The 55,929-nt window shown below is 68.5% G+C and carries 55 protein-coding genes and 1 pseudogene (2 of these 56 only partly in view); 20 read left to right on the top strand and 36 right to left on the bottom strand.

The genetic code is table 11. The features are described from left to right. Both F0U60_RS20955 and F0U60_RS20950 read right to left on the bottom strand, forming a co-directional pair. Positions 1-447: the beginning of a DUF4388 domain-containing protein gene (locus tag F0U60_RS20955; RefSeq protein WP_395822607.1), read on the bottom strand. Its footprint begins 735 nt before the window's first position; 447 of the gene's 1,182 nt are visible here — the first part of the coding sequence; it begins with the start codon at positions 445-447; the stop codon falls past the left edge of the window. A 12-nt stretch (positions 448-459) separates the two neighbouring features. Beyond that, positions 460-2,703 (bottom strand): tetratricopeptide repeat protein, encoded by a 2,244-nt coding sequence (locus F0U60_RS20950; protein ID WP_395822605.1) that lies wholly within the window; start codon positions 2,701-2,703, stop codon positions 460-462. Positions 2,704-2,811: 108 nt separating this feature from the next. Between F0U60_RS20950 and mazG the strand changes: the two genes are divergently transcribed. Next, complete coding sequence (gene mazG, locus F0U60_RS20945; RefSeq protein ID WP_395822603.1) at positions 2,812-3,990, top strand: nucleoside triphosphate pyrophosphohydrolase; 1,179 nt, start codon at positions 2,812-2,814, stop codon at positions 3,988-3,990. A 113-nt stretch (positions 3,991-4,103) separates the two neighbouring features. Then, positions 4,104-4,379 carry a 30S ribosomal protein S20 gene (gene rpsT, locus F0U60_RS20940; RefSeq protein WP_395822601.1) on the top strand — a complete coding sequence of 92 codons (276 nt, stop codon included), beginning with the start codon at positions 4,104-4,106 and terminating at the stop codon, positions 4,377-4,379. 12 nt (positions 4,380-4,391) lie between these two features. Here the strand turns inward: rpsT and lptE are convergent, their stop codons facing one another. From lptE to F0U60_RS20920, 4 genes are all read right to left on the bottom strand, one after another. Further along, positions 4,392-4,934, bottom strand: a complete 543-nt coding sequence (gene lptE / locus F0U60_RS20935) for an LPS assembly lipoprotein LptE (protein ID WP_395822599.1) — start codon at positions 4,932-4,934, stop codon at positions 4,392-4,394. Between the two features lie 31 nt (positions 4,935-4,965). Beyond that, positions 4,966-5,529 carry a hypothetical protein gene (locus tag F0U60_RS20930; protein WP_395822597.1) on the bottom strand — a complete coding sequence of 188 codons (564 nt, stop codon included), beginning with the start codon at positions 5,527-5,529 and terminating at the stop codon, positions 4,966-4,968. Positions 5,530-5,562: 33 nt separating this feature from the next. Continuing rightward, complete coding sequence (leuS, locus tag F0U60_RS20925; protein WP_395822595.1) at positions 5,563-8,061, bottom strand: leucine--tRNA ligase; 2,499 nt, start codon at positions 8,059-8,061, stop codon at positions 5,563-5,565. A 141-nt stretch (positions 8,062-8,202) separates the two neighbouring features. Further along, entirely contained in the window at positions 8,203-8,586 is a 384-nt protein-coding gene (locus F0U60_RS20920) for a response regulator (RefSeq protein ID WP_395822593.1), read from the bottom strand. Positions 8,587-8,784: 198 nt separating this feature from the next. Here F0U60_RS20920 and F0U60_RS20915 point away from each other — a divergent pair. Continuing rightward, a pseudogene (locus F0U60_RS20915) lies at positions 8,785-9,561 on the top strand (Fpg/Nei family DNA glycosylase); the annotation flags it as partial. A 13-nt stretch (positions 9,562-9,574) separates the two neighbouring features. Here the strand turns inward: F0U60_RS20915 and F0U60_RS20910 are convergent. Continuing rightward, complete coding sequence (locus F0U60_RS20910; RefSeq protein ID WP_395822591.1) at positions 9,575-10,042, bottom strand: GNAT family N-acetyltransferase; 468 nt, start codon at positions 10,040-10,042, stop codon at positions 9,575-9,577. Further along, positions 10,039-10,518 (bottom strand): cupin domain-containing protein, encoded by a 480-nt coding sequence (locus tag F0U60_RS20905; protein ID WP_395822589.1) that lies wholly within the window; start codon positions 10,516-10,518, stop codon positions 10,039-10,041. The genes F0U60_RS20910 and F0U60_RS20905 overlap by 4 nt, the downstream gene beginning before the upstream one ends. A gap of 122 nt (positions 10,519-10,640) precedes the next feature. Between F0U60_RS20905 and F0U60_RS20900 the strand changes: the two genes are divergently transcribed. Then, a complete protein-coding gene (locus F0U60_RS20900; RefSeq protein WP_395822587.1) occupies positions 10,641-11,117 on the top strand; it encodes a hypothetical protein in 477 nt (158 codons plus the stop codon). 13 nt (positions 11,118-11,130) lie between these two features. Here the strand turns inward: F0U60_RS20900 and F0U60_RS20895 are convergent, their stop codons facing one another. The 13 genes from F0U60_RS20895 to F0U60_RS20835 all read right to left on the bottom strand — a co-directional run bounded on the left by F0U60_RS20895 (position 11,131) and on the right by F0U60_RS20835 (position 23,092). After that, on the bottom strand, positions 11,131-11,934 hold the full coding sequence (locus F0U60_RS20895) for a hypothetical protein (protein WP_395822585.1): 804 nt from the start codon (positions 11,932-11,934) through the stop codon (positions 11,131-11,133). A 1-nt stretch (position 11,935) separates the two neighbouring features. After that, positions 11,936-12,967: a chemotaxis-specific protein-glutamate methyltransferase CheB gene (gene cheB / locus F0U60_RS20890; protein ID WP_395822583.1), complete on the bottom strand. Its 1,032-nt coding sequence runs from the start codon at positions 12,965-12,967 to the stop codon at positions 11,936-11,938. Further along, complete coding sequence (locus F0U60_RS20885) at positions 12,964-13,824, bottom strand: CheR family methyltransferase (protein ID WP_395822581.1); 861 nt, start codon at positions 13,822-13,824, stop codon at positions 12,964-12,966. The genes cheB and F0U60_RS20885 overlap by 4 nt, the downstream gene beginning before the upstream one ends. Before the next feature lie 18 nt (positions 13,825-13,842). Continuing rightward, entirely contained in the window at positions 13,843-15,819 is a 1,977-nt protein-coding gene (locus tag F0U60_RS20880) for a HEAT repeat domain-containing protein (RefSeq protein WP_395822579.1), read from the bottom strand. Further along, positions 15,816-16,421 carry a chemotaxis protein CheW gene (locus F0U60_RS20875; RefSeq protein WP_395822577.1) on the bottom strand — a complete coding sequence of 202 codons (606 nt, stop codon included), beginning with the start codon at positions 16,419-16,421 and terminating at the stop codon, positions 15,816-15,818. Before F0U60_RS20875 ends, F0U60_RS20880 begins: the two co-directional genes overlap by 4 nt. Next, positions 16,418-16,981: a chemotaxis protein CheW gene (locus tag F0U60_RS20870; RefSeq protein WP_395822575.1), complete on the bottom strand. Its 564-nt coding sequence runs from the start codon at positions 16,979-16,981 to the stop codon at positions 16,418-16,420. The genes F0U60_RS20875 and F0U60_RS20870 overlap by 4 nt, the downstream gene beginning before the upstream one ends. 34 nt (positions 16,982-17,015) lie before the next feature. Then, positions 17,016-19,343: a chemotaxis protein CheA gene (locus F0U60_RS20865; RefSeq protein ID WP_395822573.1), complete on the bottom strand. Its 2,328-nt coding sequence runs from the start codon at positions 19,341-19,343 to the stop codon at positions 17,016-17,018. Next, positions 19,340-19,714: a response regulator gene (locus F0U60_RS20860; RefSeq protein ID WP_395822571.1), complete on the bottom strand. Its 375-nt coding sequence runs from the start codon at positions 19,712-19,714 to the stop codon at positions 19,340-19,342. Before F0U60_RS20860 ends, F0U60_RS20865 begins: the two co-directional genes overlap by 4 nt. 49 nt (positions 19,715-19,763) lie before the next feature. Further along, positions 19,764-20,252 carry a M17 family peptidase N-terminal domain-containing protein gene (locus tag F0U60_RS20855; protein ID WP_395822569.1) on the bottom strand — a complete coding sequence of 163 codons (489 nt, stop codon included), beginning with the start codon at positions 20,250-20,252 and terminating at the stop codon, positions 19,764-19,766. Then, a complete protein-coding gene (gene nusB, locus F0U60_RS20850; RefSeq protein WP_395822567.1) occupies positions 20,249-20,668 on the bottom strand; it encodes a transcription antitermination factor NusB in 420 nt (139 codons plus the stop codon). Before nusB ends, F0U60_RS20855 begins: the two co-directional genes overlap by 4 nt. Before the next feature lie 3 nt (positions 20,669-20,671). Further along, positions 20,672-21,160: a 6,7-dimethyl-8-ribityllumazine synthase gene (ribE, locus tag F0U60_RS20845; protein WP_395822565.1), complete on the bottom strand. Its 489-nt coding sequence runs from the start codon at positions 21,158-21,160 to the stop codon at positions 20,672-20,674. A gap of 65 nt (positions 21,161-21,225) precedes the next feature. Continuing rightward, complete coding sequence (ribB, locus tag F0U60_RS20840) at positions 21,226-22,422, bottom strand: 3,4-dihydroxy-2-butanone-4-phosphate synthase (protein WP_395822563.1); 1,197 nt, start codon at positions 22,420-22,422, stop codon at positions 21,226-21,228. A gap of 25 nt (positions 22,423-22,447) precedes the next feature. Further along, positions 22,448-23,092, bottom strand: a complete 645-nt coding sequence (locus F0U60_RS20835) for a riboflavin synthase (protein WP_395822561.1) — start codon at positions 23,090-23,092, stop codon at positions 22,448-22,450. Between the two features lie 257 nt (positions 23,093-23,349). Between F0U60_RS20835 and F0U60_RS20830 the strand changes: the two genes are divergently transcribed. Further along, a complete protein-coding gene (locus F0U60_RS20830; RefSeq protein WP_395822559.1) occupies positions 23,350-23,745 on the top strand; it encodes a hypothetical protein in 396 nt (131 codons plus the stop codon). Positions 23,746-23,804: 59 nt separating this feature from the next. On the opposite strand, the gene F0U60_RS20825 is transcribed toward F0U60_RS20830, so the two are convergent. Together F0U60_RS20825 and F0U60_RS20820 are read right to left on the bottom strand one after the other, a co-directional pair. Continuing rightward, complete coding sequence (locus tag F0U60_RS20825; RefSeq protein WP_395822557.1) at positions 23,805-25,022, bottom strand: cytochrome P450; 1,218 nt, start codon at positions 25,020-25,022, stop codon at positions 23,805-23,807. A gap of 91 nt (positions 25,023-25,113) precedes the next feature. Next, positions 25,114-25,311 carry a ferredoxin gene (locus F0U60_RS20820; RefSeq protein WP_395822555.1) on the bottom strand — a complete coding sequence of 66 codons (198 nt, stop codon included), beginning with the start codon at positions 25,309-25,311 and terminating at the stop codon, positions 25,114-25,116. A 199-nt stretch (positions 25,312-25,510) separates the two neighbouring features. Between F0U60_RS20820 and F0U60_RS20815 the strand changes: the two genes are divergently transcribed. Beyond that, positions 25,511-26,008 (top strand): PilZ domain-containing protein, encoded by a 498-nt coding sequence (locus tag F0U60_RS20815; protein ID WP_395822553.1) that lies wholly within the window; start codon positions 25,511-25,513, stop codon positions 26,006-26,008. Between the two features lie 45 nt (positions 26,009-26,053). On the opposite strand, the gene ribD is transcribed toward F0U60_RS20815, so the two are convergent. From ribD to plsX, 10 genes are all read right to left on the bottom strand, one after another. After that, positions 26,054-27,229: a bifunctional diaminohydroxyphosphoribosylaminopyrimidine deaminase/5-amino-6-(5-phosphoribosylamino)uracil reductase RibD gene (ribD, locus tag F0U60_RS20810; RefSeq protein ID WP_395822551.1), complete on the bottom strand. Its 1,176-nt coding sequence runs from the start codon at positions 27,227-27,229 to the stop codon at positions 26,054-26,056. A gap of 2 nt (positions 27,230-27,231) precedes the next feature. Further along, on the bottom strand, positions 27,232-27,729 hold the full coding sequence (nrdR, locus tag F0U60_RS20805; protein ID WP_395822549.1) for a transcriptional regulator NrdR: 498 nt from the start codon (positions 27,727-27,729) through the stop codon (positions 27,232-27,234). A 15-nt stretch (positions 27,730-27,744) separates the two neighbouring features. Beyond that, positions 27,745-29,001: a serine hydroxymethyltransferase gene (gene glyA, locus F0U60_RS20800; RefSeq protein WP_395822547.1), complete on the bottom strand. Its 1,257-nt coding sequence runs from the start codon at positions 28,999-29,001 to the stop codon at positions 27,745-27,747. Positions 29,002-29,033: 32 nt separating this feature from the next. Next, positions 29,034-29,483, bottom strand: a complete 450-nt coding sequence (rpiB, locus tag F0U60_RS20795; protein WP_395822545.1) for a ribose 5-phosphate isomerase B — start codon at positions 29,481-29,483, stop codon at positions 29,034-29,036. Positions 29,484-29,597: 114 nt separating this feature from the next. Beyond that, positions 29,598-30,854, bottom strand: a complete 1,257-nt coding sequence (fabF, locus tag F0U60_RS20790) for a beta-ketoacyl-ACP synthase II (RefSeq protein ID WP_395822543.1) — start codon at positions 30,852-30,854, stop codon at positions 29,598-29,600. Positions 30,855-30,936: 82 nt separating this feature from the next. Next, complete coding sequence (acpP, locus tag F0U60_RS20785; protein ID WP_203403743.1) at positions 30,937-31,179, bottom strand: acyl carrier protein; 243 nt, start codon at positions 31,177-31,179, stop codon at positions 30,937-30,939. Between the two features lie 104 nt (positions 31,180-31,283). Then, positions 31,284-32,030 (bottom strand): 3-oxoacyl-[acyl-carrier-protein] reductase, encoded by a 747-nt coding sequence (gene fabG / locus F0U60_RS20780; RefSeq protein WP_395822541.1) that lies wholly within the window; start codon positions 32,028-32,030, stop codon positions 31,284-31,286. 1 nt (position 32,031) lies between these two features. Beyond that, positions 32,032-32,964, bottom strand: a complete 933-nt coding sequence (fabD, locus tag F0U60_RS20775; protein WP_395822539.1) for an ACP S-malonyltransferase — start codon at positions 32,962-32,964, stop codon at positions 32,032-32,034. Positions 32,965-32,990: 26 nt separating this feature from the next. Beyond that, on the bottom strand, positions 32,991-33,974 hold the full coding sequence (locus F0U60_RS20770) for a beta-ketoacyl-ACP synthase III (RefSeq protein WP_395822537.1): 984 nt from the start codon (positions 33,972-33,974) through the stop codon (positions 32,991-32,993). Between the two features lie 50 nt (positions 33,975-34,024). Then, positions 34,025-35,089, bottom strand: a complete 1,065-nt coding sequence (gene plsX / locus F0U60_RS20765) for a phosphate acyltransferase PlsX (RefSeq protein ID WP_395822535.1) — start codon at positions 35,087-35,089, stop codon at positions 34,025-34,027. A gap of 252 nt (positions 35,090-35,341) precedes the next feature. Here plsX and rpmF point away from each other — a divergent pair, with 252 nt between their 5' ends. Next, the gene (gene rpmF / locus F0U60_RS20760; protein WP_203403738.1) at positions 35,342-35,530 is read left to right on the top strand and encodes a 50S ribosomal protein L32; all 189 of its coding nucleotides are present in this window, start codon (positions 35,342-35,344) and stop codon (positions 35,528-35,530) included. Between the two features lie 125 nt (positions 35,531-35,655). After that, the gene (locus F0U60_RS20755; RefSeq protein WP_395822532.1) at positions 35,656-38,421 is read left to right on the top strand and encodes a PAS domain-containing protein; all 2,766 of its coding nucleotides are present in this window, start codon (positions 35,656-35,658) and stop codon (positions 38,419-38,421) included. A gap of 19 nt (positions 38,422-38,440) precedes the next feature. On the opposite strand, the gene F0U60_RS20750 is transcribed toward F0U60_RS20755, so the two are convergent. Then, positions 38,441-40,384, bottom strand: coding sequence for a glycoside hydrolase family 15 protein (locus tag F0U60_RS20750; RefSeq protein ID WP_395822530.1), 1,944 nt, complete (start codon positions 40,382-40,384; stop codon positions 38,441-38,443). 269 nt (positions 40,385-40,653) lie between these two features. Between F0U60_RS20750 and F0U60_RS20745 the strand changes: the two genes are divergently transcribed. Together F0U60_RS20745 and F0U60_RS20740 are read left to right on the top strand one after the other, a co-directional pair. After that, positions 40,654-41,475 (top strand): mechanosensitive ion channel family protein, encoded by an 822-nt coding sequence (locus F0U60_RS20745; protein ID WP_395822528.1) that lies wholly within the window; start codon positions 40,654-40,656, stop codon positions 41,473-41,475. Positions 41,476-41,658: 183 nt separating this feature from the next. Then, the gene (locus F0U60_RS20740; protein WP_395822526.1) at positions 41,659-43,779 is read left to right on the top strand and encodes an ATP-binding protein; all 2,121 of its coding nucleotides are present in this window, start codon (positions 41,659-41,661) and stop codon (positions 43,777-43,779) included. On the opposite strand, the gene F0U60_RS20735 is transcribed toward F0U60_RS20740, so the two are convergent. Beyond that, a complete protein-coding gene (locus F0U60_RS20735; RefSeq protein ID WP_395822524.1) occupies positions 43,740-44,549 on the bottom strand; it encodes a LytR/AlgR family response regulator transcription factor in 810 nt (269 codons plus the stop codon). The genes F0U60_RS20740 and F0U60_RS20735 overlap by 40 nt on opposite strands. 267 nt (positions 44,550-44,816) lie before the next feature. Between F0U60_RS20735 and F0U60_RS20730 the strand changes: the two genes are divergently transcribed. Beyond that, positions 44,817-47,444, top strand: coding sequence for a DUF4962 domain-containing protein (locus F0U60_RS20730; RefSeq protein WP_395822522.1), 2,628 nt, complete (start codon positions 44,817-44,819; stop codon positions 47,442-47,444). Positions 47,445-47,571: 127 nt separating this feature from the next. Beyond that, positions 47,572-48,528, top strand: a complete 957-nt coding sequence (locus F0U60_RS20725) for a class I SAM-dependent methyltransferase (protein WP_395822520.1) — start codon at positions 47,572-47,574, stop codon at positions 48,526-48,528. Positions 48,529-48,611: 83 nt separating this feature from the next. Here the strand turns inward: F0U60_RS20725 and F0U60_RS20720 are convergent, their stop codons facing one another. Continuing rightward, complete coding sequence (locus F0U60_RS20720) at positions 48,612-49,190, bottom strand: YceD family protein (protein WP_395822518.1); 579 nt, start codon at positions 49,188-49,190, stop codon at positions 48,612-48,614. A 157-nt stretch (positions 49,191-49,347) separates the two neighbouring features. On the opposite strand from F0U60_RS20720, the gene F0U60_RS20715 reads away from it, so the two are divergent. From F0U60_RS20715 to pstC, 8 genes are all read left to right on the top strand, one after another. After that, complete coding sequence (locus F0U60_RS20715) at positions 49,348-50,250, top strand: hypothetical protein (protein WP_395822517.1); 903 nt, start codon at positions 49,348-49,350, stop codon at positions 50,248-50,250. Beyond that, positions 50,247-50,747 (top strand): hypothetical protein, encoded by a 501-nt coding sequence (locus F0U60_RS20710; RefSeq protein ID WP_395822515.1) that lies wholly within the window; start codon positions 50,247-50,249, stop codon positions 50,745-50,747. The genes F0U60_RS20715 and F0U60_RS20710 overlap by 4 nt, the downstream gene beginning before the upstream one ends. A gap of 118 nt (positions 50,748-50,865) precedes the next feature. Continuing rightward, complete coding sequence (locus F0U60_RS20705; protein ID WP_395822513.1) at positions 50,866-51,546, top strand: response regulator; 681 nt, start codon at positions 50,866-50,868, stop codon at positions 51,544-51,546. 19 nt (positions 51,547-51,565) lie between these two features. Next, positions 51,566-52,930 carry a sensor histidine kinase gene (locus F0U60_RS20700; protein WP_395822511.1) on the top strand — a complete coding sequence of 455 codons (1,365 nt, stop codon included), beginning with the start codon at positions 51,566-51,568 and terminating at the stop codon, positions 52,928-52,930. A gap of 12 nt (positions 52,931-52,942) precedes the next feature. Beyond that, entirely contained in the window at positions 52,943-53,887 is a 945-nt protein-coding gene (locus tag F0U60_RS20695) for a metallophosphoesterase family protein (RefSeq protein ID WP_395822509.1), read from the top strand. A 145-nt stretch (positions 53,888-54,032) separates the two neighbouring features. After that, positions 54,033-54,722 (top strand): response regulator, encoded by a 690-nt coding sequence (locus F0U60_RS20690; RefSeq protein WP_395822507.1) that lies wholly within the window; start codon positions 54,033-54,035, stop codon positions 54,720-54,722. An 88-nt stretch (positions 54,723-54,810) separates the two neighbouring features. After that, positions 54,811-55,632 carry a phosphate ABC transporter substrate-binding protein gene (locus F0U60_RS20685; RefSeq protein WP_395822505.1) on the top strand — a complete coding sequence of 274 codons (822 nt, stop codon included), beginning with the start codon at positions 54,811-54,813 and terminating at the stop codon, positions 55,630-55,632. A 52-nt stretch (positions 55,633-55,684) separates the two neighbouring features. Next, positions 55,685-55,929, top strand: the start of a protein-coding gene (gene pstC / locus F0U60_RS20680) for a phosphate ABC transporter permease subunit PstC (RefSeq protein WP_395822503.1). The gene runs 775 nt beyond the window's last position; 245 of the gene's 1,020 nt are visible here — the first part of the coding sequence; the start codon lies at positions 55,685-55,687; its stop codon lies off the right edge, out of view.

The following is a 55,929-nucleotide window of genomic DNA, read 5'->3' as shown; positions in this document are numbered from 1 at the left end:
CACGCTCTCGGCGCGCAGCGGCGTGATGGACTCGCTGTCCGACTGGACGTCCTCCTGCTTGAACTCGTAGGTGCCCGCCTTCCAGGAGAAGAGCCCGTAGAGGGTCTCCGTCACCTGGAGCTGCATCATCTGCTTGAGCTTCTGAGCAGAGATGGCCCCCGTGGAGGTGAGCACGTCACCGAGCCGCTTGAGGGTGCGCTTCTGCGTCTCCAGCGCGTTCTCGAGCTGTTGCTCGGTGATGAGCTCGGCCCGCACCAGCATGTTGCCGATGAGGTCCTTCTTCTTCCGAGTGATGCTCTCGGCACGGACGATGTTGCCGTCCCGGAAGAAGACCTGGACATCCTGATCCTTGCTCTTGAGGTACAGCACACCGGTCTTCTGCTGCTGCCCGATGAGCTGCAGGATGTCCGCGATGCCGAAGTCCTTGAGCGTTCCCGTAAGGGCCATCGTCGTCCCGGCCTACTCGTTCTGGCGGCGGTACAGCCCGCGCAACGTCAAAAGGTGGAGGGGAATGAGGAGGAGCAGCAGCGGGGCCAGCTTGAGGTACAGCGGCACCTCCCCATAGGGCGCGCGCAGCACCCCGGAGCGCAGCAGCACGCCAGCCACCGCGAAAAGGAAGAGGAAGGCGTAGATGGCGCCGCGCACCGGGAGCCCCTGGAACACGTGGCCCGCGCCAGACACCAGCGCGCCGAAGACATAAGACACGCCGCTCTCCCACCTGCGGTTGCGCTCGATTTCAATCTGCTTGCGGGCTCGGACGCGCGCCTCCACCGCGCCCTTGCGCGAGAAGACGTTGACGCACTGGGCGCACATCTTGCTGGCCACGCCCAGCTCCTTGTCGCACCGCCGGCACACCGGACGGCCGCACTTCTCACACTCGCGCGAGGCCTTGAGCGACCTGCCCGCGAAGCCGAGCGCGAAGACGAACAGCGAGCCCAGCACCGGCAGGCCCCAGGCGGTCAGTCCCGAGCCGCCCCCGAGCAACCGACGCGACAGCTGGCCCTCGACCCGCTCCGCGGCCTCCTGCTCGGCCTTCCGAGTCTCCTCGGTCACCGGGATGTCTGCCTCGGCGAGCGGAGGGCTGATCAGCAGCCGGTTCATCAGCAGGCGATCCTCCGGCGGGCGCTGCCACATCAGCAGGCTCGGATCCACACGCTGTGCGGCGCTGAGCGCATCGCGTGCCTTCTGGTTCTCGGAGCCAATCTCCGAGTCCGGCGCCACGGCGGCGCGGCGACGGTACACCTCGGCCAGGTTGAAGGCGGGAGCGGCCAGTCCCGGGTCCGCCGCCGAGGCCTCGGTGTAGACGCGCGCCGCCCCGTCCATGTCACCCGTGGCCAGCATCGCGTTGGCGAGGTTGGTCATCAGCCCCGCGTGACCGGAGCGCAGGGCCGCCGCCGCCTTGTAATGGGCGATGGCCTCCTCCATCTGACCGCGGCGGGCCTCGAAGCGCCCGAGCGCGTACAGCTCCGCGAAGTTGGCCTGTTTCTTCTCGTGCCGTGCACGCACCCGATCCGCCACCGGCTCCGCGGCGAGCCCACCCCGCTCCAGCACGTAGACGTCCTCGGCCACCGTCCCGGCGAAGATCGACGACTGGGCGATCTTCCCGGCAGCGACTGGCACGAACGCCGCCGCCACCAGCAGCACCACCGCCACGGCCCGCTCCGCCATGGTGAGGTACACGGATACGGACGCCAGCAGGATGAGCAACACGGGCACCATGCCCAGCCGCAGCGCCAGCGGCGTGCCGATCAGCAGCAGCACCGCCAGGGCCGCCGACTGCCACCGGGCCGCCGCGCGGGGGAAGAGGTGATGGAAGTCGTGGAAGAAGAAGCGCGCCCACCGCAGGAAGAGCACGCCCACCACCACCGTCACCGTGGCCAGCAGCGCCACCAGGAGCACCGCCCCGAGGTCCGCCAGCGCCGGGCGCCGGTAGCGGGGATCCTTCAGCAGCACGGAGATCGCAGCCTTGATCTCCTGGGAGTACGCGCCCACGTCGCCGGGTGACCGACGGGCGTAGGCCTCGGCGAGCGCGAGCCGTGCATAGGGCAGGTTCGGCGAGAGCGACACCGCGTGCTCCACCAGTTGCAACGCGCCGGCCGAGTCGTTGGCCTTGCGCCGCCCCTCAGCCGCCCGGATGAAGCCGATGCTGAGCGCCTCCATATCCAGGGCCGCCACGTCATCCTTGAGCGACACCAGCTCCTGCTGAGCCTTGCGGGCCGCCTCCATGTCCAGTGCGGCCACCGCCTTCTGCCACTTGTCCCAGGCGGCCTGCAGATCCGCGTCGGTGATGCGCGGGGTGAGGATGGGCGGCGGAGGAGGCCGCACCACGGGAGGCGGGGGAGGAGGCTGCGGGCGAACCTGAACCTCGACGGCGGCGGGCGTCTCCGGCTGAGCCTCGGGCTGCGCGGCCTCCTCCTCGTCCGCATCGCCTCGCGACTTCCCCTTGCGCTTCTTGCCACGACCGGCACGCGACGAGTCGTCCTCCTCCTCGTAGGCGGAGTCGTCCGTCATCTCCTCCGCCGGATCAACCGCCATCTCCTCCGGCTCCAACATCGAAGGATCCTGGAATCCGGAGCGCTGTGCCGCGGATGCAGGTGGCGGTGTCTGGCGCTTGGACTTCTGGGCATGCGCCTGACGCACGGGCATCCACAGCGTGAGGCACAGCAGCAGCGGCAGGAAGCGCAACAGGGGGAGGCGCGACATTCAGGGTCCCGATGATAGGCGACGGGCAACCCACACGGAAGTTGTCACGTCCCTCCAGTGGTTTCCCCATGTTACAGAAGCCCGCTTGCTCGGTGAGGAGGAGAAACCATGAGTGCAGCAGGGGAGCAATTGGACAGGCTGATGGGAATCATGGCCCGCCTCCGCTCGGAGGACGGCTGCCCGTGGGACAGGGAGCAGGATCTGCGCTCGCTGCGGCCCTACCTCGTCGAGGAAGCCTTCGAGGTGCTCGATGAGATGGATCGGGTGGCCGAGGGCGGCCCTTGGCGCCCGCTGGGCGAGGAGTTGGGGGATCTGCTCTTTCAGATCGTCTTCCACGCCCGACTGGCGGAGGAGCTGGGGGAGTTCTCCATGGCGGACGTGGCCCGGGCGATCAGCGACAAGCTCACCAGCCGCCACCCCCACGTCTTCGGCGAGAAGCAGGCGGACGGAACCCCCCAGCCGCTGGCCAACTGGGCGAAGCTGAAGGCGGAGGAGCGCAAGAAGAAGACGGGCCACGAGGGCTCGGTGCTCGATGGCGTGCCCACGGGTGCCCCGGCCCTGCTGCGCGCCGAGCGCCTTACAGAAAAGGCCAGCCGCATCGGGTTTGACTGGCCCAGCATCCAGGAGGTGCGCGCCAAGCTGTACGAGGAGCTCGGCGAGCTGGACGAGGCCATCGCCTCGGGGAACCGGGATGAGCTGGAGCACGAGCTGGGCGACGTCCTCTTCTCCCTGGCCAACCTCGCGCGCTTCACCCAGACGCCCGCAGAGGACGCGCTGCGAATGGCCATCCGCCGCTTCACCACGCGCTTCCAGCACATCGAGTCCGCCCTGCGCGCCGAGGGTGTCCCCCTGGGCGAGGCCACGCTCGAGCACATGGAGCGCCATTGGCAGGCGGCCAAGGTGGTGGAGAAATCCCTACCGCCCCCTACCCGCGTCCCCCGAGCCCCACTGGTGGCGCTGCGCCTGCCCGTGGTGGACCTCGCCGCTCAGAGGGCCTTCTGGGACAGGACCGCCCCACTCCTCGGTTGGAGCCCCGAGCGGGGGGGCGCCGAGGAGGCGAGCTACAGCGACGGCATGTACCAGCTCGTCTTCACCCGGGGCTCCAGTGCCCCCTCCCCTGCCACCTTCACCTTCGGGGCGCCTTCCGTGGCGGCGGTGGAGCGGCTGCGCACCGTCCTGGAGAGCAGCTCACCCGGAAGCGTGCTGGAGGGATCCGGCGGCTCCAGCCGGTTCTCCTTCCAGGATCCCGCCGGCCTCCGTTGGGAATATGCCTTCGGAGGCGACTGATTGATGCATCTCGGGCGTCCAGATCGTGGCACGGATCACGCAAGCCTTGACGCTCGGTAGACGCCGAAGTAGGTACGGCGCCTCTTTTCCACAGAAGTAAGCTGGAGATCACCTTGGCCAACACCAAGTCTGCAGAGAAGCGTAACCGCCAGGCCCAGAAGCGCCGCGCGCGCAACGTCAACGTCCGCACCACCGTGAAGGACGCCGTCAAGAACCTGCGCGACACCCTCACCACCAAGGACGCGGCGAAGAGCGGCGATGCCCTCAAGGCCGCCACCCGCACCATCAACAAGGCCGCGTCCAAGGGCGTCATCCACAAGCGCGCCGCCTCGCGCCGCATCTCCCGGCTCGCCAAGGCCGCCAACCGCGCCAAGGCCGCCGCGAAGTAGTCCTCGCGACGCCTACCAGCTGGTGGCCAACCGTTCGTAGCCCTCGCGCATCAGCGTCTCCGAGAGACGATGGAGTGCGGCCTGACGGTTGGCCTCGACCTCGAGGACATCACCGGACACGTTCGTCGTGCCCGGCAGGAAGTCCTCGGAGCCGGAGACCGTCGTCTCCGACAGGATTCGTCCGTCCCTTCTCAGCCGCAGCACCACCGTCGCGGAAGTACGGTAGCTGGCGAGCCGCGGGACGGAGCTCTGGGCGTTGGGCTGAAAGAAGGGCTCGGCGTTGTTGATGGGCCCACTGCTCACCCCAGCCACCACGCCCTCCACGGAGGCCTCACAGGCCCCGCCGCCGCTGAGCACCCCGGCGCGCAGCAACTCCTGACGGAAGTTCTGGGTGAAGAGCAGCTCCAGGGCGGGCTCGGCCGTGTCGTTGCGGAAGACGGGCGCGCACACTGAACGCACCCCCTCGGGCAACCCCGCGCCCTGAGGCGCGAAGCGGTAGCCGCACCCGAGACCCGACAACAAGAGGACCCACCCCACCACGCGCATCCGGGACATGGCGCCCACAGTAGCGGCGCGAGCCCGGCGGTCAAGCGCGAGGGGCACTCCCCTCCGAGGGGGGCTCACGCACCTCGATGCCACGTGCGCGAACCACGTCCGTGAGCGTGCGCCAGGCAGTCCGTACCCGCAGCTCCATGGGGGAGCCCCTCAGCACGGGCCCCAGATCCCAGCGCGTCTCCCCCTGGCCCGAATCCAGGACGAGCGTGTAGCGCCGCACCAAGAGCGCGAGGACCACGCCCACCAGCGCCAGCAGCCCGAGCAGCACCCGCGCCGGCGCCACCGGAACGAAGGGCAGCACCCCGAGCGCCCCCACCGTGAGGGCCAGGGCCTCGTAGCGCGGCCGGTGCACCAGGGAGAGCCGACGCAGGCCCGGCAACTCGAAGAGGAAGGGCGTGGCGGAGGCGCCCGGACGGAAGGAGAGCCGGTTGCCCTCACCCACGAGGACACGCCCGCCCGCGAGCTCCGCCGAGAGGAAGGGGCCCGCCACCGGAGAGCCCGTCCTCAAAGGCAGAGGCGCATCCGGCAGCACGGCACCACACGCGGCGCAGCGGCCCGCCCCCGCCCGCTGAGGACGGCCACACCGCGAGCACATGACAAGAACCTCGGTCGGCACCGGGCCCCCGTCTCAGCCAACGACGAAGTTCACCAGCCGCTTGGGCACGAAGACGAACTTGCGCAGCGTCTTGCCCGCCATGGCCGCCTTCACCCGCTCGTCTCCCTCGGCGACGGCCCTCACGTCCGCCTCGGCCGCGTCCGCCGGCACGCGGATCTCCGCGCGCAGCTTGCCGTTCACCTGCACCGCGTACGGAATCACGTCGTCCACCACCAGCGCCGGGTCGAACTCCGGCCAGCCCTGCGTGACGACGAAGTCCTTGGCACCGTAGGCCTCGGCGATCTCGTCGGACAGGTGCGGGGCGAACGGCGTCAGCACCACCGTCAGCATCCGCACGGCCTCGGCCATGGCGGCCTTCTCCGCGGGCGTCTCCGGAGTGCCCAGCGCGTACAGCGCGTTCACGTACTCCATGGCACCGGCGATCGCGGTGTTGAAGGACAGGCGCTCAATGGCCTCCCCTACCCGCTTCAGGCACTTGTGCGCCGCGCGGCGGATCTCCAGCGCCTTGCCCTCGAAGGCCCCATCGTGCGTGGCCCCCGCCACTCCCTGGTGCTGGACGGCCAGCGTCCACACCCGCTTCAGGAAGCGGAAGGCGCCCTCCACCTGATCATCGGACCAGTCGAAGTCTCGCTCGGGGGGACCGGCGAACATCACGTAGGTGCGCGCGGTGTCCGCGCCGTACTTCGCCACGATGGAGGACGGCGCCACCACGTTGCCCCAGCGCTTGGACATCTTCCGCCCGTCCGGGCCGTTGACGATGCCCTGCGTCACCAGGCGCGTGACAGGCTCGTCCACCGGGCTCAGCCCCAGCAGCTTCATCACGCGGGTCCAGAACCGGAAGTACAGCAGGTGCATCACCGCGTGCTCGGGGCCACCCACGTACACGTCCACCGACAGCCAGCGCTGGGCCTCCTTCGCATCGAAGGGCGCCTTGTCGAACTGCGGCGACAGGTAGCGCGCGAAGTACCAGCAGGAGTCGACGAACGTGTCCATCGTCTCCGCCTCGCGCCGCGCCGGGCCCGAGCACTTGGGACAGGTGGTCTCGACCCACGAGGGCACCTTGGCCAGGGGCGGCTCGCCCTTGCCCGTCAGCACCGCCTGGGTGTCGATCTGCGGCAGCACCACCGGCAGCTGCTCCAACGGCACGGGCTGGCCCCGGCGCTCGGGGTCGCACTTGTCGCAGTAGACAATGGGGATGGGCGTGCCCCAGTAGCGCTGGCGGCTGAAGCCCCAGTCCTTCTGGCGGTACGTCACCTTGGGCTCGCCGCGGCCCTCGGACCGCAGCCGCTCGCCGATCTTCTTGCGTGCCTCGGCCGAGGACATGCCCGTGTACTCCCCCGAGTCCACCAGCACGCCATCCTCGGTATGGGCCGCCTCCAACGCGTCGCCCGGGGGCAACTTGTCCCCCGAGGCCGGCTGCACCACCACCTTCACGGGCAGGCCGTACTTACGCGCGAACTCGAAGTCGCGCTCGTCGTGCGCCGGCACGCTCATCACGGCGCCCGTGCCGTAGTCGGACAGCACGAAGTTGGCAAGCCAGATAGGCACCGGCTGGCCAGTGAGAGGGTTGATGGCGTGGGCCCCCGTGAAGACGCCCTCCTTCGTCACGCCCTCAGCGGTACGGTCCGTCTTGGAGATGGAGGCCATCTTCTTCACGAAGGCGTCCACCTCGGCGCGCTGCGCGGGCGTGGTCACCTGCGCCACCAGCTTGTGGTCCGGCGCCAGCACCACGTAGGTGCAGCCATAAAGGGTGTCGGCGCGCGTGGTGAAGACGCGGATGCGTGCGTCACTGCCCTGGATGGAGAAGTCCGCCTCCACACCCTCGGAGCGGCCGATCCAGTTGCGCTGCATCGAGGTGATGCGCTCAGGCCACTCCTTCAGCTCGTCCAGACCGTCCAGCAGCTCCTGCGAGTACTTCGTGATGCGGAAGGCCCACTCGGGCTGCTCCTTGTCCACCACCGGGGACTCGCACCGCTCGCACACGCCCTCCTTCACCTGCTCGTTGGCGATGACGGTGAGGCAGCCCGTACACCAGTTCACCTTGCTGAAGCGGCGATAGACCAGCCCACGCTCCAGCATCTGGATGAAGAACCACTGGTTCCAGCGGTAGTACTCGGGCTTGCTGGTGTTGACCTCGCGGGTCCAGTCATAGCTGTAGCCCAGCGAGCGGATCTCCTTCTTGAAGGAGTCGATGTTCTCCTGAGTGCGCACCGCGGGATGCACGCCGTCCTTGATGGCCGCGTTCTCCGCCGGCAGGCCGAAGGCGTCCCAGCCCATCGGGTGCAGCACGTCATAGCCCCGCATCAGGAAGAAGCGCGCGTAGACGTCTCCGATGAGGTAGTTGCGCACGTGCCCCATGTGCATCTTCCCGCTGGGGTACGGCAGCATCTCGAGGATGTACTTCTTCGGGGCTCCCGGACGCTTTCCCGCCCGGAACACGCCGGCCTCTTCCCAACGGGTCTGCCACTTCTGCTCAATTTCCTGCGGCTCGTAACGCTCGTTCATAGCCATGACGGGGTGCGTCTTAGTGGGGCGCACGTCTCCAAGCAACAACTGACGCACCCCTCCGTGTCCCTGTGACGCCTGGATGCCCGGGCGCATGGGGCGGAGGTCGGCTCCAAGGAAGGCAGGGGCTCGCCCGGAGGGCCGCCGCTACTCCAGGCGCAGCAGGCCCTTCACCGTGTCCTGAACCACCTTGGACTGGACGGGCTTCACCAGGTAGGCGCTGGCACCCAGCGCCATGGCTCGCTCACGGTCCTCAACGGCGGACTCGGTGGTGATGACCACGATGGGAACGGTGCGGTACGCGTCCGTCTGCCGGATGTGACGGATGAGCTTGAGCCCGTCCATCAACGGCATGTTGATGTCGGTGAGGACGAGATCGTAGCGGCCCAGGGTGAGCTTCTTGAGGCCCTCGGCACCGTCCTGCGCCTCGTCGGTGTGGAGCCACGAGCCCAGCCGTTGCAGCGCGTACATGAGGCTCCGCCTCATCGCCTGCGAGTCATCCACCACCAGGGCCCGGATCTGCTGCGTCATGACTCCGAAGATAACACTGCCGGGTATCGGACCGGGGAGCGGAGTTCAGGCCCAGCGCTCATCCGGAGCGACTTCTCGCCACCCGAGACGCCGCCGCTGCCCCGGGATGAACGCTCCTCGGGCCCCCAGCCCATCGACCGGGCGGCCCGGCGCGTCATCCTACGAGACAGGTCATCCCCTCCACGTTACCTCTGGGGAATGCCTGAAGGGAACATCATCCACCGGATCGCTCGGATCCACCGCCGCTGGCTCGTGGGGCGCCACTTCACCGCCGACTCGCCGCAAGGGCGCTTCTCCTCGGAGGCCCAGCGCCTCTCGGGACGGGCACTCGTGAGCGTGGACGCGCATGGCAAGCACCTCTTCCACCACTTCGAGGGCGGGGTGCGGCTGCACATCCACCTCGGACTCTTTGGCCACATACGACACTTCCGCGCCGGAGCCCCTCCACCCTCCCCCGCGTGCAGGCTGCGGCTCGCCTCGCCCCATGCGACGTTCCACCTCGCCGGGCCCCAGGCTTGTGAGCTGCTGAGCCCTGAGGCCGAGGCCACCCTCCGCGCCCGGCTCGGGGAGGATCCCCTGCGCCCGGAGGCCTCACCCGCACGCGCCTTCGAGGCCCTCCGACGAGGCCGCGTGCCCCTCGCGACCGCGCTGTTGGATCAGGAGCGCATCGCCGGCGTGGGCAACATCCTGCGAGCCGAGGCCCTCTTCCTCGCGCGCCTCCCCCCGCTGCTGCCCGCCTCGGAGCTGCGCCCGGCGGACTTCGAGCGCCTGTGGGAGGCCCTCCGCCTGCTCTTCGAGGACGCAGCCCGGGATGGGCGCATCGTCACGCCCCATGCGCCTCCGGCCCCCTGCAACGTCCCCGGCAAGCGTCGCGAGGATCGGTTCAGCGTCTACGACCGCGCGGGACAGCCGTGCCCCCGGTGCGCCACGCCCATCTCACGTCTGGCGCTGGCCGGCCGGGGGTTGTTCTTCTGCGCGAGCTGCCAGGCTACAGGCCCAGGCGATAGACCGGTTCGCCGTCCACGTGCCGCTCCGCCTGGACGAACCCGCTCTTCTCGTAGAGCCGCCGCGCCGGCTGGTTCTCCCGGTGGACGGACAGCTGGAGACTCCGGCACGCGGGGAACTGGGCCTTCAGCAGCTCCACGAGCGCCTGGAGCGCGGCCGCGCCATACCCACGCCGCTGGTACCGGCGATCGATGAAGAAGTGTTGGAGCCAGTAGTCCTCCGTGCTCCCGGGCTCGTAGGTGAGGTTGAAGAACCCGACCATGACCAGGCCGTCGTAGATGGCATGGGGGAGCACCGGCCAACCTCGCGGCTGGATGTAGGCCTTGGCCAGCGCGATCGCCACGGGCGGCACCACCTCGGCGACGAAGTGCTGCTGCCCGGGCTCCACGGAGAGCTCGAGCGCCTCGCGCCAGTTCACCCGGGTGACGGGCTGCAGCGTGACGCACATCATTCAGCGCGGGACAGCAGACGGAACAACCTCGCGTGCTCGGGATGGCGGGCCACCAGCTCCTCGCTCCGAGGCATCTCCCAGTCCGCGAAGTCGAAGCCCGGGCTCACCGTGCAGCCGCACAGCGTGTAGTCACCGCGCGGCAGCGCCGCCTGGAGCACCCCCGCCGGCACGAGCACCTGCGGCCGCTCCCCCTTCGCGACATCCCGACCCAGCGTCACTGTCTCCATGCGGCCCTGGCGCTCGTCGAGCAGGTACATCGTCAGCACTTGCCCGTCGTAGAAGTGCCACATCTCGTCCGAGGCCACCCGGTGCCAGGCCGCGAAGGTGCCTCGAGGCAGCAGGTAGTAGATGGCCGTCCCCACCGAGCGCGTTCCTCGCGGCGTCTCCACCGTCACCGGCGAACGCCACATCTCCCGGAAGAAGCCCCCCTCGGGGTGGGGAGCCAGTCCCAATGTCCTCACCAGCTCATCGACCATGGAGTGAGTGTAGGACGCCCGGGACGGCCATGCTCGCCTGAAGGCCAAGAGAACGACCATGGGGTGACGAAACACGAGCACGAAGTGGCGCCCGCTCAGGGAAGACGTTACGGGTGAGCCCCATGGAGCCTACGACCACCTCCGCCAAGGCCACCTGTCTTCTCTGTGGAGCGGCGGCTTCTCCCGCCCTGTTTTTGCCTCGCTTCGCCGGCTCCTCGTGCCAGGGGTGTGCCCGGCGCGTAGGACACCTGCTGGTAGCGGAGCCCTCGCTGCTCACGGACATCTGGCCCCTCCTGTCCGAGGAGGATGATGAGCTCGAAGCCGAGCCCACGGTGCAGCGCGCCGATGGGACCACGGTGGAGTTGCGTCAGATCACCGCGGAGATGAAGCGCGACCTGTCCATCGATGATCGGATGAAGCTCGCCGAGATGTATGGCGACATCGGCCTCATCCGTGAGCAGCTCGAGGAGTGTGGCCGGGTGCTCGTCGCCGCGCCCACCGTCGATCTGGCCCAGCGTGCGCTCGACGTGCTCTTCTCGCCCGAGCTGTGCTCGCCGCGAGGGCTCGAGGATCTGCGCGGGCGCCTGTTCCCGGCCTGAGCGACGCCCCGGCTCAGCCCGGACGCGCAGCGGGTTGCGTCACTGTCGCGGGCGGCTCGATGGCCGAGCCCCGACGACGCTCCTTCTGGGCGTCCAGGAACGTCCCCAGCAACACCCAGCGCCGTGCGTCCTCCTCGGCGCCCGGCTTCGCCATCAGCGGCGTGGTGTAGTGCCAGAAGGGCAGCCGGTACACCGTGATGCCGCCCACGGTGTTCACGCTCTGCATCTCCGTGAAGTGCCCGCCCTTCGAGTACACCAGCCACTGGTGCGCCACCGCGGGCGTGGCGAACGTGAGGTGCATGTCCACGTAGCCGTCGAAGGCCTCGGCATCCTCGGGGTGATGGTCATTGTGCGGGCCCGCGTAGTCCCCCTGGCCGTAGCACAGCACCTGAATGCCCCACTTGCGCCGCAGCGCCCTCCCACTCACCGCCGCCGCGAACGCCGCGAAGCTCTCCGAGTGGAGCATCTCCACCAGCCCCACCTCCTCAGCCGCCTTCCACGAGCGCGAGCGCCGGCTCTCCAGCAGCGCCGTCTTCACCCGCACCGTCTTGGGCAACAGCTCCGCGTAGTTCTCCGTCATCCCCCAGATGCTCTCCGGGGGAATCGGGTCCTCCATCGCCGTCAGCGAGGCCCGCAGCGACTTCTCCAGCGCATCCCGACACGCCGTCGCCTTGCGCGCGTCCAGCACGCCGCTGAGCGCCACGAAGCGCTGCCCCGGCCGCAGCAGCGCGCCGCACGCCTCCCGGTCGCGCCCTTCCAGAATGCGCCGTCCCTTGGGCGTGAGCAGCTCCGCGAATTCGGAGGGAAAGGTCTTCATGTCACCGTCTCTTGCGCGCCAGCTCCACCAGCGCCGGGCCGATTTCTCCCAAAGGCAGCACCCGGCTTACCGCCCCGGTCGCCACCGCCTCCTGCGGCATCCCGTAGATGACCGCCGTCTCCTCCGACTCCGCCCACACCTCGCCTCCCGCCCTCTGGATGGCCTTGGAGCCCAACGCCCCGTCCGAGCCCATCCCCGTCAGCACCACGCCGATCGTCTTCGAGCCGAACACCTCGGCCAGGCTCATGAAGAGCCGGTCCACCGAGGGCGCGTGCTTGTCCTGCATCGTCGGAGGTGGCGTGCCTAGCACGTACTGCCCGTTCTGCCGATACACCACCAACTGCCGCCCACCCGGCGCGATGAAGACGTGGCCCGGCGCCAGGAGATCTCCCTCCTGCGCCTCGCGCACGCTGAAGGGGCCCAGCCTGTCCAACCGCTCCGCGAAGGCCCGGGTGAACTGCTTGGGCATGTGCTGGCATACCAGCAGGCTCATCGACGGCTCCGGCGAGAGCGACTCCAACAGCCGCTGCACCGCCGGCGGCCCGCCCGTGGACGCACCGATTCCCACCACGAACGAGGGCTCCAGCGTCATCACCTTCGGCCGCTTCACCGGCTTCATCTCCGGGCGCACCAGCCGCGCCGCGTGCACCTTCTCCTGCAACTCCTTGCGCAGCTTCTCCAGCACCTCCGTCGTGAGCTTCGCCGGCTTGGCGATGAAGTCGAAGGCCCCCAACTCCAGCGCCTTGAAGACGTCCGTCTTGTGCGCGTAGCTGGAGATGACAATGACCGGCGTGGGCGCCGTGCTCTTGAGCAGCCGCAGGAAGGAGTAGCCGCCCAGCCGCGGCATTTCCAAATCCAACGTCACCACGTCCGGGTGCAGCGCCATCACCTGGCGCAGGCCCTCGTTGCCGTCGATCGCGGTGCCCACCACCTTCACGTCCGGCGAGGACTCCAGCAGCTCCGACAGCAGCCGCCGGTTGTGGGCCGAGTCGTCCACCACCAGCACCTTCACGGTGTCGCGAGGCGAGCTCACAGGCCACCCTCCGGCTTGCGGTAGACGAGATCACTGCGCAGGTGCACCAACTCGAAGTCCGCGCTCAGGTTGATGAGGTTCTCCGAGTGCCCCAGCAGCAGATAACCCCCTGGCACCAGCTTGTCGTAGATGAGGCGCAGCACCCGCTGCCGCGCGGGCGTGTCGAAGTAGATCATCACGTTGCGGCAGAAGACGACGTCCATGCGGGAGCCGATCTGCCCCGAATCGGGCTCCTGCAGGTTGTGGTGTCCGAACGTCACCCAGGCGCGCACGTCGTCGCGCACGCGCACCCGGTTGGGCCCCACGTGGACGAAGTAGCGGGCGATCTTGTCCGGAGGCGTGGCTCGGAGCGCGCTCGGCCCGTACTCGCCCGCGCGCGCGGCAACCAACACCCGGCGCGAGATGTCCGTGCCATGCACCTCCACGTCCCAGCCCTCGAAACGCCCGCTGTCCTTGAGGAGCATGGCCACCGTGTAGGCCTCCTCCCCGGACGAGCACCCCGCGGACCAGATGCGCAGCCGCTTCGTGCGCGCGTTGCGCCGCTCCAGCTGCGGGAGCACCTCCTCGGAGAAGGCCTTGAGCTGGCGCGGCTCGCGGAAGAAGTACGTCTCGTGCGTGGTGAGCGCCTCAATGGCCGTCTCCAGCTCGGCGCGGCGCTGGGCATCGAAGCGCAGGTAGCGGTAGTAGGCGCTGAAGTCCGCGAGCCCCAACGCCTCCAAGCGTGGCCATAGCCGCCGCTGCATGACGAACTTCATGTCGTCACGCACGAGGATGCCGCAATGGCCATACACGAAGTCCCGCAGCAGGCGGAACTCCTCCGCGGTCATCTCCGGCTTGCCTGTATCGAAAGGCATCACCCCCGAGGCCTCCGCGACTCAGCGTCCAGACAACCGCTCCACCGCGTCCACCAACGCGCGGCGAGCCAGAGCATCCGTCTCAGCCGCCAGCGCAGCCTGGGTCGCCGGCAGGCACTCGGGCCCCCCGGAGTCTCCCAGGACCCGCGCTGCCGCGGCCCTCACATCCCAATTCGTGTGGCCGAGCAACCCCACCGCCAACGACACCCCCTCGGCCGAGGCCGCGCCCGCGAGCAGCGCCGCCTTCACCACCTCATGGTCTCCATGGGACACCGCATGCCGGAGCACCTCGTCCCTCAACGCGCCCAGCCTCGCCAGGGACTGCACCGCCCGGAAGGCAATGGCCCCATCTTCATGCCGCACCAGCGACTCCAGCTCCGCCACCTGCTCCACGGCCCCGCACTCGCCCACTGCCTCCAGGGCGGCGAGCTGTACCTCCAGGGCCTCATCGGCGAGGGCTCGCTTCAACAACCCTGACATCGTGCCATCCCCCACCTGGCCCAGCACCCGCACCGCCGCGGCGCGCACCCGTGAGGCCTCGTCCTCCAGCGCCAACCGCGCCAGCTCCAGGCCCCCGGAAGGATCCACCGCGGCCAGCACCTCCACAGCGGTGGCGCGCAGGGAGACCGAGGCCTCCCGCGCTGTCCGCCGCACCAGGGGCAGCATGGCCGTCCCGCCCACCCGCACCAGCGCGCTCAGCACCACGGGCTCCGCCCCGCGCTCCAGCGCCGACTCCAGCGCCTGAGCCACCTGCTTCGGAAAGCTGGCGGCCAGCATCACCAGCGCGCGCACCGCCGGCCCGGCCAACTCCGGATGATCCAGCAACTGCGCCAGCGGCTCCACCGCCTCCAACGAGCTCGTCCGTCCGAGCGCCTGCACCGCCACCGCCTTCAAATCCAGCTCGCCCCAGTCGAGCATCTGGACGAGCTCGGGCACGTACGTGGCGTCCACCATCTCCACCAACACGTGCCCCGCCGCCTCGCGCGCCGGGAAGGACAGCCGGTCCATGCTCGCCAGCAGCTCACGCCCCGTCTCCGGGCCGAAGTGCGCCAGCGTGCGCATCACCTCGGGCACCAGCCGCTCCTCCTGCGCCACCTCCGCCACCAACGGGGCCAGTTGAGGCTCGCGCAGGGCCGCCGCCGCGACGAGCGCTCCGGCCCGGAGCTCGAGGTCATCGGACTCCAGCGCGCTGGCCACCCAGCCCACCGCCTCGGGCAGCCGCTTGAGCGCCAGCCGCACCGCCGCGTCCATCTCGGGCCGAAGGGACGGCTCTGCCAGGCTCGCCTGGGTGCCCAATGCCACGAGCGCCGCCTCGCGGGTGGAGCGCGACTCCGCACCCAGCCCCCGGCACACCAGCTCCGTGGCCGCCACCTGAGGAATGAGGCCCAGCACTCGGTAGGCACTGCGCTTGAGCATCGGATTGCTCAGCAGCCGCACCAGCTCGGGCAACGGCGGCGGGTGGCGCAGCTGCGCGAGCGACTCCAATGCACTCAGCTGCAGCAGTGGCTCGGGGTCGTGCAGGATGCGCTCCAGTGCGCGGGCTGCGACCTTGCCGCCCACGTGGCCCAGCGCCTCCGCCGAGGCCACTCGGACGTTGAGGTCCACGTCCTCCAGCATCGCCTTCACCAGGACCTCTTCCGCCTCCGCGAGCTTCAGCTGGCCCAGGATGTCCGCAGCGAACTTGCGCTGATCCGGATCCGCATGCCCGAGCAGCCGGCCCAAGGGCTCCACCGCCGCCAGGCCCATGCCTGCCAGGGACTCCGCCGCCGCGTTGCGCGCACCCGTTTCGTCCCGCTCGCCCAGCACGGAGATGAGCCGCTCCACCACCGCTTCGCGCTCCGGGAGCCGCGTCAGCCCCTCGGCCGCCGCGCGGCGCACCCGCCAGCTCTCGTCGTGGAGACCCGCCACGAGCGTCTCCCGAGCGCCTGCGGAGGACGGATCCAGCTCCAGCAGGGCCCGGTAACGCGCCTCCTCTGCGTTCCGCCCCTCCTCGCTCATCCGTTCATCCTCCGGCCGTCGCGCACCATCTCCGCCAGCAGCAGCGCCTTCACGTCCAGCAGCAGCTTGAGCCGCCCCTGTCCGTGCTTCTCCTGCTCACGCTTGTCCTGCTCGCGCTTGTCCGGCTCGCGCTTGTCCTGCTCGCCCTTCTCCGGCTCGCCGTACACCCCCACCACGAAGGGGGCCGGGCCCACGGCGCCAATCGCCGGCGCGGGTTTGATTTCACTGCGCCGCAGCCGCACCACCTCGGAGACGCGATCCACGGTGAAGGCCACGCGCTTGCGGCCCAGCCAGCACACCAACATCCGCGTCTTGGGCGTGTCCACGGGGGCCTCGATGCCGAGCAGCCGCTTGCGCAGATCCACCACCGGGATGATGGAGCCCCGCAGACGGATGATGCCCTCGATGAAGGGCGGCGCACCGCGGATGGGAGTGATGCGCTGGGGCTGGAGGGCCTCCTCCATCCGCCGGATGTCCACCGCGTACTCCTCGGGCCCCACGAAGAAGGCACACAGCTGGACGAGTGGATCCCTCTCCGCCGCGGTCATCTCGTCGGCCATGGACTGCGTGAGCTGCGTCAGGACATTGAAGCGCTGTCTCATGCGAGGGCCTGCCAGATGTCGAGCAGGATGAAGAGCTGCTGTTTGCGCCGCCCCAGCCCCACCACACAATCCCGTTCCCCGCCCCCGACTCCCGGTGGGGCCAGCTCCAACATCGAGGGTCTCAACCGAACCACCTCGGAGACCGCGTCCACCCAGATGCCCGCCAGCCCGTCCGCCGTCTGCACCACGATGATGCGCGAGCCCCGCGGAGGCTCGGGCGCATCCGGACCCGCCACCACCTGCGCCTTGTCCGCCAGCCGCAGCTTCACCTTGATGTCATAGACGGGCAAGACTTCGCCCCGCAGGTACATGATGCCAAGCAGGTTGGGCGCGGCGCGAGGCACCTCGGTGAGCGGCGGAACCTTGACGATCTCCCTCACCCCGTGGATGGGCACCGCGTAGTGCTCGCCCTCCAGCTGGAAGGCCAGATACTCCTCGGGGATCTCCTCGGGGACGGGCTCGACCGTTTCATCGGTACCGGCCACCAGCTCCTGGATGGGACCGATGTCCTCATCCGGACGGTAGAAGAAGCTGTCGAGCAGAACGGACAGGGAAGGCACGGGATGGAGGATAGCAGCCCCACGGCCGGAGGCATTAAGCCCGGCGTCGTTCCAGGCTCATCCCCTCCTCGAGCAAGGCACCCACATCCAGCACCAGCACGGTGCGCCGGTTGGCCAGGTCGGCCGCTCCTGAGATCCCTCGCACGCCCTGCAGGCGACCGCCCAGCGACTTGACGACGATGTCCTGCTGGCCCTGGAGCTCGTCCACGGCGATGCCCAGCCGCTCCTGTGCCAGCCCCGCCACCACCACGAAGTGCCGGTCGTTCTGGCGCTCGGGGTGGTTGAACACCCGAGCCAGGCGCATCAGGGGCAGCGTGGTGCCGCGTACGTCCAGCACCTCGCGCCGCTCCACCGTGCGGATCTCCGAGGGCTTCACGGAGAGGATCTCCAGCACGCTGTTGAGCGGCACCGCGTAGGTGCGCCCACTCACGCCCACCACCAGGGCCCGGATGATGGCCAGGGTGACGGGCAGCGTGATGTGGAAGGCGGTGCCCTGCCCGCGCTCGCTCCACACGTCGATGATGCCGGACAGGTTGCCGATGTTGTTCTTCACCACGTCCAGGCCCACGCCTCGGCCGGACAGCTCGGACACACTGCGCGCCGTGGAGAACCCCGGCAGGAAGATGAGGTTGAGCAGCTCGCGCCGACTCATCTCTCGCGCCTGGGCCTCGGTGATGAGCCCCTTGCGCAGGGCCGCCTCGCGCACGCCCACCTCGTCAATGCCCGCCCCGTCGTCGCTCACCTCGATGACGACGTGGTTGCCCTTCTGCTCCGCGCGCAGCGACACCCTCGCCCGCCGCGGCTTACCCGCCGCCTGCCGCGCCTCCGGCGACTCCGCGCCGTGGTCAATGGCGTTGCGGATGATGTGCATCAGCGGATCGCTCAGCTCCTCGACGATGAGCTTGTCCAGCTCCACGTCGCCGCCGCCGATGACGAAGTCGATCTCCTTGCCCGCCTCCCGCGCAATGCGACGCACCAGGCGCGCGAGCCTGTCGAACACCTGGCCCACCGGCACCATGCGTGCCTCGAGCAGGCCCTGCTGGAGCGCGTCCAGCTTGCGCTCGAGCTGCCGTGTCTCGCGCGACAGCTCCTGGCCCCACAGCTTGGAGTGCGCCACCACGCCCTCCTGCTGGCGCGCGTTCTCCGCCATGCGCTGCAGGTTGGCCTTGATGAGCAGCAGCTCGCCCACGGTGTTCATCAGCGCGTCCAGCCGGCTGATGTCCACCCGGACCGTCTGGGTGAGCGAGCGCGCCGACTCCGCCTCTGTCCGGGGGCCTCGAGCGCCCGCCGGGTCATCCGTCAACGTGCGCACCGGAGGCCCGGACAGCTCGGACCGCGAGGACTCGCCCTGCAGCCCCAGCAATTCCTGCGCAGCCTCGGGCTCGCTGGCCGGCTCGACCGCGCGCAGGACCGATGTCTTGGAAGCAGAATCCACCGGTTCCGCTTCGCGCCCGGACGGAGTCTCCGTGCCCGCCTTGGGCGTCTTCGGCTTGCGCTTCCTCTTGGGAGGAGCGGGAGCCGCCTCGGCGGGCTCGGACGAGCGCACGGCCTGAGCCACGGATTGCGCCACGGGAGCGGGCGCCGGAGCGGCCCGCGCGGGGGCGGTGGCCGGCGGACGAGCCTTGAGCGCGAAGAGCTGCGCGGGCGTGCCCTGGAGCTTCGCCGCCAGCTCCGACTCCGGCACCTTGGCGCCGAAGATGAGATCAAACGCGATGCCCGAGAGCCCACCCGGCTCCGACGAGGGCAAGGTGCTGACGACCTCGCCCAGCGGCTTGAGGCGCGAGTTGAGCTCGGCAAGCCCCGTGTCGAAGTCGGAGAGGTCGAACGCGGCGCGGATGCGGTAGAGGGCCACACCGCGGCGCACGTTCTCGCGCAGGCGGTGCTCCTCGTACTCGGTGAAGACGGCGCGCACCTGCGGATCCAGCTCCAGTCGGTCGAGCGGATCCTCCTCGATGGCCGCCGCCGTGACGCCCTGGTTGGCCAGGCGGTTGCCCAGCACCAGCACGCGCTCGCTCAACCCGGCCGAGGTCTCCTCCCGAGACGCCTCCGCGAGCAGCGCCTGGAGCACATCCAGCGTCTCGATGAGGGTGTCCAGGACCTGGTCGTCCAGCGACAGCTTGCCCAGCCGGAGCCGATCCAACAGGTCCTCGGTCTGGTGGGCCAGCTTCGAGATGCGCTCCTGCCCGAAGAGCGCCGACAGGCCCTTGAGCGAGTGCGCGGCTCGGAAGATGCCGTTGATGAGATCCGGCTCCGGGTCCACCCCGCGCTGTTGATCCAGCACGAGCAGATCCCTGCCCAGGGCCTCGAGGATCTCCGTCCCCTCGGCAACGAACTCCGCGAGTGCTTTTCCGGCCTGGTTCACGCGAGCTTGAGGTAGCGGCGCACGAGCCCTTCCAGGCTCTGTGGCGAGAAGGGCTTGATGAGGTACTCGGCCGCGCCCAGCGCCAGCCCGCGGTCGCGATCCTTGTCACGGCCCTCGGTGGTGACGATGAACAGCGGCGTGTCGCGGTAGTTCGGGTTCTTCTTGACGAAGTTGATGAGCTCCAGCCCGTTGATGTCCGGCATGTTGATGTCGGTGATGATGAGATCGAACCGGTGGCGGGGCAGGAGCTTGAGGGCCTCGAAGCCGCTGCTGGTGGCGAAGGCCTCCAGACCGGGGATGGACTCCACCGTCGCGGCAATCAACTCCCGCGAGGCCTTGGAATCCTCCACGATCAGGATCTTGAACTTCATTCGTTTGAACCGACCCCCATCGTACCAGAACGACGGGAACCGGCGAGCTTCAGCCCTTACGACCAGGCAGGCGACGGGCGAGCTCCTTGTCCGCCAGGACAGCGACCTTCTTCCCCTTGAAGGCGGGAAGGAACCTCTCCGTCAGGGCCGAAGCCCGGGTGCCCTCGTCCAGGGCGCCAACCCCAGGGATTTCCAGGGCCACGGCCTCGACCTTCGCCTTGGCGAGCACCTGGCCGGCATTGGCGAGCGCCTCGCCCAGCGAGGAGGCATCCATCCCACGGCGCTGCCCCAGCCCGATCACGAAGATGCGGGGGACGGGGAAGCGGCCGTCGGAGGGCAGCAGGAGGGAGTCCTCCCGCGCGCCCACGAAGAAACCAGACTGGAGGACGCGCGACAGGGAGCCGCACAGCCGCCAGTCCACATAGCCGGCCGAGCCCGGCAGGGGACGGTCATCCTCGCCCACGAAGAGACAGAGGGCGTCCACCCCCTCCAGTGAATCCAGCCCCTCGAGGCCGATATCGTAGGCGGCGACGTTCACTGCTTCCCCAGTGCCGCGGCCACGCGGTCCAACAGCCCGTTGACGAAGGCGCTGGACTCCTCGGTGCCGAAGTTCTTGCCCAGCTCCACGGCCTCGTTGAGCGACACCTTCTTGGGGATGTCCGGGCGGTACTTCAGCTCGAAGACGCCCAGCCGCAGCACGTTGCGATCGATGCGGGACATGCGATCCAACCGCCAGTTGTGGCTGTGCTGCTCGATGAGCCGGTCGATCTCATCCCGGTGGGACATGACGCCTTCGACGAGCTCGCGGGCGAACTTCACCGCCTCGGCCTCCTTGCGGGCCTCCTCGGTGGCGGCCCAGGCAGCCTCCAGGGCGTCATGGACGGAGCCCGGGGTCATCTCCAACTGGTAGAGCGCCTGCAGCGCGCGCTCGCGTGCCGTTCTGCGTGCACCCATGGGCTAGCCCTTCTTCCCTTCCAGGGAGGCGAGCTTGACGTGGAGGTTCACCATCTCGATGCAGGCGGCGGCAGCCTCCGCGCCCTTGTTGCCGGCCTTCACGCCGGCCCGGTCGATGGCCTGCTCCACCGTGTCGCACGTCAGCACGCCGAAGGTGACGGCGGCCTGGGAAGTGAAGGCCACGTTGCCGATGCCCTTGGCGCACTCACCCGCCACGTAGTCGAAGTGCGGCGTACCACCCCGGATGACAGCCCCCAGGGTGATGATGCCCACATAGGAGCGCGTCTCGGACACGCGCCGCGTCAGGGCCGGCAGCTCATAGGTGCCGGGGCAGCGGAACACGTCAATGTCCCCGTCGGCCACTCCATGGCGGACCAGCGTGTCCACGGCGCCCTTCACCAGCTCCTCGGTGATGAACGCGTTGAAACGGGCAACGCAGATGGCGAAACGGCCCTTCGGGGGAAGAAAGTCACCTTCGATGTAGCGAGGCATGTGCGGCCCCTCTCTACACCAGCCATGGGGCTGGCGTCCCTACGGAGTTTTCCAGGCTGCCACCTTCAAGACGTCTTGCGGCGGCGGGGCGGGCGGCGAGCGGCCACCCGGCGTGCTGGTTCGGCGGACTCGGTGAGCGGAATCTGCTCCACCACCTCGAGTGCATAACTCTCCAACCCCACGATCTTCTTGGGATTGTTGGTGAGCAGGCGCAGCCGGGACAGCCCCAGGTCCTTGAGAATCTGAGCGCCCACGCCGAACTCGCGCAAGCGCATCTGGTCGTTCTTCCCCGGCACGCTCTCCTCGTTGGAGACGTGGGTGCACCGCAGCCGGTTCTGCGCGGACACCTCGCGCTGGAGGAAGACGACCACGCCGCGCCCCGCCTCCTGGATGCGCTGGAAGGCCTGCTCGAGCTGACTGCCACAGTCGCACCCGGCGCTCCCCAACAGGTCCCCCGCCAGGCAGACCCGGTGGACGCGGGTGAGCACGGGCTCGCGGCCGGAGACATCGCCCTTCACCAGGGCCACGTGCACCGAGTTGTCCACGTCGCTGCCATAGGTGTAGGCCTGGAAGGCCCCCTGCCCCCGGCGCTCCAGCGTCGCATCACTGATGCGCCGGACGAGCCGCTCGCGCTCCAGCCGGTAGCGGATGATGTCGGCCACGGACAGCAGCACCAGCTTGTGCTTCCGAGCGAACTTCACCAGGTCCGGCCGGCGGGCCATGGTCCCATCGGCGTTCATGACCTCGCAGATGACGCCGGCGGGCTCCAGGCCGGCCAGGCGCGCCAGGTCCACGCTGCCCTCGGTCTGGCCGGTGCGCACGAGCACCCCACCCTCACGGGCACGCAGAGGGAAGATGTGGCCGGGACGCGCCAGGTCGCTCGGCTTGGCGTCGGGGGCCACCGCGACCTTGATGGTGTGAGCGCGATCCGCGGCGGAGATGCCGGTGGAGACGCCCTGTGCGGCCTCGATGGAGACGGTGAAGGCCGTCTGGAAGGACGAGGTGTTGTCCTGCACCATGAGCGGCAGGTTGAGCCGGCGCAGGCGCTCCTCGGTGAGCGACAGGCAGATGAGCCCGCGCCCGTGGGTGGCCATGAAGTTGATGGCCTGCGGCGTCACCTTCTCCGCCGCCATGACGAGGTCGCCCTCGTTCTCACGGTCCTCGTCGTCGGTGAGGATGACCATCCGGCCCTTGCGGATCTCCGCGAGCGCCCGCTCCACCAGGGTGATGCTGTCCGTCTCGTGCTGACTGCCGCGCGCCATGCGTGCTCCTGGCCTTTCCTTCAAATCAACCACCGAAGCCGGCCGCCTTGATGACCGCTTCGGAGAGCCCACCACCGGGACCCTGGCGCAGCGACACCAGCCGCGCCACGTACTTGCCAATCATGTCCCCCTCCAGGTTCACCCGCGCCCCCACGGCCTTGGCGCGCAGCGTGGTGCGCTCCTGGGTCTCGGGGATGAGCTGCACGCTGAAGCGGTCCGTCCCCACCGAGTTCACGGTGAGGCTGATGCCGTCGATGGCCACCGAGCCCTTCTCGATGAAGAAGGGGGCCAGCTCGTCGGGGAGCCGGAAGACCATCACCCACGAGCCGCCCTCGGGCCGGGTCTCCAACACCTCGCTGACGGCGTCCACGTGGCCGCTGACGAGGTGCCCGCCCAGCCGGTCGCCCAGCGCGAGCGCCCGCTCGAGGTTGACGCGTGAGCCGGGACTCAGGCCCCCCAGGGTGGTGCGCCGGAGCGTCTCGGGGGCCGCCTGGACGCGGAACGAGTCCCCGGCGCGCTCCACCACGGTGAGGCAGGCGCCATCCACCGCGATGGACTCGCCGAGCGCGAAGTCCTTCGCGCCCAGCGTCGTGCGAATCCACACGTCCGTCATCCCGCCGGGGATGAGACGCTCGATGACGCCGATGTCCTGGATGAGTCCGGTGAACATATCGGGCTGGCTTATAACGGATTCGGGACCGGCGATCCGCTGACCACTCGTTCCGCCCTCGCCTCCTCGCCAGCCGGGCTCACGGGAGCCATCATGTCGGTGCTGGTGGGTCGGACCTGCATGGGCCGCCTGCCTGGTCCGCGCGAGCCGAGACACATTCGGGCCCGGCCAGGACAGAACGACATGTTATCCTGGATTTTCCTGGTTCTTCCGCGCACTCCCGCCCGGTGGTCCCAGGAAATGAGAGGAGCCTCGATATGTCATTCCATCGCCGTCATCTGCCGTGGGGCCTCGCCCTCCTGCTGTCCGTCACCGCCGCCATCGCCGCCGAGCCTTCCGCGTCCAGCGAGCCGGTTCAGCTCCGGTACGCCAGCGACGAGCAATCCAGCGCCGAGGTGAGCGCGCCCGAGCAGATCGAGGGGCTGCTCTGTCTGTCCGTCCGGTGCAGCACCGAGGATGACTGTTGGAATGCCTGCCCCACGGCGACGAGCGTGTCCTGCACCCGGAACGCGTGCTCGTACACCACGAGCGGTGGTGGTGGCGGAGGGGGCGGCGGTGGCCCGTTCTGTCCGGCCACGCGCTGCATCGATGACTCGGACTGCGTCTGCAGTGGAACGCAGGGGATTTGCGAGAACCGCGCCTGCTCCTACTGAGTCGGTGACGGGTCGAGGCCTCGCATGGCGCCGGGACCTCGACCCATCCCACCGGGGTATCAGAGGGTCACGTTGAGCGTGGTCAGCCGGCGGCCCAGCGGCGGCGACGGCTCCCACGCCCTGTCCACCAGCCGCAGGTTGGGGAACCGGGGCAGGAACGTGGAGAAGAAGACCTGGGCCTCGAGCCGGGCGAGCGCGGCGCCCAGGCAGTAGTAGGAGCCGTAACCGAACGTGACGTGCTTGTTCGCCTTCCGGGTGATGTCGAACCGGTTCGGCTCGGGGAACACCTCCGGATCGTGGTTGGCGGACGCCAGACTCACGAACACGAGCTGCCGCGGAGCGATCTTCTTGCCACCCAGCTCGAGCTCCGTACCGGCCACGCGCGTGATGGTGCCACCGATGCCCGAGAAGCGCAGCATCTCCTCCACGGCCGACGGCATCAGCTCCGGCTTCGCGCGCAGCAGCTCGAGCTGGTCGGGGAAGTCGAAGAGCGCCGACAAGCCATTGCAGATGAGGTTGGCCGTCGTCTCGTGACCCGCGAACAGGAGCAGCACGCAGTTGGCGGCGATCTCCTCCGCGTTGCGGATGTTGCCCGCGGCCTCCTCCGCCACGAAGACGCTGATGAGATCCTGTCGGGGCGAGCGGCGGTGCTCCTCGACGATGGGCCGCATGTAGTCGGTCATCTCCATCACGCTCTTCTGGCTCTGGAGGAGCTGCTCCATGTTGGAAGCCGTGAAGATGGGGAGGAGGTCGCGCGACCACTTCTGCAGCAGCTCCCGATCCTTCGTGGGCACGCCCAGCATCTCAGCGATGACGTTGGCGGGCAGCGGATAGGCCAGCTCGCTGACGACCTCGGCCCGGCCACGGGCCTGCGCGGCGTCGACCAGCTCGGTGGTGAGCTCCTGGATGCGCGGACGCAGGGCCTCCAGCGTACCGGGCGTGAAGTACTTCTTGAGGATGCGCTGGAAGCGGAGGTGGTCCTCGGTGGAGTCATTGCCCATCCACAGCCGGATGGAATCACGCAGGGGGCGCAGCTGCTGGCGGGCCGCCTCGGGCATCGCATCCAGCCGTCCCGTGCCGGTGGCCTGCACGAAGCGCGGATCCTTGAGCGCCGCCATGACGTCGGCATAGCGGGTGACGAGCCAGCCACCGAGCTGGTCGCTGAAGTGCACGGGATCCTCGGAGCGGATCCGGCTCAGCAGTGATTGGGAATTGGCAATCGCCTCCTGGGAAAAGAACTCGTAACGAGGAGGGGTCACAACGTTGTCATTGAGCATGGAGAGACCTCGGGAGCGGGCTTCAAAACAGCCACGCCCTTTCGTCACAGCAGAGGCTGAACATTGTCACAAGCAACGGGTTGCGCAGACGTCACTCAGACTGGGAGAGAGAAAGCGCCTGGCGCGGGCAATCCCGCACAGCCTTCTCCACCTTGGCACGCAGCTCGGGCGTCACCTGCTCGTTGAGCACGTGCAGCGTGTCCTTCTCGTCCAAAAGGAAGGACTCCGGCGCCACGCGCATGCAGACGCCATTGGCCTCACAGCGATCCCAATCCACCACGATCTTCATGCTCATCTCCGGGTGTGATGACTCTCAATGGGGGCAGCGCGCCCGCGCAGGCACGAACTCCGCGGGAGGCCAGGGCGCCACTCCCGGTTTTTGGTTGACGATTGTATCAACCCAAACGAAGGCGTCCACCATCCCGTACGGGTAAACGGCTCAAGCGGCCCCTCCAGGACTGTCCTGAAAATCACGCTACAATGGGTGCATGGAACTCTCCACCTGGCTGACGAACTTCCGGGAGTTGCACGAGCGCGCGCGCCGCAAGCTGCACACGAGCGATGAGCGCGCGCTCTACCTGGAGGCTCGCGAGCAGCTCGCGCGTACGCTGCTCGCGGCCCAGGGTCACAAGTTGCAGGAGGGAGCCGCCGCCCGGCGCAACTTCCGTGTGCCCAAGGGGCTGACCCTGGATGTCTGCTTTCGCTCCGGCCCCGTGCGCAGCCGCACCCTGGACATCTCCTCCGGTGGGTTCTCCTGCATGCTGAACGGCGAGCCTGGAGAGAGCGAGCACACCGGCTTCGTGCTGTGGCTGCCAGGAGAGGAGGAGCCCCCCGTGGTGGGACGCGCACGGATCGTCGCGCTCATTCCCCGCTCCGAGGAAGGAAATCGGCGCATCTCCTTCACCTTCACGGACGTGAGCGAAGAGGACCGCGAGCGGCTGGAGATGCTGATCTTCGATCTGGCGCTCGGCTACATCCGGGCCTGAGCGGACCCAGGGCACGCCGGCTCTGGGCTGCGTTGAGGGCCCCGCTCAGCGAGGCGCGGAAAGCTGGGCGCGGATGAGCAGATCTTCACCCACCTGCTCGTAGGAGAGCTTCCCCACCGAGAGCGCCCGAGCCATCTGCTTCACGCCCAGCGAGCCCGTCCACGACAGGCCTTCGCTGCCGATCAGCTTGGGAGCGACGAAGAGCAGCAGCTCGTCGGCCAGCTCCTCGCGCAGGAACGAGCCGTACATCTCCGCCCCCCCCTCCACCAGCACGTGGTTGAGGCCTTCCTTCGCGATGCGGCGCATCAGTGCCGCCAGGTCGACCCGCTCGCCCTTCGCGGGCAGTTGCCAGATGTCGACCCCCAGCGCGGCGAAGCGCTTCGCCTTGCGGCCGGTGGGGTCCTCCAGCGTGGCCACCACCGTGCGTGCCGGGGAGCGCTGGGTGAAGACGGTCAGCTTCGGGGACAGGCTCAGGTGGGAATCCACCACCACCCGCACCGGATCCTTCCCATTCCCGTCGGGCAGCCGCGTGGTGAGCTGGGGGTTGTCTTTGCGGACGGTGTTGGCGCCCACGAGGATGACGTCCACCTGATCGCGCAGCCGGTGCACCTGCTCGCGAGCCGCCTCACCCGTCACCCAGCGCGAGTCTCCCGTGGCAGTGGCCAGCTTGCCATCCAGCGTCACCGCCGCCTTCAGCGTGACGTAGGGCAGGCCCGTGCTCATCGCCTTGAAGAAGGGCCGGTTGAGCCTGTCGGCATCCTCCTTCAGCACGCCGGTGACCACCTCCACCCCGGCACGCCGCAGCCGCGCCACGCCCTTGCCGTTCACCTTCGGGTTGGGGTCCGACGAGCCGGTGAAAACCCGGCGCACGCCGGCGTCGAGGATGGCCTGGCTGCACGGCGGGGTGCGCCCGTAGTGGTCGCACGGCTCCAGCGTCGTGTAGAGGTCCGCCCCGCGCGCCTTGGAGCCCGCGGCCTCCAGCGCCACCACCTCGGCGTGCGCCGTACCGGCCCGCCGGTGGTAGCCGCGCGCGATGATGCGGCCGCGCTTCACCAGCACTGCCCCCACCACCGGGTTGGGACTGGTGCGGCCGAGCCCCTTGGCCGCCTCTTCCAACGCCAGGCGCATGAAGAACTCCGCCACCGCTCGGTCAAAGTCCGCCGTGCGCTTCGCCCGAGGCGCCTTGCGTGCCTGCAACCGCGCTCGCGTCAAGAGCCGCACCGTCAACCGTCCTTGCCCGCCGGCTGCGGCGGCTTGCGCTCCCGCGTCCGGTCCGACAGCAGATCCTTCAACTCCTCCATGAACTCGGAGATGTCGCGGAAGCTCCGGTACACCGAGGCGAAGCGCACATAGGCCACCTCGTCCAGCGTCTGCAGCCGGCGCATCACCTCCTCGCCGATAACCGACGAGGGCACCTCCTTCTCACCCATGCCCTGCAGCCACCGCTCGATGGAGACCACCGTCTCCTCGAGCTGGTCCGCGGACACCGGCCGCTTCTCGCAGGCCTTCTTCAGCCCCGCGAGCAGCTTGTCCCGGTCAAACGTCTCCCGCCGTCCGTCCTTCTTCGCGATGAGCGGGTAGAGCTCCTCCACCCGCTCGTACGTGGTGAAGCGCCGCTTGCACTGCAGACACTCGCGGCGCCGGCGGATGACAGACCCCTCGTGCGACTCGCGCGAGTCGATGACCTTGTTCTCGGCGTCCTGGCAGAAGGGGCAACGCATGAGACGGGTGGAGGGTTACTTCAGCCGCGAGGCGTAGAGCGGGAAGCTCCGGGTGAACTCCTGGATGCGCCCGCGGATGTTGGCCAGCCGCTTCTCGTCCGAGGCGTGATCCAGCGCCTCCACCACGAACGCGCCGATGGTGGCCATCTCCGCCTCCTTCATCCCGCGCGTGGTGACGGCCGGCGTGCCGATCCGGACGCCCGACGTCACCGTGGGCTTCTCCGGGTCGAACGGAATCATGTTCTTGTTCACCGTGATGCCGGCCTTGTCCAGCACCTCCTCGGCCACCTTGCCGACGAGGTTCTTGGGCCGCAGGTCCACCAGCATCAGGTGGTTGTCCGTGCCGCCCGAGCACAGCCGCAGGCCCCCGCGCTTGAGCGCCTCGGCCAGCGCCTGGGCGTTGGCGACGAGCTGCCGCTGGTAGGCCTTGAACTCGGGGCTGAGCGCCTCGCGGAAGGCCACCGCCTTGGCGGCGATCACGTGCATCAGCGGGCCGCCCTGGATGCCCGGGAAGATCTGGCTGTTGAGCGTCTTGGCGTACTGCTCCTTGCTCAGCACGATGCCACCGCGCGGGCCGCGCAGCGTCTTGTGCGTGGTGGAGGTGACGATGTCCGCCAGCGGCACCGGCGAGGGGTGCACGCCCGCGGCCACCAGGCCGGCGATGTGCGCCATGTCCACCATCATCGCCGCGCCCACGCTGTCGGCGATCTCGCGGAACTTCGCGAAGTCGATGGTGCGCGGGTACGCCGAGGCACCCACCACCACCACCTTCGGCTTGTGCTCCTTGGCCAGGGCCGCCGCCTGCGCGTAGTCCAGCGTCTCGGTGTCCCGGGTGAGCCCGTAGTGGACGATCTTGTAGAGCTTGCCGGAGAAGTTGAACGCGGCGCCGTGCGTGAGGTGGCCGCCCGAGTTCAAGTCCAACGAGAGGATGGTGTCACCGGGCTTCATCAGCGCCATATAGGCGCCCATGTTGGCCTGGCTGCCCGAGTGCGGCTGGACGTTGACGTAGTCCGCGCCGAACAGCTCCTTCGCCCGGTTGATGGCGAGGTTCTCCGCCACGTCCACCACCTCGCAACCGCCGTAGTAGCGCTTGCCCGGGTAGCCCTCGGCGTACTTGTTCGTCAGCACCGAGCCCATCGCCTCCATCACGGCGGGGCTCACGAAGTTCTCCGAGGCGATGAGCTCCAGGCCTTCCTCCTGGCGCCGCGTCTCCTCGTGAAGGACCTTGGCAATCTCCGGATCGACCTCGGCCAACTTACGGATGTTCTCCATGGACACGCTCTCCTCGGTTGCGAATGCGGGCCTCAGCGTCCGTTCTCGGACTCGGCCTCGCGAATCTTGTCCAGGCGCTTCTGATGCCGGCCGCCCTCGAAAGGCGTGCTCAGAAAGGCCTCCAGAATGCTTCGCGCCAATCCCCCACCCACCACCCGCTGGCCCAGGCACAGCACGTTGGCGTCGTTGTGGGCCCGCGTCATGCGTGCCTCGAACTCGCTCGTGCACAGCGCCGCGCGGATGCCCCGGTACTTGTTGGCCGTGATGCTCATGCCGATGCCCGTGCCGCAGACCAGCACCCCGAAGGTGTAGTCGCCCGCGGCCACGGCCCGGCACACCTGCTTCGCGAAGTCCGGGTAGTCCACCGACGCATTCGTGGTCGGGCCGACGTCGTCGACCTCGGCGCGCAGCTCCTTCAGCACGTTCACGAGCTCGCGGCGCAGCTCCAGGCCCGCATGATCCGACGCGATGATGACCTTCACGTGAGCCCTCCCTCCGCCATGTGGACTTGGGGCGGGGAGACCCTCACCCCAGCCCTCTCCCAGAGGGAGAGGGGGCGGACACGGGCACCACTCCCGGTCCGCCCTACCTGCGTCCTACTTGAAGCGCTTGAACAGCAGCACCGCGTTGGTGCCGCCGAAGCCAAACGAGTTGCTCATCACCGCATCCACGCGCTGCTCACGCGCCTGGTTCGGCACGTAGTCCAGATCGCAGTCCGGATCCGGCGTGGTGTAGTTGATGGTCGGCGCCAGCACGCCCCGCTGCAGCGTCAGCACGCTGATCACCGCCTCCGCACCACCCGCCGCGCCCAGCATGTGGCCCGTCATGGACTTGGTGGACGACACCGCCACCTTCCGAGCGTGGTCGCCGAAGACCGTCTTGATGGCCTTCGTCTCGTTGGCGTCGTTGAACGGCGTCGAGGTGCCGTGCGCGTTGATGTAGCCCACGTCCTCCGGGTTCATCCCCGCCGACTGCAGCGCCAGGCGCATGCAGCGCGCCGCGCCCTCACCCTCGGGGGCCGGCTGCGTCACGTGGTGCGCGTCCGAGTTGGCTCCGTAACCCACCAGCTCCGCCAGGATGTTGGCGCCGCGCTTCTTCGCGTGCTCCAGCTCCTCGAGCACGATGATGCCCGCGCCCTCGCCCATCACGAAGCCATCGCGATCCTTGTCGAACGGACGGCTGGCCGCGGACGGGTCGTCGTTGCGGCTGGACAGCGCCTTCATCACCGAGAAGCCACCCATGCCCAGCGGCGTAATGGCCGCCTCGGAGCCGCCCGCGATGACCGCGTCCGTCTCACCCAGGCGGATGGACTTCCACGCCTCGCCAATGGCGTGCGCGCTCGTGGCACAGGCCGACACCGGCGCCCAGTTGGGCCCCTTGCAGCCGTAGCGCATGGAGACCAGGCCGGGGGCCATGTTGATGATCATCTGGATGATGAAGAAGGGCGAGAGCCGATCGAACCCCTTCTCCAGGCCCTTGCGGTGCTGCTCCTCCAACGAGGAGAGACCACCGATGCCGGAGCCGATGATGACGCCCACCTTCTCAGGCGTGTAGCCGTGAGGCGCATCCGGCCCGATGGGCAGGCCACTCTCCTTCACGGCCATCTCGGCCGCGGCGAGCGCATACTGCGAGAACAAGTCCATCCGGCGCACTTCGCGCTTGTCGATGAACTGCTCCGGCTGGAAGTCCTTCACCTCGCCAGCGAAGCGGGTGTCGATCTTCCCCGTATCGAAGCGGGTGATGGGCCCGATGCCAGACTTGCCGGCGAGCATCGCCTGCCAGTTCTTCTCGGTGCCGGTTCCCAGTGCCGTGATGATTCCGGTCCCGGTGACGACGACTCGACGGTTTGACACGTGACTCTCCACTCAATTCGCAGCGACTGCTGCCATGGAACGCTGGGCGGGGGACCAGCGCTCCCGGCCCTACAGGTGATGCCTACTTCTTGTGCGTGTTGATGTAGTTGATGGCGTCGCCGACGGTCTTGATGTTCTCGGCCTCTTCGTCGGGAATCTCGACCTCGAACTCCTCCTCCATCGCCATCACCAACTCCACGATGTCGAGGCTGTCAGCGCCCAGGTCCTCGATGAAGGAGGACTCCGGCTTGATCTCCTCCTCACCCACGCCCAACTGGTCGGCGATGATGTTCTTGACCTTGGCCTCGATAGCAGAAGTCGACATAGGTATTGAACCCTCCAGGAACCGCGTAGCGGTCCGGCATACTCCCCGGACCTAGTAAAGACCGGCGCGGTATACTCCACGCCCGCCGCCGATCCAACCCTTGGCTACATGTACATGCCGCCATTCACCTTGAGGACCTCTCCGGTGATGTATGCGGCGGTGTCGCTGGCGAGGAACAGGACGGCGTTGGCCACGTCCTCGGGGGAGCCCAGGCGGCCCAGGGGGATGGCGGCCAACATCTTCTCCCGCGTGTCCCCCTCCAGGTGAGAGGTCATGTCCGTGCCGATAAAGCCGGGGGAGACGGCGTTCACCCGGATGTTGCGGCTGGCCAATTCACGGGCCACGGACTTCGTCAAGCCAATGAGGCCCGCTTTGGATGCCGAGTAGGCGGCCTGTCCACCATTGCCCATTTCCCCCACCACAGAGGTCAGGTTGATGATGGCCCCGCCCTTCTGCTTCATCATCGGCCGGCTGGCCGCGCGGATGAGCGCGAAGGCGCCCTTGAGGTTGGTGTCCAGCTGCTTGTCCCAGTCCTCGTCCTTCACGCGCATGACCAGGCCGTCGACGGCCACGCCCGCGTTGTTGACGAGCACGTCCAGGCGGCCGTGGGTCTTCACCACGTTCTCCACGGCACTGGCGCAGGCCGCGCTGTCCGCCACGTCGAAGCGCACCGCCTCACCCTTGGCCCCGGCCGACTGGATGAGCCCCAGCGTCTCCTGGGCCGCGGCCTCGTTGCCCGCGTAGCTGAAAACCACCGTCGCGCCCTGCTTCGCGAAGGCCACGGCGATGGAGCGGCCGATACCCCGCGAGCCGCCCGTCACCAACACCACCTTGTCCTTGAACGCGCTCATCTCACGCTCCCAGTGCCGCGAGGACCTTCTCCAGGCTCGCGGAGTCTTCCACGTTGAACGACTCGATGTCCTTGGTGATGCGCTTGTTGAGCCCGCTCAGCACCTTGCCGGGGCCCAGCTCGAAGACGCGCGTCACGCCCTGCGCCTGGAGGGTCTGGATGGTCTCCACCCAGCGCACCGAGGAGCTCACCTGCTCCAGCAGCAGCGGCACCACTCGGGCCGCGTCGCTGTTGGGCGCCGCCTCCACGTTCGTCACCACGGGGACGGACGGAGCGGACACCTTCACCTTGCTCAGGACCTCAGCCAACCGGGGCTTCACCGGCTCCATCAGCGCGCAGTGGAAGGGAGCGGACACCGGCAGCAGCTTCGCCTTGCCGCCCAGCTCCTTGGCCTTGGCGATGGCGCGCTCCACCGCCTGCACATGGCCGGCGATGACCGTCTGCTCAGGCGAGTTGTAGTTGGCGGGGGACACCACCTGCCCCTCGGCGGCCGCATCGCACGCCTGCTTCACCTTGGCGGGCTCCAGGCCCATCACCGCGGCCATGGCGCCCACGCCCTCGGGCACCGCCTCCTGCATGAAGGTGCCGCGAGCCCGCACCGCCCGGACCGCGTCCGCCAGCGACAGCGCGCCCGCCGCCACCAGCGCCGAGTACTCACCCAGCGAGTGCCCCGCCACGAAGGCCGGCGCCGGCGCGCGCTTGGAGAAGACGGTGTGTGCCGCCACGGACACCATGAGGATGGCCGGCTGCGTATTGGCCGTCAGCTTCAGCGCTGACTCAGGCCCCTCGAACAGCGTCTGGGAGAACTTCTCGCCCAGCGCCTCGTCGGCCGCCTCGAAGATGGCCCGGGCCTCGGGGAACTTCTCGTACAGGTCCTTCCCCATGCCGACAGCCTGACTGCCCTGTCCGGGGAAGACGAACGCGATCTTCGACATGATTCCTGCTCCCTCCCTGAAGGACACTACCAGCGCATGACAGCGCTGCCCCACGTCATCCCCGCGCCGATGGCCATCATCGCCACCACGTCGCCCTGCTTCAGCCGGCCCGCCCGGTTGGCCTCGTCCAGCGTCATGGGCAGGGACGCGGAGGACGTATTGCCGTATTCGTGCAGATTGAGCCAACACTTATCGACCGGCAGCTCCAGCCGCTGTAGCACGGCTTCGAGGATGCGGATGTTGGCCTGATGCGAAATGACGTGGTCCACGTCCCGCACGCTCAACCCGTTGGCCTTCAGGGCCGTATGGGTCGAGTCCGCCAGCGCGCGCACCGCGAACTTGAAGACCTCGCGGCCGTTCATATGCAGCGTGTGCAGCTTCTCCTTCAGCATCTCCTCACAGGGAGGCCTGCTCGTGCCGCCTCCTGGGATGCAGAGGATCTCCGCGAAGGAGCCGTCCGTGTACAGGTGCGTGGAGAGCAGCCCGCGCTCCGCGTCGTCGGTGGGGGCTATCACCATGGCGCCCGCCGCGTCTCCGAAGAGGACACAGGTGTTGCGGTCCTCCCAGTTGACCGTGCGGCTGAGCATCTCCGCGCCGATGACCAGCGCGCGCTTCACCTGGCCGGTGCGGATGAACTGATCCGCCACGGTGAGCGCGTAGAGCGAGCCGGAGCACGCCGCTGACACGTCGAAGGCAAAGGCGTTCTTCGCACCCAGCTTGGCCTGCACCACCGCGGCACAGGAGGGCATGGGCATGTCCGGCGTCACGGTGCCCACCACAATGAGCCCCACCTCCTCTGGACGGACCCCCGCCATCTCCAGCGCGCGCCGGGCCGCCTGCACGGCCATGTCGCTGGTGGTCTCACCCGGCGCCGCCACCCGACGCTTGCGGATACCGGTGCGCTCGGTGATCCACTCATCCGTCGTGTCGACGATCTTTTCGAGGTCGGCGTTGGTCAGGACCTTCTCCGGTGCGTACGAGCCGGTTCCGATGATCTGCGTTCGTGCCAAGGTTGCTCCCGAGTGGGTATCTCGGGACACGAACGCCTCGGGCGCGCTCTCTAATCGGAAAGGGCCTCCTCTGTCGCCCCCTTTCCCCGTTGCCGTGCAGGGAGCCAGACAGCGGCGTGTGCGATGCACCGCGTCAACTCAGCGCTCAAGCCTGCCTGGGCCGTCTGGAGAGCGGCTTCCAACGCCTGCTGCACGGCCCGGGGCGAGCTGCGGCCGTGGGCCACGATGCCCACCCCCTGAATACCGAGCAGCGGAGCACCGCCGTACTCCGCGTAATCCACCATCCTCTTCAGGCCCGTGAAGGTGGGCTTGAGCAGCAGCGCCCCCAGCTTCTCCGGCAGCCCTCCGCGCCGCTCGATGGCCGAGCGCAACAGGCCCGTGACGGCTGCCGCCACGCCCTCAGATGTCTTGAGGACAACATTTCCCGTGAAGCCGTCGGTGACCACCACCTCCACATCCCCGGAGAAGAGGTCCTTCCCCTCCACGTAGCCGACGAAGTCCAGGTCCGAAGCGCGCAGCAGCTCCGAGGCCTCGCGGGTGAGAGACGTCCCCTTGGAGGGCTCCTCTCCGTTGGAGAGCACGGCCACCCGCGGACGGGAGATGCCGAGGCGGGCGCGCACGTAAGCCTCCCCCAACACCGCCCACTGGGCCAGGTGCACCGGCCGGCACTCCACATTGGCCCCTGCATCCAGCAGCAGGCAGCGCCCTCCCCCCTTGAGGGCCGGCAGCAGCGTGGCAATCGCCGGACGCTCCACCCCGGGGATGCGGCCCAGCACCAGCAACGCCCCCGCCATCACCGCCCCCGAGTGCCCCGCAGACACCAGCGCCTCCGCCTCGCCCCGGCGCACGAGCTCGAAGCCCACCCGCAGGGAGGAGTCCTTCTTGCGGCGGATGGCGGAGATGGCGTGCTCCTCCATCTCCACCACCTCCGAGGCAGGGTGGAGGCGCACGTTGTCTGGGGCCCCACCCGCCCGAGCCAGGGGCTCACGCAAGCGCACCAGGTCCCCCACGAGCACCACCTCGTGCTCTGGGTGCTCTCGGGCGAACAGGAGGGCCCCCTGCACGGGGGACTCGGGGGCATGGTCACCCCCCATCGCATCCAGGACGAGCCTCATCGCGGGCGCATCCTTCCATGGACGCCTCATGGCCGGGAGCACGGAGAGCAGGCGGGTGGACACGTCCAGGGGGTGGATCGTAAGAATGTGACCGGCCCGGCCCCGGTTGGACCAGGGCACGGCGTTCCCCCGCACAGGCGCGTTGACTCACACGCTCCGAGCGGCTAGGGTCCGCCGCCTTCCGAGCTTTTGCCGGTCGGGACCGGTGGGGAAGCCCAGGGGTCCAGGGCCGTGACGATATAGAGGTGAGCCGTGGGTGTTCCCAAGAAGCGTACTTCCAAGATGCGTCGTGACCGCCGCCGGGCGGCCAACAACAACCTGCGCACCGCCGTGCAGGTGATTCAGTGCGGCAACTGCAAGGAGCCGGTGCTCCCGCACCGCGCCTGCGCTGCCTGCGGCTACTACAAGGGCCGCGAGACGGTGCCGGGCGCTCAGGCCTAAGGCACTGACTCCAGCACCGCTGGAAGGCACGAAGGCCGCTCCCTCTCCCGAGGGGCGGCCTTTCTGCTTTGGGACAGGCGCTCCATCCCAGGCCCGAGGGCATCCACTTCTCCCTGGGGAACCTCATGAGCGCACTGGCCCAATTCCTGGATGATCGAAGAGCGGAGCTCATCCGCCGTTGGGAGGAGCGCGTCCAGCACCCTGTGGAGGGCACTCCGGGCTTTCTCGATGCCCTCTCCCGGGCCCTCCGAGGAGAGGAGCAGGAGCCTCCTGACAGCCCCTGCAGGCGGTGCGTCCACCCAGGCGCCCAGCTGGAGGCGGTGATCCACGAGTTCGATGCGCTGCGCGAGGTGGTGTTCGAGCTCATCCACGAGGCGGGACTCCAGCCCTTGAGCGAGCAGATACGCATCCTCACCCGGTTCATCTCCCGGAGCCTCGCCCGGGCGGTCGTCCAGTTCTCCAGGGAGAGCGAGGCGAAGGCGGCTGCAGACGCCCAGAAGATGGCGCGGGACGCGGAGGCCCTGCGCCAGTCGGAGACCCGCTACCTGCTCGCCACCCGCGCCACCCGGAACGCCGTCTGGGACTGGGATCTCCTCACCGACGCGCTGTCATGGAACGAAGGCATCTCCACTGTCTTCGGGTACGCACCGGAACAAGTCATCCCCTACGCGACGTGGTGGTACGAGCACATCCACCCCGAGGAGCGCGAGCGCGTGGTGCACGGCATCCATGCCGTCATCGGCTCGGCCCACGGCCAGCACTGGGAGGACGAGTACCGGTTCCGGCGAGCGGATGGCCTCTACAGGCGGGTGAGGGACCGGGGCTCCATCGTGCGCGACAGCCAGGGCAAGGCGGTGCGCATGGTGGGGGCCATGCAGGACGTGACGGACCAGCGAGAGGCCGAGGAGAACCTGAGCGAGCGCGAGGAGCGCCTGCGGGGACTCCTGGAGTCCACCGCCGAGGGCATCTGGGGACTGGACACCGAAGGCCGCTGCACCTTCGCCAATTTCGCCTGCCTCCGCCTCCTGGGCTACGCCAGCGCCGAGGAGCTGCTCGGACGCGACATGCACGCGCTGACGCACCACACCCGGCGCGACGGCCGCCCCTACCCCCTGGAGGAGTGTCCCATCCACGAGGTCTTCCACACCGGCCAGCACGCGGACGTGGAGGACGACGTGGTGTGGCGCAAGGACGGCCGCCCTTTGCGCGTCCACTACCGCGCCAGCCCCATCTTCCGCGAGGGCCGCGTGGTAGGCACAGTGGTGACCTTCGAGGACCGCCGTTACGCGGCCCAGCTGCGCGGCCTGGCCGAGGCCTCACTCGCCATCAACCGGGCGGACTCTCTCCACGCCGTCCTGCAGACCGTCACCGAGAAGGCCCGGGAGATCATCGGCGCCCACCAGTCCATCACCAGCATGACGGTGGAGCAGAACTGGGCCCAGGCCATCAACGCCATCAGCCTCTCGGACAAGTACGAGGCCTGGCGAGGCTACGACGAGCACCCGACGGGCAAGGGCATCTACTCCGTCGTCTGCAAGACGAACCGCCCCCTGCGGATGACGCAGGAGGAGCTGGAGCGCCACCCTCAGTGGCTGGGGTTTAGCGAGTACAAGGACACGCCCCCTCCCCTGCGTGGTTGGCTGGCCGTCCCCCTCATCGGGCGGGATGGGCGCAACCTGGGCCTCATCCAGCTGTCGGATCGCTACGAAGGCGAGTTCACGGCCGAGGACGAGGACATCCTCGTGCAGCTCGCGCAACTGGCGAGCGTCGCCCTGGAGAACGTCCAGCTCGCCCAACAGACTCGTGAAGCCGAGGAGTGGTTGCGCCTCGCCACGAGCGCCGCCCACATCGGCATCTGGGACCTCAACCCCGTGACGGGAGCCATGCGGTGGGATGCACGCATGAAGGAGAGCTTCGGACAACCGCTCGACGCCTCCATCGACTTCGCGACCTTCCTCGCGAGCCTGCACCCCGAGGACCGAGAGCGCACCCACGAGGCCGTGCGACGAGCGCTCCATCCGGCGAGCGGCGGTGAATACATCAATGAGTACCGCACGATGGGGCCGCTGAGCGATGGCGCCGTGCGGTGGGTCAGCTCGCGAGGCAGGGCCTACTTCGACGAGAACGGCCGGGCGGTGCGCTTCACCGGCACGGTGCTGGACATCACCGAGCGCAAGCGCCTGGAGGAGGAGACCCGCAGGCGGGCGGAGTTCGAGCAGCAGCTCATCGGCATCGTCTCCCATGATCTGCGCAATCCGATTGGTGCCATCACCCTCGCCGCGGCGACCCTGCTCCGTCGGGCGGGGCTCAACGAGCGACAGAGCATGGCCATCTCCCGCATTGTCTCCTCGGCCGAGCGGGCCAGCCGGATGATCCGGGACCTCCTGGACTTCACGCAGGTGCGCTCCGGAGGAGGACTCCGCATCGAGCCGAAGCCGCTCAAGCTGCACGACTTCGTTCACCAGGTCGCCGACGAGGTCCAGCTGGCCCACCCGGAGCGAGAGCTGATCGTGGAGTGTCAGGACGACACCCAGGTCGAATGGGACGCGGACCGCATGGCGCAGGTCCTCACGAACCTGCTCTCCAATGCGGTGCGGTACGCGCATGAAGGGACACGCGTGACGGTGCGCGCGAGACGTCAGGACGACCAGATCCTCCTGAGCGTCCACAATCAGGGAGAACCCATCGCCGAGGAGGTGCGGCCGCGTCTCTTCCAGCCCCTGACCCAGGGCTCTGGCCAGAGAGATCACGCCGGGCGAAGCATCGGCCTGGGGCTCTTCATCGTGGACCAGATCCTGCGAGCCCACGGCGGTACCATCGAGGTGCACTCCACGCGCGAGCAGGGCACGACCTTCACCGCGCGCCTGCCCCTGCGCGCCCTGCCGGGCTGAGTGTCAGGGCCGTGGTCCCTCACAACCCGGGCCACGAGTCCCGGCAGGTGCTCCCCGGAATGGGCGGAGGCTCGGACTCGAGCAGATGCGGGGGCGCCATCTCCCCTTCGTCCCGCATCCGCAAGGCCAGGTCGATACGCGCGGCAGCGTTGATCAGCCCGAGGTGGCTGAAGGCCTGGGGAAAGTTCCCCAACTGCTCGCGTGTGAGCGGGTGCACCTCCTCGGCGAGCAGCCCGAGGTGGTTGGCGGCCTCGGCGTGGAACATGAAGACCTTCTCGGCCTCCTCCAGCCGGTTGCACAGCGCCAGGGCCTCAACGAGCCAGAAGCCGCACAGGAGGAAGCCCCCCTCCGGCCCCGCCACCCCATCGTCCATCCGGTAGCGCCTCAAGAATCGGCCCGTCCCCAGCTCGGCACGCAACCAGTCGATGGTCTCCTGGACGAGCGGCTCGCAGGCCCGGAAGCACCCCGCGATGGGGAGCAACAGCAGCGCGGCATCCGGCTCGTTTCCCCCGTAGAAGCCCACGAAGTGCTTCCCCGAGGGGTCTACTCCATGACGGAGGATGTCCTCGCGGATGAGTGCCGCCTCATGGTGACACGCCGCCTGAAGCTCCGGCTCGGCGAAGAGTCGGGCCAGGTGCTGGCCCCGGTGGAGCGCCAACCAACACATGAGCTTGGAGTGCACGTTGTGGCGCATCTCCCGACGGGGCTCCCAGATGCCATGGTCTGGCTCGCGCCAGCGGCGCGCAGTCGTCTGGATGACCCGCTTCAGCAGCGTCCAGGTGCGCAGGGGCAGCCGGCCTCCGAACCGCTCGTAGAGATACGCCGCGTCGAGCAGCGCGCCCGCGGTGTCGAACTGGAGCTGATCCCTGGCGTCGTTGCCAATCCGCACGGGGCTCGAGCCCTGGAACCCGGACAGGTGGTGGAGAATCCGCTCCGGAGGCACCGGGCCCCCATCCAGCGAGTACATCACCTGGAGGGTCTCTCCATGTTTCAACGTGTCGCGCACGAAGTAGAAGAACTCCCGGGACTCGTTCGGATAGCCGAGCAGGTTGGTGGCCCGCACGGCCATCGCCGCATCGCGCACCCAACTGTAGCGGTAGTCCCAGTTACGAGGCCCACCAATCCACTCGGGAAGCGAGGTCGTGGCCGCGGCCACCATGGCGCCCGTGGGCGCGTACATCAGCAGCTTCAGCACCAGCGCCGAGCGGAGGACATGGTGGCGCCACGGCCCCTCGTAGCGAAGCTGCCGAGACCAATCACGCCAGGCCTGGCGCGTGGCCCGGAGCAGCTCGTAGGGCCGGTACGCGGCCACGGGCTCCGGCTGATCCGAGTCCCAGGCCAGCACCATCCAGCGCCGATCTCCCCTGCCAAGCCGGATGCGCGCCCGCAGGCCCGACCCGCCATACGGCTCCCAGTGCGCCTCCCCATCGAAGACGGCGACCATCCGCTCGCCGAGAGCGCCGCGCGCGACCAGCCCGTGCTCCTCCCTCTCCACCCGCGTCTCCGACTCCCCGTATCTGAAGCGCGGATTGAAGACGACGTTCAGCTCGAGCGAGCCCTCGACACACTCGATGCGTCGGTGCACCTCGTGGATGCTGGCCCGCGGATCGTTCGTCCACGGCATGTAGTCGATGAGCCGGACGACCCCCTGGCGCTCAACCCGAAAGAGCGTCTCCAGAACGTTGGTATCCGGATCGTAGCGTTGCAGGCTCTCGAAGGGCCAGACGGCGGGGGTGATGCCGGTGAACCCTCCCCTCTCCGCATCGAGGACTCCCGCGAAGACGCTCGGGCTGTCGAAGCGGGGAAAGCAGAGCCAGTCGATGATTCCATCCGGCCGGACCAGCGCACACGAGATGCCATCACCAATCAGTCCGCGGTGGGCCAGAGAGAGCTCCCGGTGCGACCCCGGATTCGAGAACCGGAACGGCCGATTCATCCTCTTGGCAGCACTGTAGAGGTCCATGCGCGCTCCCCGCTCTTCCTCCAAGAGTAGGAACCCTCCCAACGCGTGAACCGACCCGGGTGGCCACCAGCCGGACATCCGTGCGCCCGGACCCCCCGTTGACGCGTCAACGCCACGGGCTGACATGCCAGCCGCTGTGTCAGGGTAAGCTCTTCACGCTGGGTGCCGGGCTCGAGGCATGTGCCTTCGCGGGCTTACACGAGGAACCGCACTGGCCCGCCCCCTGCACACCCGCTTGGGACTCAGACGTCGTCCTCCTCAGGAACGCCATGGAAGCCATCATCAATCAATTGAAGTCACTGGCCCTCACGGAAGCTCTGCCCTTTCTGCTCAAGGCAATTGGCGCACTGGCCCTGTGGTTCGTGGGCCGTACGGTCATCAACGCCTTCCGGCGCGTGCTGAACCTGGCCCTGCAGAAGCGCCAGCTCGACGCCACGCTCATCCGCTACGTCGAGTCGCTCTTCTCCGGCTCCCTCACCATCCTGCTGCTGCTCGCCATCCTCGGAATGATGGGGGTGGAGACCACCTCGTTCGCCGCGCTGCTGGCCGCGGCGGGCATCGCCATCGGTACGGCCTGGTCCGGGCTGCTCTCCAACTTCGCCGCGGGCGTCTTCCTGCTCGTGCTGCGCCCCTTCCGCGTGGGCGATGAAATCTCCGCCGCTGGCGTCGCCGGCGTTGTGCAGGAGATCGGCCTGTTCGCCACCACGCTCGACACCGGCGACAACCTGCGCATCTCCGTCGGCAACAACCGGCTGTTCGGCGACAACATCATCAACTTCACCCACCACCCCCACCGCAGGGTCGTGGTCAAGGTGCCCCTGCTGCACGGCAGCGACGTGCACGGGCTCATGAGCGCCCTCAAGGAGCGCGTGGCGCTGGTGCCCGGCGTCCAGGAGCAGCCCGCGCCTTCCGTGGACGTGGTGGAGTACACCGCGCTCGGGCCCGTGGTGGGCATCGGCGTGAGTGCTAAACCTACTCAGGCGGGACCGACCCAGGTGGCCGTGCTCCACGCCGTCACGGAAATCCTCACCTCCGCCGGTTACATCGTTCCTCCGCAGACCGCGCAGCAGCTCCTCTCCAAAGCCAGCTGAGGCCGCGGAATTGAGTAAGCCCTCTCATAAAGCAATACTGGGTGAATCTTTCACCCACATTGCATGAAACAAACAGGCCCCCCTTCACCCCAACAAAAAAGGAAATGAATATCGTCCGTACACGGTACAGGGTGTTTGCCCCACCTTCTGTGGCCGGCATGGAGATGGGGACGGAGAACCAAGGTGGCCTGGACGGGGTGGACAGCGCGAGTATTGGGATTGGCGTGTCTCGAGGGCCCTGGGGGGCAGCGGGTGCGGCTCGAGCGGCGGGCCGCGACGTTGCTGGCCTATCTCGGGCTGGAAGGGCCCTCAGCCAAAGCTTCGCTGACGGGTCTGCTGTGGCCTGACTCGCCTCCCACCACCGCACGCAACAACATGCGCCAGCTGCTGCGCCGTCTCCGGCTGGCGTGTGGCGGCTTGGAGCTGGTGCAGGCCGACACCGAGCGCCTGGAGCTCGGCCCCGAGCTGAACCTGGACGTCGCGCGCCTGAAGTCCGCCGCCCAGAGCCACGCGCACTCCCACATCCTCGAGGCCGTGCACCCCGAAGGCGGTGGCCGGCTGTTGTCTGGCTTCGACTTCGATGACTGCCCCGAGCTGGCGCGGTGGCTGGACGGCGCCCGTACCGCCGTGGAGGGCTGGGTACGCCAGGCGCGTGAGGCGGAGATCGAACGCCACATGGCGCGGGGCGACCTGACGACGGCGCTCAAGCAGGCCCAGGCCTGGGTCCAGCAGGAACCCGAGTCCGAGCAGGCCGGCCGCCACCTCATCCGCCTGCACTACCTCCAGGGGGACCGCGGCGCCGCCCTCGCCGCCTTCGAGCGGCTGCGCACCGTCCTCTCCCGCGAGCTGGACGTCACCCCCATGCCCGACACCCTCGCCCTGGTGCGGCTCATCGAGAAGGGCACCCAGCTCCCCCACCCTCCCGCCGCGTCCCCAGCGCTCCCCCTGTCCGTGCTGCGGCCGCCGGTGCTCGCGGGCCGGGAGGCCGCCTGGCGCCAGCTCGAGGAGGGTTGGAACGCCGGCCAGATGTTGTTGATCACCGGAGACCCTGGCACCGGAAAGTCCCGGCTCGCCGAGGAGTTCGCGGCCATCAAGGGCCGGTGGTTCCGGATGGAGGGGCGCCCGGGGGACCAGGACATCCCCTTCGCCTCACAGGCCCGCGCCCTGCGTATCCATATGGCCAACGAGCCCGGGGTGAAGCTGCCAGACTGGGTGCGCTCCGAGCTCTCGCGCATCCTCCCCGAGCTGGGCGACCCACGCCACCTCTCGCCCCTGACCTCCGAGACCGACGAGCTGCGCTTCTACGACGCGCACGTGGAGGCGATGCGGCTGCTCGGCGAAGGGGGGGCCATCAACGTCGTGGACGACATCCAGTACTGGGACAAGGCCAGCTCCAAGATCTTCTTCTATGCGCTCCCACGCCTGCTCGACCCCAGCGTGGGCACGGCTCGACAACCCCGCATCATCGATTGCTATCGCCGGGGAGAGCTCCCGTCCTACAACCAGCTCAACATCCGCCAGATGCTGGAATCGGGGATGGTGCGCGTCATCGACCTCGGCCCCCTCTCCCCGGACGATGTGCGCCAGTTGCTGGCGGGCCTGGAGCTGCCCGGCGCGGAAGCCCATGCCGAGGCCCTGGCCCGCTACACCGGTGGCAACCCCCTCTACATCACCGAGACCCTCAAGCACCTGCTCGAGACCAACTCCCTCCACAAGGACTGGCCCCATCGGTTGCCCCCTCCAGGCCGCGTCGGTCCCCTCATCCAGCGCCGGCTCGAGCGGCTCTCTCCGCTGGCCCTCCAAACGGCTCAGCTCGCCGCCCTGGCGGACTCGCATTTCCGGCCCGCGCTCGCTCCCGCCGCGCTCGAGGTGACCGCCAGCGCGATTCATGCCGCACTCGCCGAGCTCGAGGCCGCGCAAGTCCTGGTGGGCGAGCGCTTCAGCCATGACCTGGTGCTGGAAGCCGTCCGGGCCAGCCTGCCTCCCGCCGCCGCCCGGGTCCTGCATGGCCGTCTCGCCACCGTGCTCGAGCGCGACAGAGCCCCCGCCATCCTCCTCGCCCACCACTGGATGGAGGCGGGCTCGGTGGAGCGCGCACTGCCGTTCCTGCTCGCCTCTGCGCACGCGGACGAGCAGGTGCTTCCTCCCGAGCAGGCCGCGGACCATTACGCTCGCGCGGCGGCCCTGATGGTCGCGGCCGGTCGGCTCGAGGAGGCTGTGCAGGCACGCACCGCGGAGGCGCGGTGCCGCACCCGCGCCCAGCGTCACGCCACGCCCAGCAGTGCATCCAGCCGCTCGCGGTAGCCGCGGCTGAGCTTCAGGCTCGTGCCATTCCCCAGAATGACCTGGTACTCGCCGTGGAAGAGCGGCCGCATCTCCCTCACCCGGCGGGCATTGACGATGGTGGAGCGGTGGATGCGCACGAACTGGCGGGGATCCAACTGCGCCTCCAGCTCGCGCAGGGATTGGCGGAGCAGGTGCGTCTGGCAGCCCACGTGGGCCTGGACGTAGTAGTCCTCGGCCTCCAGCCAATCCACCTCGCTCACGGAGAGGAAGGCCATCCGACCCACCTCCTTGAGCACCAGCCGCTCCAGGTAGCGCGGTGCGGGAGGAGGCGTCGGAGTCGCGGCAGAGGAGACGCGGCCCACCAGTCCCGCCAGCTGGCGCGCCAGCGTCTGGATGCGTCCGCCTCGCACGTGCGCCTTGGCGCGGGCCAGCACCTGGGTGAGACGCTCGTCCTCGAAGGGCTTGAGGAGGTAGTCGAGCGCGTGCGCCTCGAAAGCCTTGAGGGCGTAGGTGTCATCCGCGTTGACGAAGATGGCGGCGCCCGTGTGAGCGGGACCTGCTTCGCGCAACACCTGGAAGCCATCCATGCCCGGCATCTCCACGTCGATGAAGACCACGTCCACGGGTTGCCGGCGCAGCAGCTGCAACGCCTCGGAGCCACTGGCACACTCGCCCACCACCTCCACTTCCGGGTCCGCACCCAGCCGCGCATTCAGGTGCTGGCGGGTGGAACGCTCCGGGTCCACCAGCAGCACACGGATAGGGGCATTCTCCGTCGACAGACTCACGTCGAGCGCTCCGTGAGCAGCTGACCCGCTTCGTGGGGTGAGACGATATCGGTGAATCTTTTCAGTTTCAGTGCCGAGAGGTTTCACGCACAACTCCACGAAAATGGATTGTGAGGTTTCCTACCGGCCCAGGGGTGATGGAAGCGTGACGGTGGGAGACGCGTGAGCACGTCCGGAAACAAAGGACAACCACCAGCCTGGCGGCCGGGCCCTCCCAGGTCCCCATGTATGAAATGGGCGGAATAAAGGGTGGCATCCGCCCTACCCATGAGGCACTCCATCACGCTTTGGCTGGTGCTGTTCGTCTCACTCCCCGCGCTCGCGGGCCCTCACCCCAGCCTCTTCTTCGAGGCCTCTCAGGTGGAGGCCCTGCGCCAGAAGGCCCAGTCGACGCATCAGGGCATCTACCAGCCCCTGCTGAAGGGAACGACGAGCTACCTGGATAGCACCGTCGCGTCGTCCGGACTGGTCACCTGGAAGGCAACGGGGAAGACCCTGCAACTGGATCGCCGCGAGGTCGGCAACCTGCTGGTGGTGTTCGCCTTTGTGGCGCAGCTGTCCACGGACAGCCGGCACCTCGACCTGGCCAAGAGCTGGCTGTTGACGGTGTCCTCGTGGGGAAACCTCGACCTCGACGGGTCGCATGATCTGATTCAGGCCCACCTGCTCGGAGGTGTCGCGGTGGCCTACGATCTCCTGGCCCCGAAGCTCACCAGCACCGAGGCCTCGCGCGTCCGCACCACCCTCCAGCAGAACGCCAATGCCCTGACGCAGACGTCCAAGGGCGGCGAGTGGTGGGCGGACGAGTACCTGCAGAACCACAACTGGGTGAACCATGCCGCCATCGGGCTCGCGGCGCTCGCCACGCGAGGAGAGCTACCGAGCACCACCACGCAGCCCTGGCTCGACCTGGCCACCAGCAACGCGCGCAAGGTGAAGCAGGTGATGGATCTGGTGACGGACGGCCTCTGGCACGAGGGCTACTCCTACGTCACGTACGGGCTGAGCTGGTACCTGCCCTTCGTCAGCGCGCTGAAGCGGGTCACCGGCACCGACGTGGGTGACCTGGGTCTGGTGAAGGCGATGCCGCGTGCCATGGCCGCGACCTACCTGCCCGAGCGGCCGAGCCAATCCGTGCTGATCCACGGCGACTTCTACGGCTTCAGCCCGGACCTGGGACTGATGCCCCTGCGCTACGCGGCGACGCGGTACCGCGACTCGGTGGCCCAGGGCATGGCGGACACCTGGATTCGCGGCACGCCCTCGAACAGCTGGGCGCCCGAGCTCAACCCGCGCGTCTTCGAGTTCCTCTTCTACGACGAGACCCTGCGCTCCACGGACGTGCGCACCCTGCCGCTGGACTGGTTCGGCGACAGCCAACAGGCGGCGGTATTCCGGAGCGGCTGGGACAAGGGCTCGCTCCTGTTCGCGCTCAAGAACGGCCCCTATGGTGGCATGGCCGGATGGCAGTGGCTGAAGAGCGGAATGGAGCCACGCGGCGTCCTCAACTTCGCCCACAACCACGCCGACGACAACGGCTTCTACCTGTATGGCAATGGCTCCTGGCTGGCCCCTGAGGCGGCCGGTTACTACATCGGCCACGCGAACTCGCCGGGGCCTGCGGCCAACCAGACTGTCTTCCACAACTCGCTGACCATCGACGGCGTGGGCCAGCTCGGCGAGGGCGTGCGCGACAAGAGCGATTCCGCCGCGGCCTACAGCTGGTACTTCGACCGCAAGGGCGGCATCCCCTTCTTCGGCTCCAGCGATCACTTCGGCTACGCCATCGGCGACGGCACCACGCTCTACGCCTCCACCCTGGGGCTGCGCCGCTGGGACCGCCACGCCCTCTTCCTCGACCGCAAGTGGGTGGTGCTGCGTGACGTAGTGCAGGCCTCCAAGTCCCACGTCTATCGGTGGTCCTGCCACTTCATGAATGGGGCGACCCGCGAAGGCAGCTGGCTCCACGGGCGCGGCGAGAACAGCCAGGCTCTGGGTGTCGCCGTGGTTGCCCCCGCGTCCTTCGACGTCTCCTTCACGGAGCAGAAGCCGGTCAACATCCAGAAGCTCAACTCCGCCGGGCTCGTCGTCAACGCCGAGGTCAAACCCACCGCGGCCTCCGCCAACGTCACCTTCCTCACGGCCCTGGTGCCAACGCCGGAGTCGACGTGGGCCTCGCGCCCGACGGTGAAGGCGCTCGATACCAGCGTGCCCGAGGCCGGGCTGAAGGTGACGGAGGGCACCTCCTCCGTCTACGCGCTCTTTAATGATCTCCCCGAGCAGAAGCGTGCGGCGGGCGGCTTCCAGCTGGTGGGCCTCGCGGGGGTCGTGCGGTACGAGGGCACCACGCCCACTCGCGCCGTGCTGATCCGCGGCACGAGCCTGTCGGATGCCTCGCACACGCTCATCAGCCAGACGGAGCCCACACGGGTGCTGGAGACGGACGGGCTTGCCTCCGACACGGTGCGGCTGTCCGGAATCGCCACGGGCTCGCCCCGCATCCACGCGCCCCTGGCCACCCGCGTCGTGTGGAACGGCGTCGAGGTTCCCTTCCGACGCGAGGGCGACGCCATCGTGTTGGGAGAGACCGCCAACGTGCCCACCACCGAGCCCACGTCCCCGGACAGCTCCGAGGCCACGCCCCCGATCGTCGTCGGGCCCGAGTCGCCCATCGGAACCCCGACCTCGGAGGGCTCCGGCTCGGCGATGCCTCCCCTCGAGGGGCGAGAGCCTGACGCCCCCGGCCTCCCTCGACCTGCGGGGCTGTCCTGCGCCTCGGGCGGCGGGCAGCTCGTCTTCGGCTGGGGTCTCCTCGCCTTGAGCGGAGCGCTGGCCCTTGGACGGCGTCGACCATCGCGCCGATCCTCGCACGTGTCGGACACCAACCGCCTCTGACACACAAGTCGTTGGATATGGAGCAATCGTCGAGAAAGCCAACCTGAGGCGCTTCACGTACCTGCCCCGCATTCCTACTTTCCCGACTGCGTCATCAGGGGCGCACGGGCGACAGGGGAGGATGGGAATGGACGAGCGGGAGAGCCTGGACGAACGGTTGGAAGCGAAAGTGGAGGGGGTTCCGTCGGTGCTGGTCTCGGGGCCGGAGCGGAATCGGGTCTCCCGGAGCGTGGCTCGCCCTGGATTGGAGGAAGAGCTCTTCTCCACGGAGCTGCCTCCCGAGGCGCTGGCTCGCTGGGCCTCCGAGTCGGACTTCTTCGACCAGATGGTGGAGAAGCAGACAGCGCGCCCCCTGGATGCGCTCACACTCGAACGGTACCGGGCCACCCGGCGTCCGTGGTTCAACAAGGAGTTCCGCTTCCGCGTGATGGGGGATTTGCGCGGCAAGCGCGTGCTGGACGTGGGCTGCGGCGATGGCAGCAACGCCATGCTGATGGCCCGGTTTGGCGCGCGGGTGACGGGCATCGACATCTCGTCCAGGTCCATCGAGCTGTGCAAGCGCCGGGCGGAACTCGATGGCGTGGGGGACTCCACCCAGTTCATCTGCTCGCCCCTGGAGACCGCGGATCTGCTCGAGGGCGCCTACGACATCATCTGGGGTGACGGCGTGCTGCACCACCTCATCCCGGAGTTGGATGGAGTGCTGCGCAAGCTGGTGAGCTGCGCGAAGCCCGGGGCGCTCTTCGTCTTCTCTGAGCCGGTCTGTCTCTCTCCGCTGATGCGCAAGCTGCGCAAGCGCATTCCCATCCACACGGACGCCACGCCCAACGAGCGGCCCCTGGAGAGGGCCGAGCTGGCGATCATCCAGCGCTACCTGCCTCGACTGGAGATGCGCTGGTTCGGCTTCCTGTCCCGGATGGATCGCTTCTTCCTGCGCGACAACAACTTCGAGCGCGCCTCGAAGCCGCGCCGGCTGGCCGCGGACGTGCTGGGGTGCACCGACAGGGCGCTCCTCTCGGTTCCCGGGCTGCAGATGCTGGGCGGCATGTGCGTGATGTACGGCCGGCTCCCCGAGCAGGGCTGAACGGTTTCAGTCCACGAAACACGAGAGGCCGCCCCTCTGCGTGAGGTGGCGGCCTCCGGACTTCCCGACGCCACGACACGGCGTCAGCCCTGGAGCTTGATGTTCTTGAGCACCGCGAGGCGCGGGTCCACGAACTTCGTGTCGCAGCCGCACTCCTTCTCGTTGAGGTTCTGGCCGCACTTCGTGCACAGCCCGCGGCAGTCCTCGCGGCACACGGCGTTCATTGGCAGGGCCAGCAACACCTGCTCGCGGACGATCGGCTCCAGGTCGATCACCTTGCCGTCGAACACCTCCTCGTCCGCGTCATCCAGCAAGAACGAGCCGCCGCTCTCGCCCTGACCCCGGTCCTTCTCCTCCAGCTCCTCGTCGTCCAGCACGTCCTCGCCGCGGGCGAGCGACTCGGGGACGAGGTTGAGGGTGAAGGACACGGGCAGCTCCAGCTTCGCCTCGGTGAGGCAGCGCTTGCACTCCGCCACCACCCGCGAGGTGAACTTGCCCTCGAGCAGCACGCCGCCGCTTACCTTGCGCAAGCTCGCCGAGACGGCCAGAGGCTCGGTGGCCCGGAAGCCGGACCCGTCGAGGGCGGCTCCAAGCAGCTCCAGGTTCATCTCCTCCTTGACCTGAAGCCCTTCGTCGCGAATTTGTTCAATCTTTACGAGCATCTACCTGACGTCCTATCCAAAAAGGGGCGCGCATCATGGGGAGCCCCCCTCCCGCAGTCAACGCGCCAGAACCTCAATAGATGTCACTGGGCCTTCACCGTTGCGCGACCTTCCTCACGGTAGAGGGACGCCTGGTCGTCTGCTAGGGTGGGTGCCAATGTACGTCCGGCGGTATCGCATGGTGGCGAGCATCGTGGTGGCGAGCCTGCTGTCCCCTGGCGCCTCGCTCGCCCGGCCCCTGTTCCTGCCCCCTCTCCTCTTCCAGGTGGCCCCCACGCGCCCGGAGATCGCCCGCGCGCAGGAGCAGATCGCCGACGGCGAGTTCGAGGAGGCGGTGAAGACGGTGGAGGCCGGGCTGGACGCACCGGACGTCACCGATGATCAGCTCGTGGAGCTCTATCGCCTGCTCGGGCTCACCTCGCTGTACCTGGGGGATGAGGCGCGGGCGCGCGAGGCCTATGAGATGCTCCTCCAGGCCCGGCCGGACTATGAGCTGCCGCGCACCGCGCCACCGAAGGTCCGCGCGCTCTACGCGCGCATCAAGGAGGACATCAAGAACCGCCGCGTGCGGCCTGTCAGCCTCCAGGTGGAGCCCCTCGCGGACACCGCGGGCGGCGAGCCGGTGACGTCGGAGGCGCGCATTGAGGACATGGCGCTCGGGGCCCGGGCGCGGCTCTTCTACCGGCGAGCAGGAGGCCAGGCGTACAGCTCGGTGGACTTTGCTCGAGACCGGGCCAACAAGGAGCGCTACGTCGCCACCATCCCCGCCTACGAGCTGCCCGCTGCCGCTGCTGCCTACGAGGTGGAGTACTACTTCGAGGTGGCGGATGCGGCCCAGCGGCGACTGGCGGGCCGAGGCGATGCCTTCAACCCGCTCGTCTTCCAGGTGGCCCCGCAGCAGGGAGCCGTCGCCACGGTGAGCGAGCGCCCCTGGTACAAGAGCCCGTGGCTCTGGGTGGCGGTGGGCGCGGTGGCCGTGGCGGGCACCGCCGGTGCCGTGGTGTACGCCACCTCCGACGAGCGGGGCCGCGTCCCCATCACCATCCGCGTCAACCCATGAGCCCGCGTACCTCCCTCCTCGTCCTGTTGAGTGCCACCCTCGCCGCCGGCTGCGGGGCGGAGCCCGCTTCGTCCGGAGCCAGCATCGGGCTGGACGTGCACATCGATCGGGCCGTCGCCGATGAGCTGGGAGCCTTTCAAGTGGTGGTGCTGCCAGAGGGCCGCTCGCGCCGGTGCGCCGAGTTGCAGCTCACCTGCCTCAACCTGCAGGTGAAGCAGGACAAGGCGCTCGTCCTCCGGGGCCCGGACGGCAAGGAGGGACGCGCCCTGCGCTTCGAGGCGGGGCTCGCCGGTGGCGCCCAGGAGCTGGCCGTGGACATCCCGGTGGGCCGCGACTACGTCGTCATCATTGAAGCGCTCTCGCGCTCCACCCCCCCGCGCTTCCTGGGCAGCTCCTGCAACTACCTGGAGTCCGTCAGCGCCACCCGCAACGAGCCGCTCATCGCTGCCCCCATCACCCTGACGACGGGCGAGTGCGATCCCACCATCGAGCCTTGAGCGCAGGCAGGACGAGCGGTCGAGCCGTGTCACAGAGGCGTCACGTGCTCGTCATTCACCCGCCACGGCCGATCTGCTACGCCCACGGTGTGAAACACCGGGGGAACTCGGAGGAACCATGTCACGCATCCTGATCATCGAGGACGAGCAGGACCTGTCCGGACTGGTGGAGTACAACCTCCGGGCGGCGGGATTTGAGGCGGAGGCCGCGGGCACCGGCGCGAGCGGCCTGGCTCGGGCGCGCGCGAACGTGCCGGACCTCATCCTATTGGATTTGATGTTGCCGGACCTCGCGGGCAGCGAGGTGCTGCGCCTGCTCAAGAGCGACTCGGAGCTGCGCAAGGTGCCGGTCATCATCGTGAGCGCCAAGGGCCAGGAGTCCGATCGCATCCAGGGGCTGGAGCTGGGCGCGGACGACTACGTGGTGAAGCCCTTCTCGGTGCGCGAGCTGCTGCTGCGGGTCAAGGCGGTGCTGCGGCGCTCGGACGCGGAGGAGGGGCCGGCGGCCCAGCTCTCCGCGGGGGACATCCAGCTCGACACCTCGCGCCACCAGGTGCGGGTGAAGGGCCAGGAGGTGGTGCTCACCGCCCTGGAGTTCCGCCTGCTGCGCACCCTGCTGGAGCGCTCGGATCGCGTGCAGACGCGCGAGGTGCTCCTGTCGGACGTGTGGGGCATCCAGGCGGAGATCCACACGCGCACGGTGGACACGCACATCAAGCGCCTGCGCGAGAAGCTCGGCCCCGCGGGCGACATCATCGAGACGGTCCGCGGAGTGGGCTACAAGCTCAGTCCTCCGTGAGGCGAGGCCCTCCTTATTTATGATCCCGCGCCTCTTCCTGATTCCCCTGCTCGCCCCCGCGCTCGCGACGCTGGTCCTCTTCCTGCTGCTGGGCTGGGAGAGGGACGCGCTCTTCGTGTCACTCGCCACGCTCGCCAGCTCCGCGCTGACGCAGGTGGCGGCCCGAGGCGCGCTCAAGCGGCAGCTGCTCTCGCTGGCCCGGCAGGTCCGCACTCGCACCGAGGGCGCCTCCTCGTCGGGCACGGGTGAGGACGCGCAGGATCGGCTCGAGGAGGTGGCCAACCTCCAGGGCGCCATCGACGCGCTGCACCAGCAGCTCACCACACGCAACGCTGGCCTCAACCAGGAGACGCGCACCCTCACCGCCGTGCTGGACGGCATGGCCGAGGGCCTGTGGATCACGAACGCCGAGGGCACCGTGGTGCGCCACAACGACGCGCTGCGCGACATGCTGCAGACGGTCGGCAACATCAACGGACAGCGCCCCCTGGCCCTGCTGCGCAACGAAGCGCTCAACGAGGCCGTCACCCGCGCCTGTCGTGAGGGCGCCTCCACCCGCCTCGAGCTGACGCTGGAGGGCCTGTTCTCTCGCACGCTCGCCATCCGAGTCACCCCCCTCGGCAGGGACCTCCCCGGCAGCGCCGCCGTCTTCCACGACGTCACCGAGCTGCGCCGCCTGGAGAAGATCCGCAAGGACTTCGTCGCCAACGTCTCCCACGAGCTGCGCACCCCCATCACCGCCATCCGCGGCTACGCCGAGACGCTCCAGGGCGGCGCCCTCCAGGATCCCAAAGTCGCGACCAAGATGGTGGACATCATCCACCGCCAGTCCGAGCGCCTCTCGGAGCTCGTCGAGGATCTGCTCGAGCTGTCCCGGCTGGAGTCTCGCGAGGTGAAGCTGCAGGTGACGGACGTGCCGCTGGCCGTGGCCGCCACCCGGGCGGCCGAAGTCGTCCGCCATAAGGCCCAGGGCAAGAAGATTACGGTTGAGCTGAATATCCCCCCAGGGCTGATCGGCCGAGGGGACGAGCGAGGACTCGAGCAGGTGCTGCTCAACCTGCTGGACAACGCGGTGAAGTACACGCCCGAGGGAGGCCGGGTGACGGTGCTGGGCGTCCAGGAGGACGGACGGTGCGTGGTGCACGTCCGGGATACAGGCGTGGGCATCGAGCCCAAGCACCTGGCCCGCATCTTCGAGCGCTTCTACCGAGTGGACAAGGGCCGGAGCCGGGACATGGGGGGGACGGGCCTGGGCCTGTCCATCGTCAAGCACCTGATGAGCGCCATGGGGGGCGAGGTCCGGGTCGAGAGCCAGCCGAACGAGGGCTCCACCTTCACAATTTTCCTTCCAGCGGCAGTGCCCTCGGCGGCGGTAGCGGGTTAGGATGGCGCGACCATGCGGGTCGCCATCCTCGCCGACATTCACGGGAACCTCCCCGCCTGCGAGGCCGTCCTCGAGGACATCGCCCGCGTCGCCCCCGACTATGTTGTCGCCGCGGGTGACCTGGCCCTGCGTGGTGCGCACCCGCGCGAGACGGTGGAGCTGCTCTTCGATCGCTGCGATGCGATCCTCATGGGCAACACCGACTGCTACCTCGCCGGTCACTACTTGGGCGGGGCCTACCGCGAGCGCGACCACTGGAAGACGGAGCTGCTGCAGTGGACGAGGGATCAGCTCGGCGATCCCTGGCTGAAGAAGCTGGGCGCCCTCCCCTTCTCCGTACGCTACTCGCCGCGCCGGGGGCAGGACCTGTTCGTCTGCCACGCCAACCCGCGCAACCTTGAGGACTCGCTGGATCCCACCCTGGACGAGAACACCGTCCGCCGCTACTTCCAGAACCTGGACGCGGCTGCGTGTGCCTTCGGCCACCTGCACTTCCCCTATCGCCGCCGCGTGGGCCGGCTGTTGATCGCCGATGTGGCCAGCGCCGGCATTCCCCGTGACGGAGACCTGCGCCCCGCCTACGGCGTCTTCACCTTCACGCCCAAGGGTTGGCGCGTGCAGATCCGCCGCGTGCGCTACCCGGTGCGCAAGGCCACCCAGGCGCTCACCGCGCGCCGCGTGCCCGGCGGGCCGCTGCTCATCCACAAGCTCGTCGAGGCCCGCTACCGCCACCACAAGGCGTTGATGGAGGCCGCGCGCCGCCACTCGGGCCTCCCGCCTCCCAGCCCGGTGCTGCGCCCGCCCCCGGGCTCCGGCCTCCCCCACACGCCTCCGCCCCTCGAGCTGCCGCTCGTGGTGCCCCCCCTGCTCAAGCAGGCCGTGGGCGACGAGAACCACTCCGCACCCTCCGAGGAGACTCCGCCTCCGCTCTCCACCTTGACGGACCTGGACGGCTAACGGCGGCGGCGCGCCACGCCTGTGTCTCGGATGGGCCGCCATGACGCCGCGTTCCGGAGCGCTCCACTCCGGGCGTAGATGTCACACAGTTGTCGCGGGTGCGTCACCACAGCGCAAACGGCGCGGCCCAGAGTGCGCCGCCGCCATGTCCCACGTCCTTATTGTCGATGATGAGCGAGATCTCGCTGAGCTCATCGATTTCAATCTCCGCGCTGCCGGCTTCTCCACCCGCGTTGCCGCCTCAGGTGAGGCAGCGCTCTCCGCTGCCCGCGAGCAGCGTGCGGACCTCGTCCTCCTCGACTTGATGTTGCCGGACATGTCGGGTGTGGAGGTCTGCCGCCAGATGCGCGCCGCCGCCAACACCCGTGACGTGCTCATCGTCATGCTCACCGCGAAGGGCGACGAGGCCGACCGCGTGCGCGGCTTCGAGGTGGGCGCCGACGACTACGTCACCAAGCCCTTCAGCGTGCGCGAGCTCGTGCTGCGGCTCAAGGCCATCCTCCGCCGCAGCAGCCCCAGCAAGGACGACTCCGCCCCCGTCAAGCTCGGCCCCCTCACGCTCGACATCGCCGCCCACCGCTTCTACGTGGAGGGCAAGGAGGTGTCCCTCACCGCGCTCGAGTTCCGCTTGCTGGAGCACCTGATGGCCCGCGTCGGCCGCGTGCAGTCCCGCGAGCAGCTCCTCGAGGAGGTGTGGGGCCTGTCCAGCAACCTGGAGACGCGCACCATTGACACCCACGTCATGCGCCTGCGCGACAAGCTCGGCTCCGCGCGCGCCTACCTCGAGACGGTGCGCGGGGTGGGCTACCGCATCGTCGATCCGAACATGGCTTGAGCGTCACCGTTACACATTTGTCACGCTCCAGCCTTCAAACAGCCACAGCCGGTCCATAGATCCCCACCATCCCAAGGAGACTTCATCCATGAAGACGTTCATTGCTTCTCTGGCCGCTGTGCTGCTGCTCGCCCTTCCGGGCGCGGCTCGCGCTGGCACCGTCACCGTCAAGGGCTCGGACACCATGGTCATCCTCGTCCAGCGTTGGGCCGAGGAGTTCATGAAGAAGAACCCCAACGTCAAGCTGCAGGTGACGGGCGGCGGTTCCGGCACCGGCCTGTCGGCCCTCATCAACGGCACCACGGACATCGCCATGGCCAGCCGTCCCATGAAGAAGGCCGAGGGAGACCAGGTCCGCACCCGCTTCAAGAACGACGCCACGCAGATCTCCGTGGCCAAGGATGGCGTGACCTTCTACGTCAACGAGAAGAACCCGCTGGACGCCCTCACCCAGGAGCAGCTCAAGGGCATCTACCTGGGCGACATCACCAACTGGAAGGACGTGGGCGGCGCGGACGCTCCCATCATCGTCTACTCGCGTGAGAACTCCTCGGGCACCTACGTGTTCGTGAAGGACAACCTGCTCGAGGGCGAGGACTACGCTTCCAGCGCCCAGACGCTGCCCGGCACCGCCGCGGTGGTGAACGCGGTCTCCAAGGAGAAGAACGGCATCGGCTACGGCGGCGCCGCCTACGCCAAGGGCATCAAGGAGCTGAAGGTCAAGAAGGGCAACGAGGCCATTGCCCCCAGCGAGGAGAACATCAAGAGCGGCAAGTACCCGCTCTCGCGCGACCTCTACTTCTACCTGCGCACCAAGCCGGAGGGTGACGCCAAGGCCTTCATCGACTTCGTGCTGTCCCCCGAGGGCCAGGCGGTGGTCACGAAGGTTGGCTACTTCCCGGTGAAGTAGTCCCCGAGGGCCGCGCGCGTCACGAGATTGTCACACGGGACGGAGACACAAGATGGATAGACAGGTAGCCATGCAGGGTCAGAGTCTCGTGGAAACGGCAACACCGGTGGCGCCGCGGCTCTCCTCCGTCGCACGGCGGCGGCAGATTCGAGAGAAGCTCATCGCCGGTTTCATCACGGTGATGGCGTTTACGGGAATCGCCGCGCTGGTGCTCATCCTCGTCTTCGTGGCCAAGGAGGCCCTGGCGCTCTTCCTGGAGGAGGAGGCCCGCAAGGAGGCGAGCCTCTCCAAGATGTT

Source organism: Archangium minus, from assembly GCF_044360475.1.
GTDB classification, from domain to species: Bacteria; Myxococcota; Myxococcia; order Myxococcales; family Myxococcaceae; genus Archangium; species Archangium minus.
This window is presented reverse-complemented; position numbering and strand designations above follow the sequence as displayed.

Coding starts and splice junctions, on each gene's coding strand:
- F0U60_RS20825 (WP_395822557.1), bottom strand. CDS start 25,022: ATGCTCAATGACAACGTTGTGACCCCTCCTCGTTACGAGTTCTTTTCC.
- F0U60_RS20750 (WP_395822530.1), bottom strand. CDS start 40,384: ATGGACCTCTACAGTGCTGCCAAGAGGATGAATCGGCCGTTCCGGTTC.
- F0U60_RS20685 (WP_395822505.1), top strand. CDS start 54,811: ATGAAGACGTTCATTGCTTCTCTGGCCGCTGTGCTGCTGCTCGCCCTT.
- F0U60_RS20730 (WP_395822522.1), top strand. CDS start 44,817: ATGAGGCACTCCATCACGCTTTGGCTGGTGCTGTTCGTCTCACTCCCC.
- glyA (WP_395822547.1), bottom strand. CDS start 29,001: ATGGAGAACATCCGTAAGTTGGCCGAGGTCGATCCGGAGATTGCCAAG.
- F0U60_RS20710 (WP_395822515.1), top strand. CDS start 50,247: ATGAGCCCGCGTACCTCCCTCCTCGTCCTGTTGAGTGCCACCCTCGCC.
- mazG (WP_395822603.1), top strand. CDS start 2,812: ATGAGTGCAGCAGGGGAGCAATTGGACAGGCTGATGGGAATCATGGCC.
- fabG (WP_395822541.1), bottom strand. CDS start 32,030: ATGAGCGCGTTCAAGGACAAGGTGGTGTTGGTGACGGGCGGCTCGCGG.
- F0U60_RS20700 (WP_395822511.1), top strand. CDS start 51,566: ATGATCCCGCGCCTCTTCCTGATTCCCCTGCTCGCCCCCGCGCTCGCG.
- F0U60_RS20880 (WP_395822579.1), bottom strand. CDS start 15,819: ATGAGCGAGGAGGGGCGGAACGCAGAGGAGGCGCGTTACCGGGCCCTG.
- F0U60_RS20820 (WP_395822555.1), bottom strand. CDS start 25,311: ATGAAGATCGTGGTGGATTGGGATCGCTGTGAGGCCAATGGCGTCTGC.
- F0U60_RS20695 (WP_395822509.1), top strand. CDS start 52,943: ATGCGGGTCGCCATCCTCGCCGACATTCACGGGAACCTCCCCGCCTGC.
- F0U60_RS20930 (WP_395822597.1), bottom strand. CDS start 5,529: ATGTGCTCGCGGTGTGGCCGTCCTCAGCGGGCGGGGGCGGGCCGCTGC.
- F0U60_RS20830 (WP_395822559.1), top strand. CDS start 23,350: ATGTCATTCCATCGCCGTCATCTGCCGTGGGGCCTCGCCCTCCTGCTG.
- nrdR (WP_395822549.1), bottom strand. CDS start 27,729: ATGCGTTGCCCCTTCTGCCAGGACGCCGAGAACAAGGTCATCGACTCG.
- nusB (WP_395822567.1), bottom strand. CDS start 20,668: ATGGGTGCACGCAGAACGGCACGCGAGCGCGCGCTGCAGGCGCTCTAC.
- lptE (WP_395822599.1), bottom strand. CDS start 4,934: ATGTCCCGGATGCGCGTGGTGGGGTGGGTCCTCTTGTTGTCGGGTCTC.
- F0U60_RS20875 (WP_395822577.1), bottom strand. CDS start 16,421: ATGAGACAGCGCTTCAATGTCCTGACGCAGCTCACGCAGTCCATGGCC.
- F0U60_RS20690 (WP_395822507.1), top strand. CDS start 54,033: ATGTCCCACGTCCTTATTGTCGATGATGAGCGAGATCTCGCTGAGCTC.
- leuS (WP_395822595.1), bottom strand. CDS start 8,061: ATGGCTATGAACGAGCGTTACGAGCCGCAGGAAATTGAGCAGAAGTGG.
- fabD (WP_395822539.1), bottom strand. CDS start 32,964: ATGTCGAAGATCGCGTTCGTCTTCCCCGGACAGGGCAGTCAGGCTGTC.
- ribE (WP_395822565.1), bottom strand. CDS start 21,160: ATGCCTCGCTACATCGAAGGTGACTTTCTTCCCCCGAAGGGCCGTTTC.
- F0U60_RS20715 (WP_395822517.1), top strand. CDS start 49,348: ATGTACGTCCGGCGGTATCGCATGGTGGCGAGCATCGTGGTGGCGAGC.
- acpP (WP_203403743.1), bottom strand. CDS start 31,179: ATGTCGACTTCTGCTATCGAGGCCAAGGTCAAGAACATCATCGCCGAC.
- F0U60_RS20950 (WP_395822605.1), bottom strand. CDS start 2,703: ATGTCGCGCCTCCCCCTGTTGCGCTTCCTGCCGCTGCTGCTGTGCCTC.
- F0U60_RS20815 (WP_395822553.1), top strand. CDS start 25,511: ATGGAACTCTCCACCTGGCTGACGAACTTCCGGGAGTTGCACGAGCGC.
- F0U60_RS20860 (WP_395822571.1), bottom strand. CDS start 19,714: ATGAAGTTCAAGATCCTGATCGTGGAGGATTCCAAGGCCTCGCGGGAG.
- F0U60_RS20920 (WP_395822593.1), bottom strand. CDS start 8,586: ATGACGCAGCAGATCCGGGCCCTGGTGGTGGATGACTCGCAGGCGATG.
- F0U60_RS20895 (WP_395822585.1), bottom strand. CDS start 11,934: ATGAAGACCTTTCCCTCCGAATTCGCGGAGCTGCTCACGCCCAAGGGA.
- F0U60_RS20900 (WP_395822587.1), top strand. CDS start 10,641: ATGGAGCCTACGACCACCTCCGCCAAGGCCACCTGTCTTCTCTGTGGA.
- F0U60_RS20705 (WP_395822513.1), top strand. CDS start 50,866: ATGTCACGCATCCTGATCATCGAGGACGAGCAGGACCTGTCCGGACTG.
- plsX (WP_395822535.1), bottom strand. CDS start 35,089: ATGAGGCTCGTCCTGGATGCGATGGGGGGTGACCATGCCCCCGAGTCC.
- F0U60_RS20905 (WP_395822589.1), bottom strand. CDS start 10,518: ATGGTCGATGAGCTGGTGAGGACATTGGGACTGGCTCCCCACCCCGAG.
- F0U60_RS20910 (WP_395822591.1), bottom strand. CDS start 10,042: ATGATGTGCGTCACGCTGCAGCCCGTCACCCGGGTGAACTGGCGCGAG.
- F0U60_RS20745 (WP_395822528.1), top strand. CDS start 40,654: ATGGAAGCCATCATCAATCAATTGAAGTCACTGGCCCTCACGGAAGCT.
- F0U60_RS20755 (WP_395822532.1), top strand. CDS start 35,656: ATGAGCGCACTGGCCCAATTCCTGGATGATCGAAGAGCGGAGCTCATC.
- F0U60_RS20725 (WP_395822520.1), top strand. CDS start 47,572: ATGGACGAGCGGGAGAGCCTGGACGAACGGTTGGAAGCGAAAGTGGAG.
- F0U60_RS20720 (WP_395822518.1), bottom strand. CDS start 49,190: ATGCTCGTAAAGATTGAACAAATTCGCGACGAAGGGCTTCAGGTCAAG.
- F0U60_RS20835 (WP_395822561.1), bottom strand. CDS start 23,092: ATGTTCACCGGACTCATCCAGGACATCGGCGTCATCGAGCGTCTCATC.
- ribB (WP_395822563.1), bottom strand. CDS start 22,422: ATGGCGCGCGGCAGTCAGCACGAGACGGACAGCATCACCCTGGTGGAG.